Genomic DNA, 57,671 nt, shown 5'->3' with positions numbered 1-57,671 from the left:
ATAATAAAGCAGGAAAAGCCTAGAGCCTATGTAGCGGGCGAACGAGTTTGGGGAGGCCCGGATATTCCAGAAGGCTATATACTCGTGCCGGGTAACCCATTATTCGGTACTAGTGACTTCTTGGTGATGAAATACCAGGCTAAAAATGACGGTCTCGGCAATCCAGTATCAACTGCCAGCGGCATGCCCTGGGTGAGCATCTCGCAGACTACGGCACTAGCTGCTGCGGCTAATATTAGTCCCAAACATCATCTCATAACCGAAATGGAATGGCTGACGCTGGCTCACAATATTGCTAGCGTGGCTAGCAACTGGAGCGGGAATGCTGTCGGTAGCGGCTATTTGTACCGCGGCCATAGCGACAACAATCCGGCAAACGCTCTGGAAGCCTCGGCAAATGACGCTGACGGCTACTACGGGACCGGCAACACCAGTGGCGATCAACGTCGAACTCTCACTCTCACTAATGGGGAAGTTATCTGGGATCTATCGGGCAACGTATACGAATGGACCAGCGGTACTATAGCTGGCTCTCAGCAACCGGGTCTCGCTGGCGAGTCGGCCTATGCCTGGAAAGAGTGGAACGATGCCAATCTGCAGCTGGGCGGTCTTGATCCCAAAACGCTCCCGGCTTACGGCAATGCAGCGCTTAGCAGTCTCACTGGTGCGACCAACGGCCTAGGGCGTCTGTATAGCAACCGAGGGGAAACGGGTCTGCGCGCCTTCGGTCGGGGTGGCAGCTGGGGCTCTGGCACGTACGCCGGGGTGTTCGCGTTGTTTTTGTTCTTCGCGCCTGGCAGCACGAGCTCGTCTGTTGGGTTTCGGGTGGCGTTGTCGCTCTAGGGGTATGAGGAGACCTTTATTCTTACATCTTGACCGCTTGACCCTTATATTCTTTTCTTTTTCTTCTATAAACGCATGAAAAAAGATTTCGTTATATATACCAAAATGCTCAGCGTAATCGTCTGGCTGTTTCAGAAAATCAATGCTTTCCCGAAAAAACAGCGCTTTGTGCTGGGCCAGCAAATAGAAACGAGTGCGCTCGCTTGTATGCGCTATATTGTTGAGGCGAATAATGCCGGCGCTGGTCCGCAAGCGCTCGAAAAATTAAATGCGCTGAACGTAGAGCTAGAAATGCTCCGTAGCTTGTTGCGCGTTGCCTACGAAGTTCAGTTTATTTCGGGCAAATCGCTAGGATTTATTATTGGTCAAATCGATGAAGTCGGACGTATGCGTGGAGGCTGGGCACGTCACTGCGGCGGTTCGTCGTCAAAGAGCGAAAGTTGAGTTTTTGGATTATCTAGCTAATGTATTGACTAAGACTACAATTTTTGCTAGTATATTGTTACAGCACCTCACTTGGATTAGTCCTCGTGAGGTCTTTTTGTTATAATTAATGCATGAGAAGAATTTTACTAATTGATGGTGAAAATCTGGTTTACGGACTACGCACATTGATGGGGACTAATGAAGATAGAGCAGAGCGATCAGTTATAGATGGTTATAATTTCAGAGGCCTATTTGAGGAGATTTTGCAAGATAATAAACCAACAGAGATGCTATGGTTCGGGGCAAAGCTGAGGGTTTACGATGAAAATGAAGAAATTCGTATAAAGTCAGAGTCTGCCGTACGTCAGCAATCGTACTTCATGAACGATATCCAAAGACAGAGAATTACATTTATAAAAGTAGGTTATTTACGAGCCAGAGAGATAGAATGTCAACAGGGACATAATTTCTGGAAATTAACTGAGAAGGGCGTGGATGTAGGTTTAGCGGTGCGCATCATATCAGAGGCGGACTCTGATACTGAAATTGTCGTTGTGAGTGCAGACACAGACCTATTACCAGCCTTTAAGGCAGCAGCAAAGCTAGGGGCGAGGTTGATTCACATTGGCTATGAATATCGACCCATTGCTTCTCTCTCGCATGCGGCGAATGCGACACGAACTATTACAATACCGCTAGCAACTAAGTATAGCAAGACAAAAAATATCTAGGCTGGGCACGTCACTGCGGCGGTTCATCGTCAAAGAGCGAAAGCTGAACTGGATCTCCAGGCTTCAAATACTCTTCCTGCCAACTTTCGAGTTGTTGAATTAGACCAGTGGCGTTGGCGTGCATAGCGTGGGCCGACCAAGCAGTAAATGACTCGCGCATTTTTTCAACCGATAGGCGACCGTCTCTAACGGCGCGCAGTTGTTTGCGATACCGCTTTTTAAATCGGCGTACGCTGCTACCGCGCAAACGTATGTGGTCATGATAAATAACGTATCCCACGAAATCTACGCCTACTCGTGTGGGATAGAGCCGGACCTTGTGCGGATTGATAGTCAGGTATAATTCATCATGTAAAAATGTTGTTAGGGCATCCTGCCAAGCACGAAGCTGGGCTTTATCGGTATGAAAAAATAGAATATCATCCATGTAGCGTACATAGAGCCGGATTTTAAGCTGGTGCTTGGCATATTTGTCAGCATGATGCAGATAGACATTGGCAAATAGCTGACTAGTCAAGTTACCAATAGGGATGCCGCGACGACCTTTGGTATGGTATGGCGAATCGGGCGGAAATAAGTGATCGTGTTCAGTGCCGCTGTCAGTCGAGTCGATAATAGTGTTGAGCAGCCAGAGTAGGCGCTGATCTTTGATTTTGTCAGCGAGCAATGACTTGAGTCGATCGTGATTGATTGAGGCGAAATATTTAGAGATATCTATTTTGCAGGCGTAAAGCGTCTCGTGCTTATGGGCGCGCAAAATGCGTTGGATAGTGCGCATTGCTTGGTGCGTCCCTTTGCCGATACGGCAAGCGTATGAATCTTTGATGAAATGTCGGTCGTAAAATGGCATCACAATGTTATGGATGGCGTGGTGAACAATACGGTCGCGAAATGCTGGCGCCTGAATATAGCGGCGTTTTGGTTCATAAATGTATTGCGAGTAATAAGGAAGCGGTGCGTAGGTTTGGGTATTCAGATCATGTTGCAATTCGAGCAAAGCTGACATCAGATTGTAGTCTAACTCAGTGGCAGTACTGCTGCTACGTTTACCGCGTAAAACTACCCGGTAGCTAGCCAACAGGTTGTCCAGATCAGTAACTGTGGAAAAAATATGATTGAGTGTAGACATGACGAAAGTCTACTGCTATCATACTACTTATGCTAGTGTAGCTTATAGCGGTTGGGTCTGCGCGCCTTCCGTCGGGGTGGCAACTGGAACAATGGCACGAACGCCGGAGTGTTCACGTTGAATTTGAACAACGCGCCTGGCAACACGAACACGAATATTGGGTTTCGGGTGGCGTTGTCGCTCTAGGGATAAGAAGTAAATTGGCCAGATTGTCGGTTCGTTTCAATCCGTTTCATGCGAGTTGGCGATGGCAACAGAGCCTATCATATCCGGCTACAGTGGCTAGTCTTGCGGTCAGAAGACGGCAGGACAAAGGATGATTTAACGGCTGTGCGGTATTTATGTTTTCGCGCACAGCCTTTTGTTATTTATTTGCAAGATATTAGATGGTAATTCAAAATTCCAATGTTGAGCGCCCCGGAATGGAGCGCCCAACCTAGTTGTCGGGTCGTTCCACACGCGAGGCGCGAGGAGGACGGGCGGAGGTTACCTAGTAGGGGGGGGTCTTCATCGAGGAGACGAGACAACTCCTCGTCGAAATCGACAGAGGTGTCGTCACGGGCCCATTTCAGGCAGGTCTCCAGCGCGATGTCGGCGCCGTAAGGATCCGGGTTTGGATCTCCGCAGGGACCACCGCCAATGGAGTTGAACTGCCATTGGGTTTCCCGGTGAGGTTGATAGCTGGCGAAAGCTGATTCCTCGCACTGCAGGCGAGCAACAGTCCGCTGCTAGATTCGACGAACTTCTTGCCAACGAGCTGAGCGAAATCCGCTGACTCGTTGTAGAAAGTCTCGATCGCATATGCAACCGAATTCATTTGGAACTCCCTTCCTAGTCCTGGGAGCAATTATATCACCATTAACTATAATTGTCAAACTCGTGCTACAATGACATGGATGAAATACGAAGGAACAAAACTACACGACTTTGAGCCGCGAGATGGGGTTCAGGAGCTAGAGATTATGGACGTCGAAGTCGGTGATGGGGAAGAGGTTAAACCAGGTGCGACGATCACAGCGCATTACACTGGGGCGTTATGCAAAAATGGCATTATTTTCCAGAGCAGTTTTGATTTTGGCAATCCGATAACATTCGGATTGGATCAAGTAATCAAAGGCTGGACACAGGGTGTACCTGGCATGAAAGTCGGCGGTACTCGTCGATTGATTATTCCAGCCGAGATGGCCTACGGTGCAGCGAGCCCTGCCAAGAATATTCCAGCGGGTAGCGACCTCGTATTTGATATTGCCTTGACGGCGATTCCACGAAACGGAGAGTAATATTCGCATGAATACTGAGATTGAAGTCAAATTCATCCAGGTTAATCACGATACCATTCGGAGTCAGCTACAGGCACTGGGTGGAATATGTACACATCCGATGCGGTTGATGAGACGGGTAGTGTTTGTGAATGAGGCGCTGGAATCTCGTCATGGCTGGCTGCGAGTGCGAGACGAGGGCGATCGGGTGACGGTGTCGTATAAACAACGAGATAGCCTGGATATTCATGGAACAAAGGAAATCGAAACAGTTGTCGAGGATTTTGACGCTATAACACAGATCATTCGTCAACTTGGCGATTGGACCGAGTCATACCAGGAATCGAAAAGGGAAACGTGGCACGTGGGCGAGGTGGAGGTAGTGTTAGACGAATGGCCATGGCTCGATCCGATCATAGAGATTGAGGGGCCGACGGCTGAGTTGGTTGAGGCTGTTGCTATCGAACTAGGCTTTGACATGAAAGATGCCCTATATGGTAGCGTTATGAGCGCCTATCGGAAACAATACCCGAACGTAGATCATGGTTTCAAAATCGGAAATATTCCGAGTGTGAAATTTGATGATCCTATGCCACCCGAACTAGCTGTTTAGACTAGTAATTGCCGAGAAAGACCACATTATTATCGAGTGATTCTAGACCTTTGATAATTTGCATGGTTTCGTCTGCATCAGCTTCGAAATCGAGATAGAACCGATAATGCCACTTTTCACCGGGAATCGGACGGGACTGCAGTTTAGTGAGATTGATTTTGTGCGAGACAAAGACGCCGAGAGCTTCGTAGAGAGCGCCAGGTTGATGGCCAGTTGTCAAAATGATACTGGATTTGCCAGCCAGAGGTCGTCTGACTAGCTCGCGGTCGCGGTCGGGGCTACGCGACAAAGCAGCAAATTTGGTGAAATTGACTGCGTTGTCCTCGATCTGTGGAGCGAGGATTTGGACATCGTATAAATCGGCGGCGCTACGCCCGGCGATCGCAGCGAGCGTCGGATCGTTCTGTTCGACAATATAACGTACTGCGGCGGCGGTGTCCTCGTACTCGATTTTTTCGACTTGCGGAAAGTTGTCCTCTAGGTACTTTTCACATTGTGCTAGGGCGGCGAAATGAGAATAAACTTTGCGAATACCAGAGGCAGCAACACCTGGCAGAGTGATCAAGTTCTGGTGAATCGACAACTCGATCTCGGCAAAGATTTTTATTTCCGGTGTCGCCTCGAGGCCGTCGGCTACCTCGTTGATGGTGCCATAGAGTGAGTTTTCGATCGCGACCAGCGCGAGTCCCGTCTTGTTTTTTTCTAGGCGGGAGAACACGTTAGCGAAACTCGGGCAGGGGATGATTTCAACATCGGAACCAAATAATTTCATAGCAGCTTCGTGATGGAACGAGCCGAGTTCGCCCTGGACAAGAATCTTTTGCATGGGGAATATGATAACACAACTTGATATGATATCGCTACGCTCCTCCGCTCGCCAAAGTAACGCCATAGAAAAAAGGCTAGCAAGCTAACCTTTTTTCTATGGTACACCCGATACGATTCGAACGTACGACCTTTTGCTCCGCAAGCAAACGCTCTATCCAGCTGAGCTACGGGTGCTCATATTTCACACCCTTCGCCTTTATACAGCTGGATAGAGCAACGCTGGTCATGATAACCGGCATACGCCTAGGCAGCTGAGCTACGGGTGCATAGCGTGATAAATTATAGCAGTATCGCCTGCGAAACGCAATATTTGACCTCTTTTAACTGGTGTAGTAAAATATAACCATAAGCTAATCTTTAGTTAGTAACAATGACGAACAAGAAAACGAAATATAACAAGTGGTTGCTGATAGGTTTTTTGTCGGTAGTAATTGGTGCGCCGAATGGCACCATTATCAAGAGCACCCTGGGCGAAATCAACAGTACGACATTCACATTCCTAAAATTAGCCATGACATTCGTGATATTTTTGCCGGTGGTCGTTCTGTTCCTGTTGCGACACTGGAAAATCATCAAAAAGAACGCCTTTAATCTCGCCATATCGGTAACCTGTACGGCGATTAGTTTAATTGTTTTTTACAAAGCGATTGAATACAGCACGGCCAGTTATACTTCAATCATATCTCTGTTGTCTCCAATTATTCTAGTAATTATATCGAGTAAAATTATCAAAGAAAAGGTCGGACGCAGGGCGGTGGCGGGTATTACGTTAGCGGCGATTGGTGGCCTATTGGTGGTCGCAGTACCGGCTATTTTTGAGGGTTCGGCCGCGTCAGTGTTTTACCCGCTGGCCACGGTTTTGGTGCTGATCAACTGCGTTACTTCTCCTATATCGATTATTTACCAGCGCAAAGCGAACGATAACGGTGTAACTTTTGCAGTCTATGCAGGCCTAGCGTCACTCGTCACAGCGGTCGTTGCGTTAGTGTTGTCTCTCATCGAGAGCGGTCCCGGCGCAATTATTAGCCAAACTGCCAACTTGTCACTACTGGGCTGGGTCGGCATTGCGTATAGCGCCTTTGTCGTATCGTTTGCCTCGAGGTCGCTATGGATTGTAGCCTATCAGCGAATGGGTTCAACAGTGTCGGGCGGGTTATCATATCTAGAGACGCTACTGGCGATTGCTTTGCCAATTATTGTACTGGGTGAGAAATTGTCGCTAGAGCTAGTTGCTGGAGCATTACTGATACTACTCGGTATCTATATCGCCGAATCACGACCACGACGCCCTAGTGCAAAGAAAAAGCGGCGATCTAAATTGCTACGATCGCACTATCTCCAGAACCGCCATCATTTACGTTAGGCGGATACTGGGCTAGGATGCTAGAATAGAAACCATGATAACGTATTACACCGACGGTAGCGCTAGCCCAAATCCTGGCCCAGGCGGTTTTGCCGTCATCAAAAACGGTCAACCGTGGTTGATGGGTGGAGAGGTCGAACCGGTCGAAACGACAAATATTCGCATGGAAGGCTTGGCGCTACTCGCGGCCATGCAGGACGCGGTGGGCGAGGCCTGCGAAATCTATTCGGATAGCGAGTTTTGGATCAATGTGCTGACTAAATGGGCGCCCAATTGGGCGGCAAACGGCTGGAAGAAAAAGTCCGGCGAGATCAAAAACCTCGACATCGTTAAACCATTGCTGGCTGAATACCAAAATTCACGAGCCAAATTGATCTGGGTGCGCGGTCACGTCGGGACCGAATTGAACGAACTGGCGGACGAGTGGGCGAATCGTGCCCGCGAGCAAAAAGTTCGTGGCGTTTCGAGTGTCAACAGCGATATGTAGTATAATTGTTACATATGTACGAACAACAAACTACCAAACCAGTGGATATTTTTGAGTGGGCTAACAAGGCCGGACACCTAAAAAAGGAATTTGACGTCGAATTCTTTCTCGTTAATAAACGATACACGGTCTATCATCTGCCGATGTCGGATGGACTCAAGCCGCAAGTGGCACCAGTCTTTTTGCTAGAAATTTTAAACGAAGTTGAAAAGGGCGCGGGACTCGGCCTAGAGCCGCGACCATTCGAGGAGAGCGAAGCCGAGGCTGGCGTATTACTGTGGTCAACTCGCGAGCGTGTGGCGAATGCCAAGATGGTACTTGACCAGATCGAAACATCACGTAGTGCCATCGAAACCTTTAACGAATATGATCACGAATTCAAAACGATCAAAATGATCATAGCGCGTTTTTCGCATAAAAATTCCACGCCTTTTTATGTCATCAAACAGGTAACTGGGTCGAGTTCGCTCAGCGAGCGTAATGCCTGGCAGATTGGTCAGGACGGAAAAATGGCAGCGCTCGAACCGGCGGCAGCGTTTAAAATAGCGACCGATAATCAAGTATTGGTAGTCGACGAACAAATTTTCGCTTTTAATCCGAAGAAATTTGAGGCGATATTTAGCTATAGTTACAAAAAACAGGCAATTGCCGACAAAAAAGTCGAACAAATTCTTGATCGTTATCAATTGAATTTCCCAGAGGGTCAAGACCTGAATACTTTGATTGCAGGTCGAGCGAAATCGATCAACAAATTACAGAATTTGGAGCTCGGCACTAAAACTCAAGAGGAGATCGTGGAATATAGTGAAAACATGGCACTCGATCTGATGACGGCAGATGATGGAGCGATTATCATCCTCGATGGTCGTGATGTTGATACATTCGTCAGCCTATTAAATGACGACTATATGACGAGCGATCTAACGGGTCTGCGATACGAGATCAAGGGCAAGAAGCTCCTCAAGGGTGACGAATAACAGGGGAGAGGGTTTATTATGGAAGTTAATAAGGTAGGTGCGAATATAGTCGTGATCGGTGGTGGCACGGGTTCGTTTGTGGTGTTGTCTGGGCTGAAAAATTACGCGACGGATATTACGGCACTCGTTAATATGGCGGATGATGGTGGATCGACTGGTCAGCTACGTGATGAGCTGGGTGTGTTGCCGCCGGGAGACGTCAGACAGTGTCTGGTGGCGCTCAGTAGTTCACCGCGTGCTCGCGAACTGTTTAATTATCGGTTTGACGAGGGCAGTCTAGCTGGGCATGCTTTTGGCAATTTGTTTCTCACGGCACTCGAAAAGATGACCGGTAGTTTTATCTCGGCCATCGATCTGGCCGAGGAAGTGTTGCGGGTTGATGGCAAAGTTGTGCCAGTGACGCTAGATAGTGTTGTCATGAGCGCTAAACTGGGTCGCCAGGTTTATCGTGGTCAGTCAGAAATCGAAAAGCAGCATTTTGGTGAATCGCGCCGACCAAAAATTATGGTAGCGAAGACTAGCGGCGGTCGCGTGCGGGCTAATCCACAGGCGATCAAGGCGATCGAGGAAGCTGATTTGGTTGTCATAGCACCGGGAAATCTATATTGTTCGTTAGCGCCGGTTCTCGCGACTCCGGGTATTGGCAAGGCGCTGTGCGAAACATCGGCGCGCAAGGCTTATGTCTGTAATCTCGTAACCAAGCCCGGGCAAACCGAAGGGTTCGCCGTACATGATTTTGCGTCTGAAATCGAACGATTGGCCGGTGGAGAGTTCCTCGACTATGTCATATATAATGTCCATCAACCGTCGAAAAGCTTGCTAGAAAAGTATGCGGCCGACGGCGAGTTGCCAGTGGAAATTGATGCAATTGCTCTGAAACAACAGCATTACCGCGTCAAAGGCGCCGAGCTCTTAGCTGGTGAAATATGGCAAAATCCGAACAAAAAAGATCCGATTGCCTATAGGCGAACGTTGATTCGACATGATCCAGATGCGGTGGCTCGATCAATCATGAAAATCTATTTCTCGTGAGATAATTCTACTATTTTCGTGGGCCAAACATGATAATGGCCTTCTTTACTTATACCAGATAGAAATAGCCAAAATAGGGCACTTATCCACAGCTTTGCTGTAATTTTGTCATAAAAAGTGGGTAAAATGTATCAAAAAGGGCTTGCATGTGGGTGGTTGTGGGTAGTATAATAAGTCCAGTGGCAAATGAATGAAACAAAAACCACTGAACCACACCAAATAACTTAACGGGAAAGGGCGATGACCAAAATCGATTACTTTGAGCGAAAGCTAGACGACAAACGACGACTAACTGTCCCGTCTGAGCTGCGCACCGAGTTCTCGGGTGGCATCGTGATCACACGCGGTTTCGGCGCCTATCTCCACCTATACCAAAAATCAGTATGGGACGAAGATATGGAAGCAGCGCTCCAGGGAGATATCCTTGATGAGCGAGTGGCCGACCTCAACGTCCAGTTTCGTACCGGCAAAGTCGAAACTGAGCTCGACGCTAAACAGGGTAGAATCACCCTCGAGGCGCATCAGCTAGAGTACGCTGGGATCGATCGTGAAATCGTGGCTGTCCGAGCTGGCCGATATTGGCGGCTCAGCGCCAAACCCGACTAATCAAATGGTCTATGCGGCGCTAAACGCTGGATAGATTATAACAAGCACCTTAACAGTTATAGAGGCCAACTACTCGGCAATCAGCTGGAAAGCAATCGCCAGCTCGAACGGATTGCCGCACTTCGGTTTATGGCAACATAGACCTAAGGAAAAACTCCACCTCACACATAAGTCTCTCATATGGTTACACTATCGTCATCTGACGACAGAGTAAACATCTTGAAAATCTAAAACAAACAATCAGAACATAAATACTGATTGCCGAATAGGTGGCCTCCGTAAAAAAGAATATGACAACACCACAACAACTCCATATTCCAGTCTTGCTCGATGCGACACTAGATTTGTTGCATCCGGGAAAGGGCGAAAGCTATCTGGATCTGACGGCCGGTTACGGCGGTCATGCCCAGGCGGTAATTGCTCGCATAGGTTCTGCGAACTTGGCGACACTGGTGGATCGAGACGCCTTTGCGATCGGTCAGCTAGAGTCACTAGGGCAACAGGGAGCTAGGCTGATACATAGCGATTTCTTGGAAGCTAGTCAAACATTAGTTACCGAGAATCGGCAGTTCGATATGATCTTGTTGGATCTCGGTGTTAGCTCTCCGCAGCTCGATCGTGCGGAGCGCGGATTCAGTTTCCGTCTGGAATCGGATCTCGATATGCGCATGGATCAATCGCAAGATACATCTGCTGCAACTATCGTGAATCACTATTCGGAAAAAGAACTCAGTCAGATAATTCGTCATTACGGGGAAGAACCACCGACAAGGGCGCATCGGATCGCTCGAGCCATTGTCATCAAACGCTCTAAACAGCCGATTGTGACAACGACCGAACTAGCTGATCTCATCGCCGAAACCTTGCCGCGGCGGGGCAAAATCCATCCCGCGACACGCACCTTCCAAGCTCTACGGATCGAAACCAATGACGAACTAGGTCAGATTGAGCGGACATTGCCGCTACTCATCAAGCTCCTAGCTCCAGGCGGGCGACTGGCGGTGATCAGTTTCCATAGTCTCGAGGATCGATTGGTGAAAAACTTCCTGAGAGAGCAAACAAATTCCGGTTTGGAGGCAGATCTGACAGTCCTAACCAAGCATCCAATTGCCGGCACTGATGATGTTTACAATCCGCGCGCTCGTAGTGCAAAATTACGAGCCGCAGCAAAGATAAATAATTAAAAAGAAAGGACTTGCTTATGCCAATTCAAGTCGTAAACAAGTCACGCGCACAGAAAATTGTGGTCCGCCACAAATAAGGCGCGAGACCAAAAGCGAGCCTCGACCCTATACGGTCGAGGTCTCGCCCGGTTCCGTTACAAAAACAAACATGATAAACAAATTTACACGCGGATCTTTGCGAGGGTAGGGTAACAGGCGCAAACATCCACGTATAAATAAAAGGAAAACGAAAAACAACAATGACAAACCAACGAACACAATTTATCTCGACTCGCGGACGTGGCACTATGCCGGCTGCCGGCTGGGGTCGGAATCAGAACCTAACATCTTTTCAATCTGCGCGTCGCCTCGGTCCGGTCGCAAATACTGTCATGATTGTCTTGCTGACCGCATTCCTAGGCTTGTTGTATCTAACGCAGCTGACGAAAACGAGCGCGTTTGGCTACGAAATGAACGCCATCGATGAAAAGAAAACACAGCTCGCCGCTGAACGAGATGATCTCAAAATTGAAAATGCTCGTTTACAATCAATTGCCCGTGTCGAGAGTAGTAGCGTGGCAGCCGCCATGACGACTCCAACTGACATCCAACAATCGGAGTAGAATCAAAACATGACCAACCAGTCTGAAAAATTATCGCGCGCCAGCCGACTGACGATCGGTCTATTTTTGGTTTTAGCGATCTTTTTAGTGCGATTATTTTATATCCAGGTCATCAATCACGAAGAGTTCCTAGCCAAAGCTAATCAGATGCAGATTAGTAAACGGACCATCAATCCAGAGCGTGGGCAGCTCTACGCCAAGGATCAAAACGGCGAAATTGTTCCACTCGTCCTGAACCAGACTGTTTACACCGTGTTTGCCGATCCGACACAGGTAAAGGACGTCAAAAAGGTAGAAAAACTAGTCACCGATGTGGCGGGCGATCAAATGATCGAGGCTAATTTCGACAAACTAACCAGCACAACTCTGCAGTATGTAGTGCTAGCACGTCAAATCACGCACTCTCAGGCGGAAAAGATCCAAGAAGCCGATCTGGCTGGTGTCGGTCTCCAGTCGAGCAGCCGCCGAGTTTATACCGAAGGTAAACTAGCTAACCAGGTGCTCGGCTTTGTGAACGCCGACGGGGAGGGGCAGTACGGCCTCGAACAATATCTCAATACCGAGCTAACGGGCGAAGCTGGTCTATTGCAATCGGTGACGGATGTGCGTAGAATTCCGCTGACGATTGGTGTCCACGATGTCAGTATCCCAGCCAAAGACGGCACCGACTATGTGTTGACGATTGATCGTAGCGTCCAGGCGCAAGCCGAATCGATCTTGCAAGAAGGTCTCAACAACGTGAATAGCGATAGCGGCAGTATCATCGTGATGGATCCAAACAACGGTCATATTGTGGCGATGGCGAACTATCCAGATTTTGACCCGAGCAATTATACCAAAGTGACTGACGCGACAGCTTTCCAGAATCATGCCGTTAGCTATGCGTTTGAACCTGGTTCTGTCATGAAGGCGATGACTACCTCGATGTCGTTAGACCTCGGCACAATCAATCCGGATACCACTTTTACTGATCCGAATTGTATGCAGATTGATGATGCAAAGATCTGTAATGCCGAAGGTGATGAAAAGTTCACTGGGCGGACATTTACTATGACCAAAGTGTTGCAATATTCGCTCAATACCGGTGTCATGTGGCAACTACAACAGATTGGTGGTGGCGATATTACGAAGGCCGCGCGGCAGACGATGTATGAGTATTTCCACGACAAATACCGCTTTGGGCAAAAAACTGGGGTGGAGCAGCCGGGCGAAGTCGGCGGTACGATCTTTTCACCGGACAATGTGCAGGGCAACAAAGTTCGCTACGCCAACATGACCTTTGGTCAGGGTGTGTCGGTGACGATGGTGCAAATGGCGGCGGCGTTCTCGGCGACAGTCAACGGCGGAACGTATTACCAACCGACGCTGATCGATGGCACCCTGGATCAGGACGGCAAAGAAACCGCCAATCAGTCGAAAGTTGTGTCAGATAATGTGATCAGCGACAGCGCGAGCAGCAACATTCGTAAAATGATGTTCGAAGCCAGACGGGGCAGTTGGCCGACGGCTGATGGCGGCTACTATGTTGGATCAAAAACGGGTACGGCTCAGATCTACGATGACGCAACCAAAACCTATTCAAAGGACCGCACGACTGGTACGACGATTGGTTTCGGCGCTGACAAAGATGGTAACGCTCAATATGTTATAATGGTCAGGATCGAATACAGTGGTAAACAAGGCTTTGCTGGCTCGGTAGCCGCAAATCCAGTCTTTACCAAAATGAGCAACTGGCTCGCTCAATATGAAGGGATTACCAAACCATGAATGAAGCTCTAGACCAACTAGCGCAGGCGATGCTACGGATCTTACTCCTCGGTGGCTCGGCTTTTATTATGGCCATGATTTTGACACCGGTTTATACGTATTTTGCCTATCGGTACAAGTTCTGGAAAAAGCAAAAGACCGTCACGCTCGACGGCAAGGTGCTCGAAGTCATCTCAAAATTGCATGCACGCAAGATCGCGCGTCGCATCCCGACTATGGCTGGCCTAGTGTTTGTGATCGCCATCGCGGTGACGACGTTGATATTTAATTTTAGTCGACCGCAGACTTGGCTGCCGCTGGCGGCGCTCATCGCTGGAGCAGTTATAGGTCTCATTGATGATATATTGAATCTCCGTTCTAACGGTGGGGTAGCTGGTCTCAGGGCGCCAGTGAAATTCACCATGGTGACGATTGTTGGTTTGCTACTCGGTTGGTTCTTTTGGCAAAAGCTGGGCTTTACGACGGTGCATATTCCGTTCATCGGTCCATGGGATCTCGGCGTCTGGATCGTGCCGGTCTTTGCCTTTGTCGTGGTCGCGACTGGAAATGCTGTTAACATTAGTGATGGGTTAGATGGTCTAGCCGGCGGTTTGGCGGCTTCGGCGTTCGTCATGTTCGCAATTATCGCCGTTATGCAACAACAGTTTGGCCTAGCGGCGTTCTGTATGACGATCGTCGGCGCGTTGTTGTCGTATCTATGGTTCAACGTCTATCCAGCGCGCTTTTTCATGGGTGATGTCGGATCGTTCGCACTCGGTGTAACCCTAGGTGTGGTGGCAATGCTAACAAATTCGCTATTTCTATTACCAATTATCGGTTTGATGTTTGTGGTCGAGGCAGGATCGGTTATCATTCAACAGGCGAGCAAGCGATTACGCGCTGGTAAAAAAGTCTTTCTAGCAGCGCCATTACACCATCATTTCGAGGCCAAAGGTTGGCCTGAAACCAAAGTCACGATGCGTTTTTGGGTCGTTGGAAACATCGTTGGCATTCTCGGCATCATCATTGCGTTAGGTGGGGGAAATGTCTAATGAGCAATTGGGCTCAAATAAATAATCGTCCTAGCGACAGTCGTCGTAATAAATTAGCAGCGGCCGAGATCAAATCAACGCTGTTTGACACGGCGGGCGATCTCAAATTGACTCGCAAACATCGCCCCGATTATTTGATGGTCGTGTTGATGATCGTGTTGTCCTTTATTGGCGTGGTGATCTTGTTTTCGATCACGCCAGCACTGACCGGCGGAGACAACGACGCCTCGACTAAATTCATGTTGAAACAAGGCATGTTCCTGGTCGCTGGGCTAGTTTCGTTCTTTGTCGCGAGCCGAGTACCGCTTGATTTCTGGCGACGGCACGGCTCCAAGTTCTTTGTCGTAGCCCTCATCATCTGTTTTATGGTGCCGATTATGGGAGCGCTCAAGATACCGCCGGCCTATTGTACACTCGGCGCTTGTCGTTGGATTAGCCTGGGGGGCCTAGGAACATTCCAGCCGGCTGAGTTTTTGAAATTTGGCACGGTGTTATTTACCGCTGGATTCCTAGCAATTCGCTGTGCGCGTGGTGAGCTGAATTCCTATCGCAAAACACTGTTGCCGCTCGGCGTGGTAACGTTGGCGTCTCTGTTCGTGCTGGCTATCATGCAAAAAGATCTCGGAACCAGTATCTCGCTAGCTGCGATTGTTTTGGTTCAGTTGATCGTGGCGGGTCTCGAGACGCGCAAACTCATGGCCATTCTCGGCGCTGGCGCAGGCCTAGCGGTTCTATCGATTATCGTGGCACCACATCGTATGGCCAGGATCGCGACGTTCTTTGGCCAGGGTGATGCCACGGCCGATTACCACATCAACCAGGCGATGATCGCCCTAGGCTCGGGCGGACTAACGGGTAGAGGTTTGGGGCAGTCAGTCCAGGCCTTTGGGTGGCTACCGGAGGCAATTCACGACTCAATCTTTGCGGTTTTAGGTGAATCGCTGGGCTTTTTGGGATTGCTAGTGATTATCGCCTTGTTCGGGCTGCTACTCAGGCAGATTATTTCCAAGGTTGATTATATCGAGAATATTTACTTACGTTTGATCGTGGCTGGCGTGTTTAGCTGGATCGCGGCGCACGTAGTCTTAAATATCGGTGCTATGACACATCTGATTCCGCTGACTGGTATCACGTTACCGCTCGTTAGTATCGGTGGTACGTCGATGCTGTTTATTATGACTAGTCTCGGTTTGGTTTTTGCTATATCGCATTATACCATGCATCGCAAAGTTAAAGCAGAAGGGAGCAGCGAGGATGCGAATCCTGTCAGTGGGCGGCGGTTCGGGCGGTCACGTTACGCCGATCGTAGCCGTTTGCGCTAAATTGCACGAACAGGCACCCGACGCCGAATTGCGTGTGTGGTGTGATCGTCGTTTTGCTGGTCGTCTGCGCGAAATGCTAGGCGGCAATGTTAGAGTCGATGCGATTGCTAGCGGCAAACTGCGGCGCTATGCTAATTTGACGTTGATGCAGCATTTAAAATACCATCTGTTTAAAACTCATCTTCGAAATCTGATTGATGTGTTCAAGATTATCGCGGGCTTTGTCCAGAGCTTTTGTAAATTAATTGTCTGGCGACCTGATGTGGTATTTTGTAAAGGCGGTTTTGTCTGTTTGCCGGTCGGACTAGCGGCGCATTGGCTCCGCATTCCACTGGTTATTCATGATTCCGATACTGTGCCAGGACTGACTAACCGGTTTTTGGCACGATATGCCACCAAAATTGGCACTGGCGCGCCGGTCGAAAACTATCCTAATTATCCCGGTAGTCGCACCACCTATATTGGTATACCAGTTCGTGACGAGATCAGGAGATTTACTGCTAGCGAAAAGTCAGCCGCGAAAACTCAGCTAGGTTTTGATGCTACTTTGCCACTGGTCCTAGCTGTTGGTGGTGGTGGTGGCGCGAACGCGCTGAACCGGATGGTGGCGGCGATAGCACCTGAATTAACGAAACACAATGCTCAGATCTTGTTACTTGCTGGCAAGGGCAAAGCCGACTCGATCAAAACTAGATCAGACAACAAATTCAAAGTCGTCGAGTTTATGACGGATGATTTCATCGTGGCGCTGGCGGCGGCAGATATTGCGGTGACGCGCGCTGGCGCTACGGCGTTAGCGGAGTTCGCGACGATTGGTTTACCGGTAGTTATTGTGCCGAGCCCGCACCTGGCCGGCGACCACCAGACCAAAAATGCCAGCGTCTACGCCAAAGCTCAGGCTGGTATCGTGATCGATCAACGCCAGGCTGACAAACAGCCGGAAATCCTCCTAGAGGCGATCAGGAGCTTGTTAGCGTCCCCGGAGCTACGAAATACGCTGGGACATAATCTAGAGCAATTTACGCGTGCCAATGCTCTCGACGATATGGTCGGCATGATTCTAGAGGTAGCGCAGAAATGAAACCTTCTAGCAAAGATACTAAAATGAGTGGTCGCCAAGGTCGCTATAGCACGGAGTTTCGTACCCCGCAGGAACAAAATAGCACGTTCAAAAGTGGTGCGACGCTGAACACTTTCCGAGCGGTTGATCATGATAAAAAGACTGATCGCCAGCGCGAGCGCGATCTCAGGAGCTGGCGTCGCCGACTAGGTTATATGCTGATGATCGTCATGACCGTCTCGGTTCTCGGGTTGATCCTAATATCGCAGTTTAGCGGTTCATTTACCGACATCACCAGTAATGCTACTTCGCTGAGCAGCAGTGACGCCGCGACGTATAAAAAGCTGGTTGATGACTATATGTCAAAAAACCCGTTCGAGCGGTTCAGTTTTGCACGGCGCAGTGACAATCTCAATAGTTATTTGGCCGGTCAGGCGCCAGAGATTGAATCGGTTGAGATCGTTCAGTCAAATCTGTTAATCGGTAAATTAAAGTTCACATTCCGCCAGCCGGTGGCTAAATGGGTGACGGGCGGCACGACTAGCTACGTTGATGGCAATGGCGTGGTATTTACAAAGAACTTTTTCGAGCAACCTAGTGTCGCCATTGCTGACAAGAGCGGCGCCTCTGTTGAGGGTGACGCCATTACGTCCTCTAGATTCCTTAGTTTTATTGGCCAAACCACCGCAGAAATTGCTAAACAGGGCGGGGGAAACGTCAAGCGCGTAGTGATTCCGTCTGGCGCGATCAGATACGTGGAGTTTTACCTAGAGGGCAGGGCATACCCGTTCAAAGCCCAGATCGACCGCGACCCGACCTCACAGGGTGCCGACATTGTGGCGATGGTGAAGTTCATTGACTCCAGTCATATTAATCCGAGTTATGTGGATGTGCGGATAGCGGGCAAGGGCTACTGGCTCTAAACTACCTCCTCTAAATATTGTAAAATTTTGCAAACTCCCCACTCTTCTACTGGCGCCATAACAGAGGTGGAATAAAGATATTTTCATATAAAACAACCAGAATTATCAAAAGTCAAATTAAAGTCGAACAGAAGCGGGGAGGGGAGAGTGGGGCAAGGCAGGTTATAGAATAATATAATAAAAAGTCAAATTGTCAAACAACTGCCTCACTTGCGCGACGTAGCTGTGGAAAACTAATTAAATAATAATTATTAATAAAATGCAAATAAATAGCTGATTGTAAATTTAGCTACAGATCAACTAGCCGGAACCTCGCGGGGGTCTTCTAGTGCGCTATGTCATAAAGATCTAAAAATAAACCTCACATAATATTCTCGGCAATAATTATTACATACAATTATTAAAAAACGTAGGCACTCACCCGGGGGAATAAAAGCATATTTTTAGTCACATAGAGACGTTTAGCAGTTTGAGCCTGAATCTGCCAGTTGAACATCGATTCATCCGGAACTACTTCTGTGGTGTCGTAAAAGATATATTGTACGACATCAAGCATTACGAACAAAGATGATTATGTATTCATCCCCATTATGCTTGTTTGGCGGCCAAAACCGGACCCGGCGCCCTGCTTTAATTAATTGGGTCATTAATTCCCGGCCCGCGCTCCCCGCGTTGCTATTTATGACAAATTTACAATGTTTATGCACCTTTTGTGACGTTTATGACGTTATGACGGCTTTTGCCAGCTATGCGGCGTTTCAGCTGTTTTTACTAGCAAATTACCTCTGTAAAACTGGCTATGTACTACTGTTAATCAACCAAATAGATAGCACTATGGCTAACAGGGGTACGAGTAGGGTTATTACCAGAGGTGTAACAGGGGTAGGGCGACGATTAGATCACGCCACCTTCTCTGATATAACAGGGGCCGCACAGGGAGTCGTAGGTGACCTTGGCTTCCCCATCAATGGCGACTTGATCGCCGTCAAAGACGTATGTACCATTTATTTTACGAGTATTGAACTCGGCCTGCGAACCGCAGCGACACATGGTCGGTAACTTTTCGATATTATCGGCAATTTCAAATAAACGCTGGCTCCCGGGAAACATTCGGTTTCGGAAATCGGCACGTAAACCAAAGGCGATGACCGAGATGTTGTCGTCTTTGGCGATAGAGAAGAGCTGGCTCACCTGCCCTTGTGTCAAAAATTGCGCCTCGTCGATCAATATACAATTAATTGGTTTCTTATTCGCTAGACGTGTCACGGCTTGACGCAGATTGGTTTTCGGACCAGCCAGGATGTCAGCAGGGCGCTGGTGACCACCACGCGCTACGATTCGTCGGTCCCCTTTCGTGTCGATGCTAGGTTTAATGACGACAACGCCTAGTCCACGCTCCTCGTAATTGTAGGCAGTCTTGATCAGCGTGTCGCTCTTGCCACTGTTCATGGCGCCGTATTTAAAATGCAATTTCGACATTTTAGTAGACGATTGATGGACCGTAGTTTAGCCCGCTATTATTAAAGTCATAATAATTACTATCGACGAGTACGCTGAGAGACAAGACATAGGTTATATCGGCATAGACCAGACTACCATACTCTTTATCGGATAGCATTTCACAGGGTACGAACTGTCGATCGCCGTAGATAGTTGGAAAGATCAGGACAACGTCCTCACCATCGACGTAGGAGTCGCATTGACGCTCGTCCTCGGGTGCGCTCATGGTGCTAAAACTTGATTTTGAAACAATGTTTTTGATACGTGCCACCTCTGTTTTTGTGAGATTCTCATGGTCTTCGAACCTGCCGTCCTCGTATAGCGAATAACGCTTGTGATCGCAGGGCCCATCTGAACACATGCCACCGCGGCTGGTGACTATCATAACAACTTTGTCCTTGTTAATGCCACTTTCCTTGTCTTCTTGGGCTTTACCTATAGCCCAGCATATGACACCTGTTGCAATACCGAGAATGACCACTGATACTGAGATGATCGTTGGCCACAGCCACTTTCGAGATGATTTGTTAGTAGACTTTTTCATAGTTGCCCTCCATGTATTATTTCACTATTGATAGTATCACGATCCTCTAGCATAGCAGCGATGTAGCGTACGAAGACGATGAGCCAGGTAAAGATAATGGCGGCAGCCACTAGCTCGAATATCGTCAGGTTGAAATAACCTGCCGTCTGATAGAGCCACATACCGAGCAGTAATGCTGCGAACAGGCCATAGGATGCGACGAAAAAGGCTTTCGGAAAGTCGGGTGTCAGCCATGGCAGAGCCAATATGATGAGCAAGAAGAAGCTTGCCATACCGCCAGCCGCTAAATTATGGATCGTCGGAAAGACGTTGTAGACGAACGCACCGACTAATGCTAGCATAATGCCTATGCCGATGATGCAGACGGCTAGCGTTCTGGTTTTGGTGCGTTTTGCCAGGCCCTTTTCGTGCTGTAACTTTTTGAAATCGTCGGTAATATGTTTGGTCAGGCCGACCATAGCTACGCCGGCAATAATTAATGTGCCGTTAAAGGCATAGCTCGAGACACCGCTATCGGCGCCTAGCGAACTAAAATGTACATACCACCAGTTTGGATCGCTAGCGCTCAGCATGCTGATAAAAGTGCCGCTAACGAGGAACAGGGCGAGTAAAATGGCAATGCGCATAGAGTTCATTTGCGCGGCCGACAAATACGTGATGTAGCCAGCCATACCAGTAGCCAATGCTACTATAGTTGACGAACCGAACGGATCAATCTCTGCCCCGATAAAGGACCGACCGACGATGAAAAATATCAGGGCGTAGGTCAGGAGTATCAATAGCGCATGCACTATTGCTATTGACCAGGTGCCGATATGCTCGCTCAGCTTGCGTTTTGAGGACGCTTTTCGGGCAGATCTGTCAGCGAGCAAGTAAGTTACTAGCGCGATTATGGTGGCTAGAATCGACGCTACAAAACCGATAGAGATGCCTTTCGTGAATAATGCGGTCGTACTGTCCCAAAATAGCGCTAGGCTAACGAGAAAGCCCACCGCCCCACTGACTAGGGCCGCATAAATGGCAGCTGATTCGATCTTGGTACTATTGTCATTTTTGGGACTGGCGTCAGTATTGACGACGACCGCCTGTTTGGCAGAGGAGTGCTTTGTCATGATATTAGATTATAGCAGAAAGCATACCTATTTCATAAATAACCTATTATGATTATAAAATAAAAACACCATCTTTTTAAGGATGGTGTACGGAGCTACCGGCGTATTTACAATACGCTTAATCTTCCGATCGGTTTAGTTCCGTTTACAGTGCAACATATAGTGCCTGTGCTCAGATTGTATCATTATATGTATCTCATAGTCAAGCTGTAGGGAATTTTATTATTGTTATCTTCTTTATATCTCTAAGCTTTGGCAATACCATCTGGTAACTTCCGTGTATCCTATTCGCTAGTAAATCGGCTGCTTGCATTAGATAATTTTTAGAAGAATCGCAGTATTTTAGCGAAACAGACACATCTTTCGTGATGAATATCGGTGGATGATGGTTTCCAAACATCTTCGATCCCATACCATGGAGATATTCTTTCACGATAGATTCTTGAAGATCGTAAAATCCGTTAGTTGCGGTGTGTTGTTCGTCAATATATATCTTTAGATCTGCTGGTTGCGTGGGGTCAATGACATGTCTTTTGATCATATCTTCCAGCTTTCTTTTGAGAGATACTTTTATACAAAAATCCTTATATCTATATTTGTCTAACTTTGTTCCTTTAGTTGCACTTGCTATTCTTGGTATATCGACTACACATGCAAAGCTTTCGTAGTCACCCATTACTTTGACTAGGGAATTCTTATATTTATTTGCTTTATATTTGCTAAGGGCTGCAGCTTTCAGCTCACCCCTATGTCCTAAGGATGCCTTAATATTCTCCGATAGAGTTTTATATTTGTTGTGAGCCTCTAGTCGCTGTGAGTTACCAATTAGTACATAGCCGGCGTAAACAAAAAATCTCTCAGCTTCTGAGTCAGCAAAAACCCCAGAATCGTCAATAAATACGATTATTTGTTGTCTATCATTTTTCACTCTCATATTATTATAACCCTTTCGTGTTAAATTCCTATACCTTCTATAAACTAACGTTTAAAAACAAAAAGCGGCCCAGCTTTCGCTAGAACCGCAATCGTGCTTACATTATAACATAAATGTTGGTTGTTTAGTAGAAACCTCCATACCAGTAATTCGAGAACTAGTCGGTTGCGGGTCGAGAGCAAGACTTGTACTAAACTGTCCCCTGCTACCCGTTTGTTATTGGTAAGAGTACTGCAATGCTCTATTTGTCAGCGATTGGTGCTTTAGGGCTGGCTCTATTTTTATGGTAAAATATATTCCGAAGAGAGAGGTAAATAGCAAATGAATGATTATGTCGGCAAAGATGAAATACTAAAAGACTTACAGCAACGAGTTGAGGACAAAATACTTGAGCCGAGCAACTACGACCTCCTAAAGAAGCTGGTAGAAAACGCCGACACACTAGACGAAGCCATCAAAATAGCCGAGCTAGGCACTACCTACCGCCGTACGGGTTTTCATTTTGACAAAAAGCTAGAAAAGCACAGCAACACCATCTCTTACTTCAAGAAAAACGAAGACCTTAGCTTCGTAACCGACCCTGCCGCTACCACACACAAACTTATCATTGGCGACAACTACCCAGCTCTGCTTAACCTGCTAGTGGAATACAAGGGCAAGATAGATGTTATTTACATTGACCCACCGTATGGCAAAGACAGCATGGGTGAGTTTGCCCAGACCAACTACGAAAATGCTATAAGCCGAGACAACCTACTAAGTATGCTATACCCTCGCCTGTGGCTGGCTAAGCAGCTGCTGAGTGAGAACGGTGTTATCTTCTGCTCCATTGATGATAAAAATCATGCATATATTAAAGGGCTTTTTGACGAAATTTTCGGCGAAAGTAATTTTGTCGGCGAGTATGTGTGGCATAGCAAGTTAACTGGCGGATACGATAACGACAATATCAACATGCAGCATGAATTCGTTATGGTATATGCAAAAAATAAATATAGTGAAACATTGAAGGACGAAGAGAATACCGATACAAAGTATACGCTTCAAGATGAAGGCGGACGATACTACAAGTGGGACAGCTTATGGAATATCGGCGGACTAACATATTCAAAAAGCCTAGACTATACAATAAAAGCACCCGATGGAAATGATATATACCCACCAGGTGAGAGAGGTGTTGCATTTTGGCTATGGAGCAAAGATAAGGTAGAAAAAGAAAGAGACCAATTAAAATTTCAAAAAGATAAAAACGGACAATGGAAAGTGTATAAAAAAGTATATGCCTCCGATAATATCGTATCGAGCTCAATGCTACTTGATCAAAAATTAGTAAAGGGAAATACAAACGGCACTGCTGTTATAAAATCAATTTTTGGAACAAAGCCATTTGACAATCCAAAACCAGTAGAACTCATTAAATACCTTGTACAAAGAGCTGAGAAGAGCAACGATTCGGTTATTTTAGATTTCTTCGCTGGTAGTGGTACGACTGGGCAAGCAGTACTAGAAATGAACCAAGAAGATGATGGCAATAGGCAATTTATCCTCATGACAAACAACGAAGTCACCGACAAAAACCCGAACGGTATCGCGTACGACGTAACGAGTCGCAGGCTGAAGCGTGTGATGGATGGTAAGGACTATGATGGTACGGACAACTTCAAGTGGCTTGAAAAGAACAAACCACTCGGCGACAACCTGCTTACTGTAGACATCGCCGAAGTAGCCAACTTTGAAGCCACTGAAGGCAAAACCGCCTTTGACGTGATAGACGAAACGCTGTATGGACAAACCAAGCTCGGCGTAAACGAAAAAGTTGAGTGGGTAGCAAAAAACTTTGAGCAGACCCAGAAACGCCTAGAGGAAAAGTAGATGCTGCAAGAAGCCAAAAACATACAACACGAAGCCGTAGACAAGCTTATAAACCTGCTCAAACACAGCAAGCAAAAAAGCCTGGTGTTCAAAGCCCCTACTGGTAGCGGCAAAACCTACATGATTGCGGACTTCATGAACCGAGTGCTTGCTGAAGATAAGGATGTGGTGTTTATGGTGAGCAGCCTAAGCAAAGGCAACCTAGCCCAGCAGAACCACGAAAAGTTTGAGAGCTATGGCACGACATTCACGCACCTCAACCCCTACCTGATTAGTAGTGAGATTAGTGGCGAAGAACAGCTATTTATCCCCACCGAGTACAACGTGTACTCCCTGCCCTTATCGTTATACAAAAAGGGCGGACGGCTGATGCAAGGCTCGCTGACGAACTTCTTTAATACCATCACAGGTGGACGCTTGCTGGAGGGGCACGAAAAGAAAATTATCCTGATAAAAGACGAGTGCCACATTGCCACTAACAACCTAGATGACATTCCAGAGAACTATATCAGTCGCATTATAGATGTGAGTGCCACACCAAAACTCAGTCGTGGTCAGTACCCGGATGTAGAGATAACCAACGAAGAGGCGGTGCAAGCAAAACTCATCAAAACTGTTGAGTGGGGCGAAGATGGTGCAAGCCTAGATGACGCCATCGATCAGTTTGAGGGGGTGAAGGAGCAGTATCGCAATCTGCTCGGTGTAAACCCTTGCCTAATTATCCAGATAAGCAACAAAGACAAAGCCGATGAAGAGCTGGACAATGTGATAATGCCATCCCTCAATAAAACCAACTTGAAATGGATGCTGATAGTCAACGACAACAAAAAGTGCGACACCAACGATGTGATGAAGGCTAAAAAACTACCAGTAGATAAGTGGAAAAAGTATGCCAAAGAAAACACTTCAACCATAGATGTGATTATCTTCAAGCTCGCCATTAGCGAGGGCTGGGACATCCCTCGTGCCTGTATGCTGTACCAGATTCGTGATAGTCAGAGTAAGCAGCTAGACGAGCAAGTTATTGGGCGTGTGCGGCGTAACCCTCACCTGATCGACTATGAAGATCTAAGTGAAGAAGCTCAAACACTGGCGACTACCGCATGGATATGGGGCGTAGAACCAGAAGACCAAGCTAAGATGTTTGCTGTAAAGCTGCAAGGTGACGAGGTGAGTAACGAGCTGCGGGTAAAAACTACTAGATTGAAGAAACTCACGAATAAAACAGGGTTTAATATCGAGGAGTACCTAATTGGTAAGCAGGATAAACTTGCCGACCCTAGAAGTATATTTGACCTATGGCGGAGCTACGAAGATGCTGGCAATGATGTACAGGAACTCGTAGATGAATACGCAACTGACTATTCCAAGTGGTGGAAAGCTGCCAGAAACATAGATGGTATATCAACAGAAAACAGCCAGTACGAAAACGACTATGCGGACAGTATGGAAGTGAATGAAACCGAAGTAAGCTTCCCTGCAACCAGCTTTTACACTAATACCGATAAGAGCGTGAACATACGAGACTGGGCGTGGAAACGCCAAGACGGTGCAACACGGTTTGCCTTTGATAGTGCCGCCGAAGAAGACTGGGCGGATATACTCAAGGACATCGCCAGTAGTGGTGTGGTGGCTAGTGTAAAGGTCGGCAATGAAGAGAGTAACTTGGAATTTATGCCGAGGGATGATGCTCGCAAAGATGTGCTACTGTGGGGCAAGAACTATGTAGGCAACAGCGATGTCAAGTTTGAATACTACCTGGGCGCACTTCACTCTTCGTATCCTGATTTTGTAATGAAAGGTGCTGATGGCCGGATCCATATTTTCGAGGTGAAGAGTGCGAACATGGCTAGTGGTATGCCAGCAGGCTTTGATGCCAGCTTGTATAAGGCGAAGGTTGACGAGTTGAAAAAGGCTTACCGGCAGGCTTCTAAACTAACTAGACAGATATTCTACTTGCCAGTACAGACTAACGATGTGTGGCAGATAACGAAGTACGAAGACGGCAATGAGGACACGCTCACAATTGACCAGTTTGAGGGCTTTGTTGGGGTGCGATAGAATACCCTAGTCTGCAACTGTCTTTCACTTTGTCTTGCTCATTTTTATCAGCGCGAACGAAACAAGATCCTTGCCGTGATTCCTTGTCTTTACTCGGATTTTTTAGGCTTGAATTCGTAAATGTCGCCAAGTTTTACAGTTTTCATTTTCCAACTCCGAACACATTAGCCAATATCAATCCAGCGACAACTGCGCCTATAATGCCCATCAGCCACCAGAACAGCTGTTTGTATATATCCGAGCTAGTTTCGTGCGGACCTTTTGGCTTTTTGGCTATCGCTCTGGCTTTGGGCGTGAGATTATAAACTTTTCGGGTATAGTCATTTATACCTATGGATTCATCGTCAATGATAAAAAACTTTTTTTCAACTAAGCTTTGCAGAAACTCCTTATCAAACTGCTTTTCGAACGTCTCTACAGGGACACCGCCATCACCCCATTGACTTTTGTATGTCGACGCATAGTCGAGCGCTCTTATGTCCTGAGGCTTTACCATTTTAAGGAATAGTCGTTTTATGAATCTCATTGCGAATCCCTTTTGCTTGGTGACTCATGAATTAGCCCATCAATCACAACAAGTGTAGGGCACTTCTTTTTTTCACGAATATTTTTTGCGTATTCTTTTTGGAGTTCGTTTAGCTGTGAAGTTCTGTTGGTTTTGTTCGATTTTTTAACCACAACGACCACATAGAAAGCGTGGGCAGCTTTTTCATTTTCAATGTAGCTCTTTAACTGATTGGAATATCCATCTAGTAGCTTACCGTTTGTTGATTTTTTTATCTCAACCAAAACCTTATCAGAATAGCTAGTTCCTAGACTAAAATCTACTGCACCTTGTCCGGCATTAGGCTCTCTGGCAAGAAGAACGTCGTGTGCAGCACAAATAATATCTGCTACTAGAAAAAAGAGTGTCTGAGCGGCGTCTTCCTTCACGGGCTGCGTTGGGTCAACTGCCTGACCTTTCCTTTTGTACAACAGGGTATTGCCTGCATTATGCTCGATACATCGTCTATATTGCTCAATGATTTTGTCATTAACGAGTTTTATGAGTGCCGTAAGGTTCGTTGGTTTTTGTCCTGTCGTATCCAGGGTGCTCGGCAAAGATGCGCCATACTCGGTAATTCTATTTTGCGACAGAGGATCAGTTACGATGTCGTATGGTTCAATCTCTGCATCTGCGTACACCTTAATGAGTGTCTCCATCTTGCTTTTGTTGCCCGTTAGAACCGACGGATTTTTCTTTATACCTTTGATAAACTCTTTGACGGCGTCACCAACGATCTCATTAAAGCTCTGTCGCATTGCCGAGTTGTATTGTGCCGCGGCGATTACTCCTTCCCAGTCTGTCGCCAAAGGCAAATCGCGCACAACATCGTACGGTATAAATATAAGCTGGTGCTTTTTGAATGGATGCGCTGGCAACTGGTACTTTACGTTGTTGATTTCGAATTTTTCAGTCGAAACGCCTAAATCCTTAGCTATTCTTTCAGTTGCCTTGCATAATCTCGGGTAAATAATATGAATAACGAGATCACTGATACTGTCCGGACCAAAGCCTTCAATGAAAAGCCCGAGAAGTTCCATGACTCTTTCATCTTCTACGCCAACTAAAATTATTTCTGATAGTGATCTAAGTGATTGCTTCGCTACAGATTCTGCTATAGCCGTTCCGCTGTCTCGACTATCTCCATAGCCGATAGACAAGCCTTTAGGCTCTTTAATTGCAATACGATTGATAGCCTCTTGCTGCAGGCGTGGTACCTTATCGGACTGTTTATGAATGCGAATGAGATCACCGAAGTAATTTTTTATATCATCCCTTGAACCATGCAATTCTGGCGTTTGGCTACCCTCCAAAAGCTTCGGGTCGATAAACAGCTTCGTGTCAGTTCCCAAGATAACGTCAAGGATGCCGATTTCCTCAAGCTGTTCATGCGTAAGTCCTAGATGTTGACTCAGCGGTATAGTCTTTCGGTCTGCCATAATTATTCACCAACCTCTTCCGAAAATCTCTCGTTCTGTGTGTTTTCTATTTCGACTTCTTTCGCCAGCCAGGCACTTCTCAGCGCCAAAGACTCGTCTGATTGACCAAGTTTCCATTTATCGCCAGTAAGTTCATACCCTAGTTTGGTCAGTATTCGTATTGCGAGGTCCTCTTTTACGCCAAGCCTCTTTTTGACTTCGCTGGTTTGCCAAATAGATTTCATATCTAACAGTTCTCTTATTTGGCTGAGACTTTTTAGGTTATTTTTAGACCATTTTTTGGCTACTACCTTACCATGTATCGCTTTAATCGGTGATTTTATAGCTTGAATACCGCCATATACTCCACCAATATAAATCAAAGCATCCAGCACCTGTGGCAATATGCCTCCAGTCGCACCAAGACCCTCTGGCGTTGCGATAGTAATATGATCCAAGTCGCCGTCAATATAGCCGTTCTCGCGCAATTCTTCTAGTTCTGACAATGTCCAGTTGTAGCGAAGAGGACTGTAGTCGGTTAGGAATTTAAGAGAACCGTCCTTATTTATGCCGTATTGGATTCCAAAATTTTGATATATGTCGTGTCCGCTATTGTTTAGAAAAAATATAATCTGCTGGTCTTTATAGACTTCTGTCAGCCAATTATACTTAGTTTTCCCAAGAGATTCCTGTATGACCGACGTCGCACTCTCGCGAAGTCCACTGTTGGCATCAACGGTGCGACGAACAGAATAAGTATCGCGACCATTATGGTCATACGTGTGGTATGAAATAGTTATATCTTTTTTCATAGCCTAATTGTCTCCAAAATCTCCGCCACTTCCTTGTCGATAGCCTTAATATCATCCAAAATCTCTTCTGGCAACTTAAGCTCCTCCGCTGCTGGCTCGTGTGGGTTTTTGACACCGAGTTCGAGCGTGGTTTTATCTATAGCTTCTAGGCTCATAGTGCGAATATAAGAATTATTAATCAGCCTTTTGGTTGTTTTATATACTTTACCGTCGCTCATCGACCCGTCGTATATGAAGGTTATATTTTCAGAGGTATCTTTTGAGGTCATTATGGCTTTATTATACTCCATTTACCCCTAGTCTGCCAGATGTAGGAACAACTTTGCGTGAAAGTTGCCAACTTTATGCTATTTTTCACGCAAAGTTAGACGGTTCGAGTACGATTTTTGACATCAACAAGGTGGCGAATGGTATCAGGCCTTTATGCCCACATGCTATACTAAATCTATGAAGATTCTCATTATTGGTGCTACACATGGTAACGAGCTACTCGGGACGAAGCTGTACGCTCGCCTACTACAAAAGCGCTCAGCACTACTGGAGCATGTCGATTTTATTATTGGTAATCCAAAGGCTTTTGCGTTGAAAAAGCGTTATATTGACGAAGATTTGAACCGCAGCTATGGTTCGCAGGGCGATTCTCATGAGGCGACGCGAACCGCGGAGATTCAGCGATACGTTGAGTTTATGAAACCAGATCTCATCATAGATATGCATACAACCACCTGTGATCAGCCGAATTGTTTGATCACCAATAACCTGGATGGCGATGCAAAGCAGCGATTCCTGCGCGCCTGTCACATCGATAATGTTTTGCAGATACAGCCGCTCGGTGATGTTACTACACTGGGTGAAAATGTGATTGCCTATGAGGTGCCGAATCGCAGTATTACGCCTAAACTACTCGATGCGATTATTGGTGATTTAGAGCGTTTTGTCGAGGCCGATCGTTCGTATGCACATAAAAAACTTTTCATCATGTCTGATAAGATTTACAAAAAGGACGTCACGCCAGAAGTCGCCGCTACATTTGTGAATTTCCAGCCAAACCTAATTGGTTTTGTTCCGATTATGACAGGCAATAACTCATATAAACGACAAACAGATTATTTAGGATTTAAATCAGACGAAGTAAAAGACATTGTGATCTGATAGTAAAGGAATCATATCGAACATGACCAAAACCCTCCCTATTCAAATTGACAAAGGCAACGGCGCCCCGCTAGTGCTGCTCCATGGGCTCGGGACTAATCACAAAAGCTGGGAGTTTGTGCTAGAGCACATCGACTACACCAAACACCGAGTTATCACGCTGGATCTGCTAGGTTTTGGCGATGCGCCGAAGCCAAAAAACGTAAAATACACGCCGCGTGATCACGCCGAGGCGGTGATGGCGACGCTCGACAAACTCGGCATCAAAAAGGCTGTCTTTGCCGGGCATTCGATGGGTTGTATCGTGGCGATCGAAATAGCCGCTACCTGGCCTGATCGTGTTGCGTCACTCCTGTTGCTCGGCGCACCGCTGTATAAAGCGGCGCGGCAGCGACACTGGTGGCACAAACTATTACCGGCAGAGGGACTCTATTTCGCGCTCTTTGACGAGCTAAAGAAGCACCCTGTTGCAGTCCAGGCGGGCGGAACACTCGCAAACAATCTAGCCCCACTAGTAAAAGGTATGGAGATTACTGACGAGACCTGGCCTGCTTTTCGTAAAAGTCTCGAGCATGCTGTCATGCAGTTCGATACATTTAGAAAGGCTACGAAACTGCGTGTCCCTACCCTGTTTGTCAATGGGCTGCTCGATGTATTTATCATTAGGCGCAATATAAAGGAAATCCGGCGAGCTAATCGCCGATATGTCCGGGTTCGCCGCACGCTGGGGTCACACGAACTGACGCCCCATCAGGGGCGTCTAGTCGCGCGAATTATTAATAAGTAGCGAACTTACTTTTTATCTTTGGCGGGTTTGGCGGCGACGAATTGGCCACGGATTTCAAAGAGGAAGAATCCACCGATGGCGACACCGAGCACGGTGCCAATGATAGCCCCGACGATCGCTCCGTTGATCAGAGATGATACGAGGCTGCCGACGACGCTAACGATCATAGCGGCGAGGAGCAAGTCCCAACCCTTCTTTTTCATGACTTTTAGTGGATTGATAGCCAGCGCCTCAATCAAGATGCTGACAGCAAAAGTGACGATACTTACCCACAACGCAACGTCAACTAGGCCGTTTTGAGGCATTGATACACCCATAGCAGCTGCGAATTCGCGAGCTTGTTGCAGGAACGCGTCTGCCCAAAACAGCGCGCGTAGCGATGAGATGATGCTCCAAGCGCTGAGCACGACACCGACAATGACGATCCACCAAACATTTTTTCCGAGCCAAACACGTGCCTTTTCAGGTAGATGAAACGGTAAATGTTTGAACCATTCGCTCATGACTTTTTCAATTGAATGCACCAACTCCATAATTGTACCCCCATTTAATAGTTAACAATTATCATTATAGTAACTAGCGAGCCGTTACGCAAGCGAGTTTATATTTTATAATCTTGCGCGATCATCCATTTCTCACTCGTGCGAAATGCCGGGATTGTCTGGCGAGCGGCTTTGTTAGCTGCGGAGTTGCCAGCTATGCCGTTGCTGCTAGCCCACTCTGACACTGTGATGATCTTTGATTTAGTGAGCAGCGTGATGCGTTTATTTAGCGATTCCTGTAGCAATAACGCAAATAAATTGGTGAACCCATCATATTTATCATTGTTACGATAGTCATCAAACAGCGGGTAATAACTGGTGTTTTTGCTCTTGCTCTGAACAATGATCGGTGGATAGCCAGCGCTCATCAGCTGCTGGTTTATGAGCACGCGACCGATACGACCATTGCCATCGACAAATGGATGGATCGTTTCAAATTCTGCATGAAAATGAGCAATCTTGTGGAGGATATGAGATTGGTCGTCATTATGGTATTTTTCGAGCAGATCCGACATGAGCCCAGATGTAAATTGCGGATTTGCACCGATATGAGCACCGATACGTACCCACTCCTTGCCCATACGAAAGCGTCCTGCGACATCATCCTGGATGTGCGAGAGCAGCGATTTATGCATAGCTAGGATTGAATCAATTGACAGCGGCTCGGACGGATTTTCGAGTAGGTGCTGCATAACTCCCGCCAGATTTTTTGCTTCGTAGATTTCACGAATGTCGTGATCTTTAGTGATGATATCGTGCATAATAATATCTGTCGTGTCCTTAAGCGTCAGGGTTGAATTCTCGATCGCGTTAGAGTTATAAACCATTTCGGGCACCTCGGCGATAGAAATCTCCTTCAGTGCATCTATATGCGTCTCTAATAACTCATCATATTGAGCTTTGAGGATATCGATTCTATCTCTAGTGATTTTATTAACCATATCTATATTATACCACATTTTGCGTGAAAAATGGTAAGTTTTTAATCTTTTTCACGTAAAGTTGGGCATTGTAGGCTATTTTTGTGCTATTTTACATACCTGAATGTTTCCTGTAGAATAGTAGTTAAGCTTACAATAATTTTCTATGGCTAAATTTGCTCATAAATCCTCAAAGAAGTCGGTGAATAAACTCGCTAGGAGATTCAAGCCGAGCAAGCAGGCTGTAAAGCAAGCAGTAATCTGGGCCGTTGTTATCGCGGTAATTTTTGGCGTATTAGAGCTGGGTCGTCGAGCTGGTTATTGGGGCGAACCGGACGCACTACGCGCTATCAAAGCGGAAAAGATAGCCAGCAAGGATTTACTAGGGCTGGAATTGATCAGCCAGGATGAAACAGGTAAAAAATCCTTGTTTATGATAGAGGGTACTTCCCCATCGGTCGAACGCACTTTCAAGCCTAAGGATGGAGATGTAGAGGTAACTCTGTATGAAATTATAAAATACGCCGAATCCGAAGGATGGAAGCATGATAATTCTCTCAGCTATGCGTGGGTAGCGAGAAAGTATTTTCGAGAAATCGAATTAGTTATGTCGGTCGAGGACTCCGAAGATCATATTATCGTGAGAGTTTCTGCTTATGAGAGCCGGTAGTTATCTTAGGTGGTATTTTGCTGTAGCTATTGCACTAGTAGTGATTATTGTATTGTTGCTTCTCTTAGGCAATAATATACGTGCTACTAACCAGCTTGTTCAGCATAGGATGCTACATATAACCCTGTTGGGTGATTCCTATTCTGCCGGCAATGGTGCCGGCAATTACTATGGAGAAAAAGGTTCATATAGAAGTAACAATAACTGGGCACATCGTTATGCTGATTGGCTAAATCAACAAGGTGTCAAGACGACTTTAACTGATCTATCGTATAATGGTTATACTACGACAGATGTAAAGAATAAACAGATTAGCAAAGTTCCTGTAAATACTGACCTTGTAATGCTGACGATCGGTGGTAATGACGCAAAGTTTGCCGATGTTGTTCGGTATTGTTTCGCAGCGGGCTATCGAGGTCCGAAAGAATGTGAAAACAAAGTGAAGTATGCCAGAGATCAATTTTCTGATATTATACGTGGAACCAGAGAAATATTCGAGGAATTAGAAAAGAAAATCCCTCAAACCTCGCAAATTGTTCTGGTGGGATACCCCTTACTAACGACCAGAGATGAGTTTTGTTTGTCAGAAAGTGTCAGCAAGCTGAGGACGTTTTGTCCAGCAGGGGCGTTCAACTATCAGGCAGGGTTTGAAGTCCGAAACGCTGGCATTGATTTTAATGGGCTGCAGCTAAAACTAGTTCAAGAGTGGAATGATACTCATGTACTGAAGGTCACCTATATTGCATCGGTAGCAACAAAGTTTTTTGGTCACGAGCCAAATCCGAATGGTTCTAGCAGGAATAACAAACGGTGGCTGAACGAATTTTTTGAGACAGAGGGCAGATCTAATGCTGATGGTATCACTGAATCGAAGCCTTCTAATGACACTCATGAATTCTACCATCCTAATATTACTGGTCATGAACAGATAGCGTTATTAATCGAGTCGAGGATTGGTATTCCGACTTCTGCAAAAGAAATCACTAGCAACTCGAGTGACGTTGATGTAGCATTTGTCTTTGATACTACTGGATCTATGACTGACCGCCTAGATGTTGTGAAGCGTGATATTGCAGATACCATATCACAGATAGAGCAAGAAACTAATTCTGCACGATTTGCTCTGGTTGATTATCAAGACCGTCCAGGTTATGGTGGTGAGGCAGCAGATTATCCATCTAGGGTACAAATCCCATTTACTAGTGATGCGGATGCGGTTACTGCTATAATGAATGAATTGACGACGGGTTTTGGCGGCGACATCCCGGAGACGGTTTATAGCGGTATGATGACAGCATTAGATTTAGACTGGCGACCTGGCGCACGAAAGATGATTATTGTCATGGGAGATGCGCCAGCAAAGGACCCTGAGCCTGTTACGGGATATACATGGCAAACTATTCTGAATAGATCGTACGAAATAGATCCGGTCGAGGTATATGTGATAGACGGGTTGTGGGAAAATTTATCTGCTAGTATCGGCGAACTGGTTCCACGCTCTGGCGGCAAAGTATTCGTTAGCTCAGTAGAGTTTTCCGACGCAACGCTAGAGTCTGTAGATAGCTCAACTACTAAGCCTTTTGGCTGGATTCAGGGACCGTATCTTATTAAGGTTGGCGAATCGGTAACCTTGGATGCACGAGCTTCATATGCGGTAACTGGCGAGATTGTTCATATCGAGTGGGACTTGGACGGCGACAGTGAGTTTGAGACAATTTCTCCGAGCTTGCTATACGAACATCGTTTTACAGAGGAGTTCGGCGGCACTATTGGTATCAAGATCACTGATACAGATGGGCGTGTGGGTATCGGGTCAACCCGACTCGATGTGACCGACGATGGTGATACGATCCCACGTGCTATCGATAATTGCCCTGATATTGCCAATCAAAACCAAGCAGATTACGACGAGGATGGTATTGGCGATAACTGCGATGATGACATTGGCTGGCCGACTAAAGATAGAGATGGTATCTATGCGTCGATGTATGATATATCTTCCAATTCTACTGGCATAGACAAGCTTCCTTCTTCGACTTCGCAGCCACAATCTCGTAGTTTAACACTACAACCGACAGCCGCCCCAACTCCAACTCCATTATCTTCATCGAATGACAAGAATCTATTTGCCGTAAAGAAGTCTGGCGATGAAGCAGGCAGTAGTTCAAGTGAGACAACAAAGAACGAGATGAAATGGATGTGGATGATAGGTCTTGTCGGAGGAGTTATATACATAACAGTGGTAGTATTTGCTCAAAAGGTCCGAAAAATAAGATTGTAATTAAAAAATACGGCAACCATTGTCACCGTATTCTCATGATCGTAGTTAGCCTATCGCCTGCCCTTTTTGCGGTTTTGGCGCTGGGCTTTCTTTTTCTTTTGCGTGGCTTTTTTGGCTGCGTTTTTCGTGGCGGATTTGGCTTTGAAATCATCGCTGGTATTGCGAGTTTCCGGCAGGCCGACTTCGTTCACGCCCCGTTCAACGGCAGATTCGGCGGCGCGGGTTAGTTCACTCTCGTACTCGTCATCCTCGACCTTTGCGGCGTTAATATCGGCAGCGCGGAGGTGGAAGACGGTGCGTAATACCTCATTTTGTAAGGTTTCCTGTAGGCTGTTAAACAGTTTCTGTGATTCACTGCGATATTCAACTAGTGGATCGCGCTGACCAACACTGCGCCAGTGGATACCCTCGCGGAGGTGGGTCATGTTTTCGAGATGTTGCATCCAGAGGATGTCGAGTACCTGCATGTAAATTTCGCGTTCGGCGCCACGGAGTAGCTCTGCCCCAATATTCTTTTCATGCTGTTCGTAGAATTTAGCGACTTTGGCGCGAGCAGTAATGAGGCGTTTGCTGTCGTTTTTTATCCGGCCGATTTCATCGATGTCTTTTCGATCGAGCGGGAAAATTTCCTCGAACTCATCGGCAAATCGGGGATTGCGTTTGGCAGGAACTGTTATGAGGGTTTTCAGTCGGGCGTCAATCAAGCGAAAGATTTCCGGTGTCATGTCGTCGCCCTCTAGAATCTTGCGACGGATCGAATAGACAACCTTGCGGTGGCGGTTGATCACGTTGTCGTATTGGACGACGTTTTTGCGGGTGTCAAAATTGTAGCCCTCGACGCGTTTTTGAGCGGCCTCTAGGGTTTTACTAACAGCTTTGTTCTCGATAGCCTGCGTTTCATCGACACCGAGTCTCTCCATCAGTAGCGCGATACGATCGCCCTGGAAAATACGCATCAGATCGTCTTCGGTGGATACGTAAAAGACTGAATCGCCTGGATCGCCCTGGCGACCACCGCGACCGCGCAGCTGGTTATCGATACGGCGTGATTCATGACGTTCCGAGCCGATCACGACGAGCCCGCCGAGTTTCGCAACGCCGTCGCCCAGCATGATATCAGTACCACGACCAGCGATGTTGGTAGCCAGCGTTATAGCGCCCTTTTGACCCGCCTTGGCTACGATCTCCGCCTCGCGTTCGTTGTTTTTGGCGTTCAACATTTCGTGTTTGAGGCCGGCCTTGGTCAACGCTTTGCTGATCAATTCGTTTTTTGCGATCGAAGCCGAGCCGACGAGCACTGGACGACCTTTTGCATGATACTGTTTGATATCTTCGACGAGGGCGGCGATTTTGCCCTTTTCGGTCTTGAAGATCTTGTCATTCATATCTTTGCGGACAACTGGTCGGTTGGTCGGGATCTGGATCACGTCTAGGCCATAGATTTGCTGGAACTCCTCTGCCTCGGTGAAAGCTGTACCGGTCATACCAGACAGTTTGTCATAGAGACGGAAATAGTTTTGGAACGAAACGGTAGCCAGCGTTTGCGACTCCTGTAGCACCGGGACGTGCTCCTTGGCCTCGATGGCCTGGTGGAGACCTTCGTTGTAACGGCGACCCTGCATCAGGCGACCAGTGAATTCATCGACAATGATAACCTCGCCGTCGCTATTCACCACATAATCTTTGTCGCGTTTGAATATCGTCTGAGCCTTGAGCGCCTGATCCATGTGATAGACGCTACGGACATGGTCTGGCGAATATAGGTTATCGAGGCCGAGCATTTTCTGGACCTTTTCAACACCTTCGTCGGTCAGAGTGACTGAACGGCGTTTTTCATCGAGCTCGTAGTGCTCTGGCTTTAGAGCGGCGGCTACGGCGGCGAATTTGATGTACATGTCTGGGTTCTCGGCGGCTGGCGCAGAGATAATGAGCGGCGTTCTGGCTTCGTCGATTAGGATCGAGTCAACCTCGTCGACGATGGCAAAGTTTAATTCGCGTTGGCGCAATAAACTAGGATCGCTCACCATATTATCGCGTAGATAATCGAATCCAAACTCGTTGTTGGTACCGTAGGTAATGTCGGCAGCATAAGCTTCCTTGCGGCTGGCAGGACGCAAATGCGACATGCGTTTGTCGAAATGTTCATTGTTTTCGTATTCTGGATCGTAAACAAAAGATGCTTCATTAATGATCACGCCAGTACTGAGACCGAGAGCGTGATATAGCGAGCCCATCCAACCGCCATGGAGCTGTGCTAGGTAGTCGTTCACCGTCACGACGTGAACACCGCGACCAGTGAGCGCGTTCAGATAGACTGGAGCGGTAGCGACCAAAGTCTTACCTTCACCGGTTTTCATCTCGGCGACGTTGCCTTCGTGTAGAACGATACCGCCGACTAGCTGAACGTCAAAATGACGCTGTTTCAGCACGCGGCTGGCCATTTCGCGAACGACGGCAAAGGCCTCGGGCAAGATTTCATCGAGCGCACTCTTGCGTTTCTGGGCGGCGCGACGAGCACGAATCGCATCGAGCGCGTTAAAGTCGTCAATTGTGGCAGCGCCAGCTTTGGCGTATTTAGCGCGTTCCTCGGCGCTGAGTTTGTTGATGAGTTTCAGTTCCAGGGCCGAATCTTTTTAGACGAAGCTCAGTGGCTTTGGCTTGATTTATCGGCGGGCTTGTTTTTACCTGATCATAGTTTTGCCCTTTTTGTCGCTAGGATCGAGCTGTTTACTCAGTTTCGGGCAAACTTCTTTTTAAGACCTCGGTCTGGTTAGCCAGTTCCTTGTCTGATAATTTTTTATACTTGGCATCGAGCCCATTTACCTGAGCGATGATTTTATCAATCCGTTTCAGAATCTTTTTCTGCGGATCACCGAATACTTTGGATAGAACTGCTTGCTTCTTGTTGGCCACTATGAAAACTCCCTCACTTATGTATGCGACTATTTTATCAAATCGAGCTAGAAAAATCTACTATTTACGGCGCAATGAGCGCTTGACCCTAGCCATGAAACCACCGGTGTTGACGCCGTCAGCTCGTCGCTCGGTTTTGTATTTGCTGATCTGGGCGCGTAGTTTGGCCTCAACGATATCAACAGCGGCCAGAGCGTTTGGCGCGGATTCTTTGGCAAAGAGCTTTTTGTCAGGCAATGTCAGGACGGCTTCACATTCGTATTTGTTGTTGTCCTTTTTGTTGACCTCGGCGATTTTCACACTGGCAAAAGCCGCGGTGCGAGCTTTGCGTGGAATGTAGTCGATCAATTTCGAGATTTTTTTATGGGTATAATCGTTGGTCTTTTTATCGATTTCGTAGTGGATGCCGGTTATTTCAATAGTCAAGCTTTTGTCGCTCATGTATATCCTCCTATGATTACATTTTATCACAAAGTCTGGCGATTTCCCAGGTACGGACGCAATTTTTCGGGTACGACAAAGGAGCCGTCGGTTTGGCCGTAATTTTCGATGAGTGCCACTAATGTGCGCGCTAGGCTCACTGCAGTGCCATTCAATGTGTGGACGGTCTCGATTGCCCCGTTATCGCGACGAACGCGAATATTGAGACTACTGGCTTGGAAATCGGTACAGTTAGAACACGATGTGAGTTCACGGTAAGAACCGTCAATCGGTGACCAATACTCGATATCAAATTTCTTTGCAGCCGGGGCGCCGAGGTCGCCAGCGGCAATGTTGATAACGCGATACGGCACGCCTAGGTCCTGCCAAATTTCCTCTTCGATAGACAGAATTTTTTCATGAATATCGCGTGATTGTTCAGGCAGGCAGAACGCATACATTTCTAGTTTATTGAACTGATGCACTCTAAACAGACCTCGAGTGTGTTTGCCGTAGGTGCCGGCTTCTTTGCGGTAGCATGGACTGAGGCCAGCATAGAGCAGCGGTAAATCTTTTTCGGCCAAGATTTCATCAGCATGATAGCCGGTGAGGGGCGCCTCGGCGGTACCGATCATCATCAGGTCTTCGTTTTCGATGAAGTACTCGTTTGATTCTTTGTCAGATTTTGGTGCGAAACCAGCGCCAGCTGCAATGCGACCGCTCACCATATTTGGCACCGTCATTAGGTTGAACCCTTTGTCGATGAGTTTGTCGATGGCGTAGTTGATAACGGCTTGCTCTAATTGCACCGCGCCATTTTTTAGAAAATAGAATTTAGCGCCGGCGACTTTGGCGCCGCGCTCGAAATCGACCCACCCTTTCTGTTCGGCGAAATCGAGATGATCTATATTGGCGCCTTCGCGTTTTTCGCCCCAGGCTTTGATCTCTACGCTGTCCTCTTCTCCACCCAAGGGTACATCGTCGAAAATAATGTTCGGCACTTTGTCGATTAGTTCGTTTAATTCCGATTCGGCGTTCGTGAGGTATTGTTCGCGTTCGGCGAGTTCGATTTTGACCTGTTTGCCTTCGTCGATGAGGTTTTGTTCAGGCTTGCCGCCTTTCATTTTGGCGGCAATGGCGTTGCGGCGTTCGCGGATGGCGTCAACTTCGCGCTGGAGTTCGCGGCGATTTTCGTCGAGCTCCAGTAGTTTGGTGAGGTTGACTTGGTAGCCTTTGGCCTCGGCGGACGTTTGGACTTTTTCGGCATTTTCACGGATAAATTTGATGTCTAACATATACCTATTGTACCACAGGTGATAGAATGGTCTCATATGAAAAGCTGGCCGTCGAAAAGTGATTCGAACAACGTTGCTATGATGCATATTCGAAATTGGCGGAAGGTGGGATTTTGGCGTGATCTATTTCTCTATTTCTGGCTCTTTTCGCTAGTTGGCCATGTTATAGAACTCGCGTGGGCGCTACTAGGTACGTTGTTTACTATAAAATCCGCTGGTCATTTTGCGTCGATTCCTATCTTTGCTATTGCGGCGCCCTACGGCCTCGGCGCGGTGGCTCTCCTCTTGTTTATCTATCCAATGGTAAAACGTAAAAAGCTAGGACTCGTCAGCGCCTATGTGGTTAGTGTTGCGATTACTACAGTAATAGAATTCGTCAGCGCTTTGCTCGTGGTACTCGTACTCGGGAGCAATCCGTTTTGGGACTATTCGGATCGACTACTAAATCTGTTTGGTTTTGTGTGTCTCGGTAATAGTCTGCTATTCGGTATTATTTCGGTAGTTGCCATACGGTGGCTATTTCCGTGGACTGAGAAATGGCGTGGCGTTATTGGCAAAAACCACCTCAATCTAGCTTTTTGGATATTGTTTCCTAGCCTATGTGATTGTGCAGATATTTCGTTTTATGTGATTAGGGATAGTTACCACCACCAACGGATTTGCGGTGCTATTCCGCCCAAATTATCCTGCAAAGACTGATCTACGGTGTTAATAGTTTCGCCAGCTCTGACCGTACCGACTTGTGTCACCCAGCCGATACCGACGCCCACGGCGGCAATTGCTACAAATACTGAAATGATAAAGGTAGCGAGACAGCCGACTTTGGCGCGGTGGCTAAATTTTTGACTCATCAGAGCAATGCTGAGGATGAGTAGTCCAATGACAAATAGTAGTCCAGCGAGCGTTGCTAGTGATAGAGCGACGACTAGTGCTGGTTGATTGACCGACGCAACCGTAGCAATTAGCAATAGAGCACTAGCGATACCGCCACTAGCGAGCAACCCCAGAGTGGTGACTAATAAGATTAACCCAGCTATGAGCATGAGTACTTTTAGTACTATGCGCGAGCTGTTCCGACTGGCTTCGGCTACCTTTGGTCCGGCAGTTTGCTGCCATGCTTTTGCTCGTTCGCCAACATCGCGACCAACGGCTTCGGCCTTCTCGCCAAATTTCTTGGCAGACTCTTTGATTGATTCGAGATTGACTGGCTCACCCCGCATTTCTAGTTTTTCCCCGGTAGTTTTCGCAGCGGGTGCTATAATCCAGACGACAATATATAGAATTATCATAGTGCCGAAACTTGGTACGATTACTAGCACGACAAACAGGATCCTAAGCAGCGTCACATCCCAGCCAGTATAAGCAGCTAGTCCGGCGATGACACCACCCAGCACAGCGTGCTCTTCGTCGCGATAGTAACGTTTGGTGGCAGTAGAGTCTTTGCCCTCCTTTCCTCTGGTAAAAAAATTGTCTTGCCAACGTTCGCTGTCTTCATCCGAAGATTGATTACTAGCAAAATCACTAGGTTCGCCTAGCTGGGATTTTATGGCGTTGATATCGTCGAGCGTAATAACACTATCCGCATGAACTCCGCGATCGGCTAAAATCTCGGTCATGCGAACCTCGATATCGTCGTAAATGTCAGCATCATCTCCTAACGATGCCTTGATATCTTTCGTATAGCGTTCTAAGGCCTTCTTTGCCTCGATGTCTATTTCGTAGGGCGTTCTGGCTAGGTGAATGCGTGTAATCTCGTTCATTTTGTCTCCTTTCGTTCGAGGTTAGCAGTAACATTGTTCAGATTAGCAATTTCCTTTTGTAGCTCAATGGCGATTTCCCTGCCTAGTGGCGTGAGAGAATAATATTTTCTCGGCGGCCCCTGCAGTGATTCTTGCCACTCATACCCTAATAACCCATCACGCTGCAAGCGACTGAGCAGCGGATATATCGTACCCTCTACGACCGTTAACCCCGCCTCGCTCAACTGACGGATGATGTCTGATGCATAAATCGGCTGATCGGTTATTGCGAGAATGAAATAACTGAGCAAGCCTTTTCGCAGTTGCGTCGATAATTGATCAGTATATTGTCTAATCAAGTCGCTTTCCTGGTTTTCCATACTACTATGTTATACAAGGTATTCTAAAAAGTCAATACCCTTTTTTGATCCACTTTACAGTTAACAGGCTCAGCAATTGGTATGCATTGCCCAGAAATATAAGAGACTATCGTAAATTTAGAGTGTTGTCACTACCGCTGGTAAAGGTTGGTGGTGGCGGTAGGCCTTCCCCGCTATTGCTATTTTCGGCGGTAGTCGTTTTTTTGCGACGAGAACGGGATCGTTTGCGTTTCGGTTTATCCGGCAGGGCTGTTTCGGTCGTGGTACTGGCGTGATTGGTTTATTTCAGGAGCTACCTCGACGCCTTTTTCTGTCTGATCTGCGCCAAAAGCCGGAGTCTGACTCGATTCAGCTGCCGTCTGAGCAGCCATAATGAGCGAGCCGAGATTTTGTGAAGAAGTATTGCCCGATGGTGAAGTCGCAGCGGGAGCTTGCGCTGCGGTGTTCGCCTTGGCATCGGCGCGACGAGCCGCCCTGCTCTGGAGGTTGATTGGCGGCACGATAGCCTCGGCGATCTTGACCTCGACCTCGGCGCGCGGCTTGGCATAGTGTTCCCGCGTATTCTCGACAATTTGCGGCAAATAATCGACCTGAGCTGGTGGCAATTTCAACGTCGTCCCACTAAAGGCTGGCGTTTTCTCGCCTTGAATCATCATGCTGGTGACAAAGTGTCGGTTGTTCATCTGCAAGATATCGGCAGCCTCGAACTGCGGTGCGAATTGTTGGGCTAGCGACGGTGCATCCTCGGGGCTGACGCGCATGCTGATCATAGTGCCGACGTTGCCGAATACGGCGTCACGGACATTTTCCGACATCTGTGAAACGTACTGGTTAGCAACGGTCAGGTTCAGTCCGTATTTGCGCGCCTCGGATAAAATCACGGCAAATGAATCGGTGGCAAAGTTCTGGAACTCGTCGACGTAGAGATAGAACGGTCGCCGATCCTCGACATTTGGAATGTCGCTGCGACTCATGGCGGCGAGCTGGATTTTCGTCACGAGGAACGATCCTAGGATAGCTGCGTTGTCTTCGCCGATCAGACCTTTTGAGAGGTTGACGACCAGAATCTTGCCTTCGTCCATGATCTGGCGGATGTTAAAGGTGCTCTTTGGCTGGCCGATGATATTTCTAATGATTGGGTTAGCGACAAAGGCGCCGACTTTATTTAACACAGGAGCAATGGCCTCAGCGACAAACTTATCATTCCAAGACGCAAACTCCACCCGCCAGAATTGGAGAACCACCGTATCTTTGACTTCGGCGAGAACTTGATTTCGGAATTTTTTGTCGGTTAGCATCCTGGTGATATCGAGCATGGTAGTATTTGGGTACTCTAATAGCGCTAGTATGGTATAGCGCAGGATATATTCCAAGCGCGGTCCCCAAGATTCGCCGAACATACGTTTTAGTACACCGATGATTTCTGAGCTGATGTTGTTGCGCTGCGACGGGTCGTAGACTTCCATGGGGTTAAAGCCCAAAGGATACGCTGTATCGGCAGGGTTAAAGTAGACAACGTCCTGAATGCGATTTGCTGGTACGAATCGGAGATTGTCCACCGCAAAGTCTCCGTGCGGATCAATGATAGCGTAACCTTGTTTATGATAAACATCCGATAATGCTAAGAGTTCTAACAGCCCGGATTTTCCTGTACCGGTTTGACCAATTATGTATACATGGCGCGAGCGATCGCTGCGATACATGCCAAATTGCTGCTGCAAGCCGCGGAAATTGGTTAGTCCAAAAGCACTAATCTGATCATCATGACTATGCTCGCCAGTTAGTAGCGGTAGTTTGGTTGGCGGTTCGGCGGTTTTGCTGTTAGCCCAGACGACGTTTGGCGTCTCAACGTTAGTGTGCGGCAAGTGAAAGACACTGGCTAACTCTTCGATATTCAATACGAAACCATTATCCGGGAAATAGCGGGCTGAGTATTTTTGCAGGTCTTCCCTCTTGAACGAAGGATTTGACTCCAGGCGAAAACCATTTAGATTAGTTGAATTAAATTGCTTAAAGGCACTAGCAACGGCATTAATTTGGGCACGAGCTGAATCCGGACTGGAGCCTAAGTAGGCTAAGCGAATCTTGACCTCATAACCAAGTTTTTGTGATTTTTTCTCAGCTTCGGCTACTCTAGTTTTATCGCGCTCGCTCATCTCGCGCGTTGTCGTTGAACCGGGGCCGCCTTCCGGTGGTTTCCAGAGGGCTTCGATAATCTGAGCAAACCAAACCCACCCACCGCTATTGGTAGTAGTACCAAAACCTGACTTTAATCTCGCGATGAATCTGGACGCCCGAGCATGCCAGTCATCAGCTATTGGCCGGGCTAGAATCTGAAACCAAATTTCTTCGTCTTGTTTAGAAAGCTTGGATAACGCCGCCGTAATACCTGCCAAAGGATCAACTTCGAAGCTTTGAAAAGTTTTGATTGGCAGAAATTCATTATCAGTTAAAACTAACTCGGCAACAGCTACGACTGGATGATCCCCGCTGCTGGCGGCATAATCTTCGCTAGCTTCGTAAATCTGTACCGTTGGATACTGCGCATAAATCTGACCTTCGACAAAGTTCTGGAGGTGTTTGGGGACTCGTACATAAAAACGGATTTGATTAGCGACGCTAGCAATCTCAAAGCTTAGGTGCTCCTGAATGCCCCCGCTCATCTGCAGTTCTTTTTTGTCGCGCAGTATACCATGCAAACTGGCAAATAACTGTTCAGCCGCTAGTTCCTTTTTATCATTATTGCGTGGGATTTCTAGGGTCAACAGCACATAGTCATAGGTGTCGATAACCTTAGCTTTGCGATAGTTTTGCCAAGTCATAAAGGCTAGTATGGCTGTTAGCGGCAACCAGATGTACCACTGTAATAAGAATTGAAAAAGCCATTCAATCATTCTCTAATAGTTATATCACATCAGAGGTGAAAACGCAAGAGGTTATGTCTATGCGTCCAGAGCGTTGTGATCGGCCTCGGATTGAGGTGGTAGAATCTCTGTGCTCAGAGCTTTGTCGGCCAGCGGTTTTGTTTGAGGATGAACCTCGACAGGCCTTCGATACTCTTCGGGCAAGAAATCGTCATCAAGCGGAGGCCTTGAGCCTCCACCGCCTATGCCCCACAGCTCCAACGAGCCTGTTTTTGATGAGTCAAATGGTTTATCCTCGTAGAGTGGTTTAGCCATGGTTGATTACTCCTTTATTTCGTCTAATGCGTATTGAGCTTTGGCGACACGTTTAAATTCCGGTTTATTTTGTAAATTCAATAGGATAGTAGCTTCACGAACCTGACGGATTTTTAGAACACGACGAACAATTTCCTCGCGATGTAGCGGGCTTTCCTTTTCTAAGATACGGCGAATAACATCGGTAATTGAACCAGCTTCGTAGCCCCACTCAGACAAAGCATAAATACCTCGGCCGACCAAAACGAATCGGTTGTCCTTTATCAGCTCATTATGAATTGCCTGTTCAGTTACATTGTTGCGACGGAAATTCTGGGATTTAACAGCGGCAGCAATGTCAGCAAAGTGCGTTGGTTTGCCAGCTTGCTTTAGTACGATATAGATTTTGTCGCGAATATTGCGAGGATTAACTAACGGCCATTTAATCAGGCCCCATAGTCCATCGAGACTGGCGATTTGTTTGCTAATACTAGCCATAGCGGTCACTTGATCCGGATGTTCGTAGCCGCTGACGAGTGCGAATAATCCGTCACGATCCACTGGCTGACCGTGCTTTTTCAGGGCAGCGACAATGGCGTCAACGGCCTGCTTGATAACTTTGTCATCTTTTTCATTGCTCAGTACGACGGCTGGATAATAACGATCATTTTCAGAGGTAACAACGGTCTTTTCGGACAGTTCAGCGAGCAAGCTCACGATGCCGCGTGATTTGATATCGGTGCTACCAAGGAGCTTGTCGGCGAGCACTTCGATACGTGCAGCGCGGTTGAGTTCGTGGAGCGATTTAACGAGTTCGACTTCGGCGGCATCAAAGGCAGGGTTTTTGCCGTCGTCGAGGCTGATTTTGGCCCGGATCAGAGTGGCTTTCTCGATCTGGCGGACACGTTCGCGGGTGATACCGAGAGTTTCACCAACAGATTCCAACGTTTCTTTTGCGCCAGTCAATCCAAAGCGTCGTTCTACGACCTCTCGTTCGCGGGGTCGGTCGATCACGTCGAGCACTTTGCTCGCGACTTCTTCGAATTGTTTTCCAGTAGCAGGCGCATCAGCCATGTTATCTCCTTCGCATTATTTGAATAATTTAACTGTAATTTTTCCCACGTTATCCCTATTATACGACAAACTTTTCTTTTAGGCAAGGTTTTTGTTTTAGCGTATCAAGTTAACGTTTTTTGTGATGTAAATTGCTAAAACAATATTTATTATTACAAATAAAGTCAATATTGACAACATTAAACACAGAGTGTGAAATTATTTTTTAGAAAAACGGCGACGTTTCGGTTTATCCGGTGCAGCGTCGATCAAGGCCCTTGCCTCCTCGGGGGTGATCGAACTCGGTTCACGATCCTTTGGTATCTTGGCATTTTTGGTGCCATCGGTAATATAGGGGCCATAACGACCTTTGAGGATCTTGATACCGTTATCGAACTCGGCGATGTTCTTTTCAGCCTCATCCTTTAGCTTTTCGGCGTAGAGTTCGAGCGCACGTTTCAGTGTGATATCGTGAGGGTCATCGGTTTTGAGGCTGACATAGAGTGGCTTGGTTTTGGTGGTTTTGGTGCCGATTTGCAGGAATGGACCAAAGCGGCCGACGTTAGCGCGGATATCTTGCCCATCAGTGGTTTGACCCAGGACACGCGGTAGTTTAAAGGCTTCGAGGGCTTGTTCCAGCGTGATAGTGTCGATAGTTGTACCTTTTGGCATGTTGGCAAACTGCGGTTTTTTGTCTGGATTGCTACCATCACCCATCTGGACCATCGGACCAAAGCGCCCAACGCGGGTCAGGATGACCTCGCCAGATTTGGGATCAATGCCCAGTTCTCTCGCCTGGGCTACCTGCGAACGGTCGATAGTGCCGGACTGGTCGATTTTTTGGTGGAATGGGTCGTAGAACTCGCGCAACATAGTGGTTTTGTCTAGTTTGTCGGCGGCGATTTCGTCTAAATTGGTTTCGACCTGAGCCGTAAAGTCGTAATCAACGATGTTATCGAAATAATTGCCGAGAAAGTCGCTGACGACGGTGCCGGATGAGGTTGGGATCAATTTGCCTTTGGTAGCGCCAGTTTTTTCGGTGACGATGGTGCGCTGGACCGATGGATCACTGCTCTGTGCTAGTAAACCATTCTCGGAACGCGATTCAAGCCCGTCGTTACGGGTTTCGTCGCTGGTGCTGAGCCCGTCGCTCAGAGCCTCCTCTAACGGCTTACCTAGCACATTCTTTGGCCATGCCAGCTCAATAACTTCCCTCTCAACCCCTTCGCCGTCGCCTTTTTCGGCGTAGCCACGGGTTTGAATGGTGTTGATAATCGTGGCGTAGGTGGATGGGCGGCCAATACCGAGCTCCTCGAGCTTTTTGACGAGTGAACCTTCGGTGTAGCGGGCTGGTGGTCTGGCAAAAGTCTGTCGAGCGACGATCTGCTTGACCTGTAACTCATCGCCAGCTGCTAGGCTCGGTAATAATTCGTCTTTGGCGGTGCCGTACATTTTGAGGAAGCCGTCAAATAGCACGACTTCGCCTTTGGCGGTGAATGTTTCAGTATGGCCGCTAATAGTGATCGTGGCAGTAGTACGTTCGAGCTTGGCGCTAGCCATTTGGGAGGCTAGTGTGCGGCGACGAATCAGATCGTATAATTTCTGAGCGCGTGGTTCGGCGTCAACGGTTTCCCGGGCGATATCAGTCGGTCGGATGGCTTCGTGGGCTTCTTGGGCGCCAGAGGATTTAGTTTTATACTTGCGGACCTGATGATAATTTGATCCGAATGCCGAGGAAATATAATTGCCGATACTGCCGAGAGCTTGATTTGACAGGTTCAAAGAATCGGTACGCATATAGGTAATCAGACCAGCCTGGTACAGTGCCTGAGCGGCACTCATGGTGGTGCGAGCACCGTAGCCGAGGCGGGCGTTGGCGTCTTGTTGCAGGGTTGAGGTCGTGAACGGCGGCAAAGGATTTCGGCTGGCGGGTTTGGTTTCGATATCGCTGATAGTGAATTCCGCCCCTGATAATGACTCTAGAAAAGTGCTGGCCGACGACTCATCGTCGAACTCGGTCGATAATGTCGCCTTGAATAGATTAGCGTTTTTTGCAAACTCCCCGGTGATCTTGAAGGTAAAGTTGCTCTCGAAAGCGGCAATTTCGCGCTCGCGCTCGACGAGCAATCGAACGGCTGGGCTCTGGACGCGGCCGGCCGATTTACCACCAGGGACTTTACGCCAGACGACCGGGCTGAGTTCGAATCCGACCAGTCGGTCGAGAATTTGCCTGGCTTGTTGCGCCTGGACGAGATTCATATCGACGGTGCGTGGCTCTTTGATAGCTGCCTGGATAGCGCTTTTCGTGATCTCGTGAAAGACGATGCGATTGGTTTTGGTCGGATCGAGACCCAATACTTCGCAGAGATGCCAGGCAATCGCCTCTCCTTCGCGGTCTTCGTCAGTGGCGAGCCAGACGGTACTCGCCTCGCTGGCGAGCTTTTTCAGTTCCGTGACGGTCTTTTTCTTTTCAGGGTCGATTTCATAAACAGTTTCAAAGTTGTGGTCTGTATCAATCGGCGGCTGACCCTTGCTGGTTTTTTTCGCGATACTACGAATGTGGCCAATACTGGATTTAACGGTAAAGTCTGAGCCGAGATAGCCAGCGATGGTTTTAGCTTTGGCTGGGGACTCGACAATGACTAAATTGCTTATAGTTTTCGGCATACGCGCCCCAGTGTAACGTAAAAATTAGCTTTGCGCAAATAAAATTCAATTATTTGCGGTGTAGGTGGGTAATGTCGCGAATTGCATCGAGTGCTAACCGGGCGCTATCGACATCGGGAAAATTAGCGGTGAGATGAAAGTAATTACCTTCGTTCCGTATCGTACCGCCACTAGAACCGTTGGCTCTTAGGGTTGCGATAACGGCCGCGCGGTACATTTGGTAGATGCCTTTCTGTTGCAGGACAACCGCTCCAGTGATCGGTGACTCGGTGATAGCATTCGGTCGGCGTCCGGTAGTAGCCTCCGAAAAATCATCAGCATTCAATATTCCGCTAGCTTTTCTAGAGGCGATAGGATGCTTGCCATGCGGAGTCTGTTTCTTTGCCATATCTTTTCATTATATAATTTTTAATGATTTATGTCAAATAAGAGGTTATGCTAATGTCCACCGATTAGCGCCCAGGGGGCGGATACGGGCGTTGAGTTCGAGTATGGTCAGGGCGATGTTGTAGTTGCTAGGGCTCAGTTTCGTGGCGGTAAGGATGTCGTCGCCATCGCTGAGACCGCGGGCGATAGCTTGCAATATGGCGGTTTCGGCGTCAGTGGTACCGATGAGCTGGTCGAGCGGAGTTGTCGCAGCAGTCTGTGGATCTGCGAGCAGCGCCATGGCCGTTTGGTTATGTCGGCTGGCATGTATAGAGCGGAGTTTCTCGAGGATATCATCGACGGATAATACTGGTTCGGCACCTTGGGCGATCAGGCGGTTGCAGCCGATCGATAATGGCGAGGTGATATTGCCGGGTACGGCCATCAGATCTTTATTTTGGGTCAAGGCATGCGCAGTAGTATTCATGGTGCCAGATCGTTCGCCGGCCTCGACCACCACAACGACATCGCTCAGAGCCACAATGAGACGGTTGCGCTCTAGAAAGTTCCACCGCCGCACGGCTGCATCGGGTTCATATTCAGATATGATGGCCCCGCCCTTCTCTACGATTTCGCGGGCCAATAGACTATTAGAATGAGGGTGGATATTATCGAGACCGTTGCCGATGACCGCGATTGTCGTGCCGCTAGCGTCTAGGGCGCCGCGTGCGGCGAGCGCGTCGTGTCCGAGTGCTAGTCCGCTAACAATAACGACGCCGCGAGCTGCTAGCGCCGAGGCTAATTTCAGGGTAACACTGCGACCATATTCGGTCGGTTTGCGTGAGCCAACGATAGCGACCGAGGGTCGTTCACTCCAGTTTTCCGGTATTTCGCCCATATACCAAATGGTAGTTGCAGGATTGTCAATAACAGATACACGCTGAAGAAATTTATGATTCAGGGGTGATATTTGCTTGACCTTATTCATGATTTATTCAAAAAGTGTTGACAAATAAAACTTAAAGTGCTACAATGTCTAACGTTATCGTGCGATTATCGTACGAGAAGCACCTTATACCCCCATTTTAACATAATCAATTTATGTTAGGCTACGCGCGGATGAAAGTATCTACCCTCCACTTTCGTCACCTAGTTTGCACGACAATTACGGCGTGCGGGCGCCAAACGGTGACAAAATCGGCGCGTATCTAACCCCTTTGACCGGCGGACCCCAAGTGTGAGGTGGGTCGCGCTTGAACCTAGTTCTACCCAGTCGGGTGCGTCGAAGGGTCACATAACCGCCAGCGATGCCCACCCTTGCTGGCGGTTTTTTGATTACAGAAATCGCAGCTCCGCCAACATTTGAATGGCGGTTTTTTGATTTTTCAGTAAGCATCGCGCGATGCCGACCGATAACTCGGCGGTTTTGATTGACAAAAATACAATTTAGTTGTAATATCTATACTAGATTAAATGAAAGGTGTTGTCTTGGCTGAGAGTGAGCGATCTAGCGCCAGTAGAGAGACGGCTTATGATAATTGGCTGCGTATTCTAAAGACTCCGGATGAACGGGCGTGGGCTCGAGGCTTTGGCATGCCGGCGGTCGCGCAGCTGTTAGATCTGAAAACGACTAGAGTCAATCATATGTGGTCGTGGCTACAGAATCTCAATGTAGCCGATACTGAGTCGCCCAGCCGTACTTTTGAGGAAATTAGTCGTCTAGCTATGATGCAACGCCTGGGTCGCGGCGGTCGTTCGCCTGCTACGAGAGAAGGCATCAAGCAGATCGTTCATAAGGATCTACAAGTCCACCAGGCCGATTCGGTTGTGATTGGCGGACGCATAGGGCCGGAATGGCTCAGAGTCATCAATTCTGGTGATGAAGCTCCAGGGTTCAATTCTGGCGTAGTAGAAATTATAAATCGGCAGCACCTAGTGGATTTGTCATTGCGTGCTGTCGAGCTAGCCTTGCCGACCGAGGTATTATCTGACGTAGCGCCAGAGTCTACTGATACTAGCGAGAAGCCAGTTGAGCCGATCAATAATCGGCTGTCGATCGGCGATCTGAGGCGCAGCGTTAGAGCACATATTGCGATGGGCGGTGATTGGGCTGAGTTATTGGAGCGAGCCGGTGTCCCAGATGAGCTGACCGGAAATATGCTGCAGCTACTAGTGAGCAGCAATCTGTCGGAGCTGAGGGCTAAAAAGATACTAACTAGTATCGGGGCTGATCCGTCAGGTACGGCAAGTTTGCACCGCATAGCAGCTATTGTGGGTGAATAACCAAAGACTATTATATTTAGGCTGAATAAGTCGTTTCAAAGAACGTGCCGCCGATAAAATCGCTAACGATATGTTGAACTTGTGGCTCGAGTTTAGCGAGGAGTTCTATCTCGCTAGCTGCGGGACGTGATAGGACGTGATCACGATGGTCAGTTGGCCTGGCGTCGCCATTATTCCCGGCGACTTGACCACTGCCGATACGAACCCTGGCAAAATCTGGACCAATATGTGCAATCAGACTCTTGATACCGTTATTACCAGCATCACTGCCGCCGCGGCGCGTTCGGAGCGACCCGATCGGTAGCGCTATTTCATCATGAATCGTCACAATGTCGTTATTCTCAATATGATAAAAATCCTTGATTTTGCGCGTCGCTTCGCCGGATAAATTATAATACGTCGTAGGCTTGGCGAGGATTACTTTTTCGCCATTAATAGTATATTCGGCAATATCGGCAGTAAATTTCGGTTTATGCACCCAGGTTGCTCCGACTGCGTTTGCAATATGATCGAGCATGATCCAGCCAAAATTATGACGCGTGCGGGCGTATTCGTTGCCGGGATTACCGAGACCAATGATCAATTTCATATATCTATTCTACTACAGTGGCTGCTATCAATCTATCGTTCGGTCGGCATCGGTCCAGTCGCAAACAGGTGGATGTATGAGATTAGATAGCGGCGCATAACGCTCGATGACCTCGCCCCTGCCGTTAGTGGACAAGAGTTTTATACATAAACTAGCGATGTTGGGCTGGTGGTCAGTATCGAGTTCCTCAATCATGACTAGGCCAGAGAACATACCTTTGATAGTGGTCTCTGAGGTGTTATCCGATAAACACAGGCCGGTGACAAAAGGCATATCCGCTGGTGGAGCTGTAAAATAGCGACGTGGTGATAGCTCCATGATGCGATTTTTGTAAATGACATTATAGGCGGCTATTTCCTCGTCATCCCTAATAGCGTCAGCTGTTTCACGGATCTGATCTAATCGGTCTAGATCAGAAAGGCTGATACGATTGACCGCTAGGGACATCATGCGGTGAGCCTTGGCTGCCAGATGATCTGTGTAGGCTTTGTCGGTATAATCGACTACAGACTCGATTTTTATAGCTGTGCCATACTGCAGATTTAACAGATCGCCTTTTTCGGTTACGATTTCAGCCGTAGCAGTTTGACTACCGTCTGGATTAGTGACGATACTCGACTCTGGCCAAAATACTAGGTGTAGTTTGTCGTCAATGATGGCTGGTCGTTGGAACACGGCTGGACAATCGAAGACGCCAGTAGCGCTATCGGGGTTCCAATTGGCTCGGCCGTCTAATAATTGCCCGTAACAGGTGAGATCAAAGGTTCGCCCGCTCCAGTCGAGCAATAGATCAGCCAGCTGGTCCTCGGCGTCTTCGTAGTCGCCGACATGGTATAGCGTTACGATGTGATTGACAGTCTCTGTAGTGTTATCACTATTGAGGATTTCTAGAGGAGATCCTTCGTGGGTCCGATCTTGGTCGCTTCTGTCTTTTGGAAATTCCATCGTATTTGATCTATTGGTCGTCTTTGGTCTGTTTGTAGGCTTTGGTTACAGGTTCAAGGCCCTGAGCAGTACGTTCTTTGTTGGCCTTGATTTGTTTCTCGTCGCGGAAACTGAATTTGATTGGCGTGCCGCCGAAACCAAACTCCTCGCGGAACTGGCGCTCGATGTAGCGTTTGTATGACCAGTGGATAAATTTGAAATTGCTGCCATAGATGACGAACCAAGGTGGATTATGATCAGTTTGGACAATATAGCGGAATTTCGGATGAGTGTTTTTTAGACCAGCTGGCGGATGACGTAGGATAGCTTTTTGCAACAAATCGTTTAGTTTGCGGGTCTTGATCGTGCGGTTACGTTCGGTAGCAATTTGGCTAACTAGTTCAAATAATTTTGAAACGTTCTGTCCAGTTACGGAGCTGGTGAAAATCAATGGCGCCCACGGCACGAAATCGAAGTTTGCAATAATTTGTGGTGCCAGCGCGTCACGAGTAAAGGCGTCTTTGCCTTCGACGCTGTCCCATTTGCTAACCACTATGACGAGACCTTTGCCGGCTTCGGCGATCATGCCAGCGAGCTTTTGATCGATACCGGTGCTCAGTTCGTTGACGTCCATGAGGAGCAAGCAAATATCGGCCTCGTCATCGCTACAGTGCGCAGCACCGAGAATTTTTCAATACCACGTTCGATCTTGCCAGAACGACGCACACCAGCTGTGTCGAGCAGTTCGATAGCTTGACCGTGATAGCGGACAGAGACGCGGTTCACATCGCGGGTAGTGCCAGCGATGGGTGCGACGATGGCCTGCTGTTTGCCGGCAAGGCGATTGAACAGATGAGATTTACCGACATTTGGTCGACCGATCAGGGCGATTCGGAGGATATCGTCCTCCTGGACTTCTTTGGCTTTTGGCAGGGTTTCGGCTAGCTGGTCGACGAGTCGGCGGACACCGCTGTTATGCTCGGCGCTAATCGGCACGATATTTTTAATGCCGAGGCGACGAAATTCGTCAGCCGGCAGGCTCTCTTTCAAATCAGTTTTGTTGACGGCTAGAAAGGTTGGTTTCTGTCCACGTAGGATCTTTTTGGCGAGGTCACGGTCTTTTTGGTCGGGGTAATTGGTGCTATCAATAACCAATACGATGGCGTCGGCTAGTTCGATAGCATCGGCGATTTGGTCTTGGATCGAGGCTTCAAATTCATCCTCGGCAGGTTTGAGGCCGGCGGTATCGACGACTCTAAACTGACGGTCACCGAGGTCAACAGTGCCGATGACGTTATCGCGCGTTGTGCCAGCTTCGGCGGCAACAATCGCCTGTTTCGAGCGTACGAGTCGGTTAAATAGCGAAGACTTTCCCGCATTTGCGTGGCCTACGATAGCAACAGTCGGTAATTTACTCGCCATAATATGGGTATAATTGTACCAGAACCAGCGGATATTTTCAAGAGGTAAATATTGACTAATTAGCATAAATATGATAAAATGGTAAGATGAACTTTATCTCGAAACAAGCCAGAGCAGATAAAAGGTTGTTAGATGACAGCTGCTCAGAGGCGGCGAGCCTGCTCGGGGCGGCCCGGGAGACCGCCCCACCCCAGTTGAGGGAGCGCATAGGTCGAATAGAAACGTATCTTAATAGGCTAGAGATTCCTAATAATAATCATGGTCGTATCGAACTTTCTAGGCGTCAAATCGCTAGAGAGGCATTGCCAATGATGACATTGAGGCGCGATCATGAGGTCATGGTGTTTGGTGATTCGTCGGTGTATATGGGTGGGGAGCAGCAATCTAATCATAGCGATTGGTTAAAAACGTACGAAGTGGCTGTCGATCCTGATGTATTAGTGAGAAACGCTATTGCAGAAATTAGGCAGAAAACATTTAGTGCAGGACGTATTGTTTCAGATCCTAGCCGTAAAGCATCTGGAGAGTTGACGGTTGATGCTATGGCGGTGATGCCAAAAACGACAATCGACGTACCAACTAATTGGGGTCCGATAGCCTATGAACTACGCATGAATCCCGGAGTAACAGTATTCAAGCATGCTTTTTTGCCGGGTCGCGATCCACTAGAGTTGATATTGCTTCATGAGCTAGCTCATGTGCAGCAGATTATTGATGAGCCAGCGATGGCGACGTTTGATTCAGATCATAGTCTGCGTCATCGATATACGATAGCAGAGATAGATGCCTATAGATTTGTGTATGATGTTATGCGTCGGGCCTATCAATCGAGCGTATCGCGCTGGGCCGGTAATGAGAGCCTTAAAACCCTACCAGCAGCCAAAGACGGACTATTGATGGACGAGTTGACCGAAGGCTTGCCATTTGACGAGATTCCTGAACTAGTACTAGATGATGTCGCCAAGATATTCTAGAAACTATCTTTTTTAGCACTGAGAAAGCTGCCCCATTGCCGGACAAAACCAAGGATGGTTTTGAGCGGCAGCTCGACGAACATATCGAGAAAGCGCGAGATGATATTGAACTGGGCGTAGGTTTCGCTAATGCGGCGGCCGACAGCGACGAATGGCATATAGAGGAAATCGCGGAGCATAGTAACGCTGGTCTGGGCTTCTTCGCCGACCTCGATTTCGCGAATAGCCCGAGACAAGCGGAAGCCGAGGAAGCTAGCTGTGCTGATGAAGAAGAAGAATATACCTAGATGGATCCATTCAAATCGTGCATATTGGACCAATAGATAGCCGAATCCACCGAAAACGGCAATGATAGCCAATGCATAGGCAATATTATAGCCGGCGCTAAATTTCTTTTTCGGTCGAACGCCGAGGAATGGTTTGGTCGGGACTGGCTCGAACAAGATCCGCGTAATTTCGCGGTGCAAGGCGCGCGTGTTTTCAGCTGATGGCATGAGGAGCGTTAAACGCAAAGCGATCATATAGAGTGGCGGAGTCAGCAAGTTAACAGATAGCGCAAGCCACCCGATGTGACCATTAACCATCAGATCGTACGGCACTTCGATACCAACACCGATGATAAATTTGGTGATAATCAGGAATATAACACTACGAAAAATACCGCGGCTGATACTCTCACTGACGCTGGTGTATGATTCAGAAATAGCAGAATCATAAGGTCCGAGAAACGCTTTTTCGCTGAGCATGTGGTCGGCCAATTTGTCATTGCCGTTCATACTGCGGAGCAAAATACGTAAGGGCGCACCGTGGCGATCGACGAGATGTTTGACTCGTTCGAGCGCCGGATTGGTGAATACTTGATCAATCTGAGTATTGAATTTGGCAAAATCAACGGCACGAGACGGCGAAATCTGGTAACGGCTGAGGAGGTTGAATCGGATAGCAGCCGAATCATTTTTGGTGAGGGCGCTGCTGACAGCGACGAATAAAATCGCCTCGTAGCTAGCGGGTTTTTTGCCGCCAAAGAACTTGTCGGCGTCAATGGCGCTGAGGAAATAATTATAGGCTAGATCGGTGAACGCTAGACCCAATCGATGGTCGCGTAGCTGCGCCTCGATGGCAGCCGCCATCGGCTCCAGCGTCCAGCGCTCGACCGTGTCGCGCGGGAAACGTTCTAGCAATTTTTTGCGGGTGGTTGAATAGGCCTTGGCAATATCGGTGATTGAATCGATGACAGCTAGTGGAATACTATCGTTTTCCAGATAGCCAGCCAACGTGAGCTCGGTGACGAGTTCGGTGCCAGCATCGCGCAGGCTGCTGTTGTCTGGGGTTAAATAGGCTCGTTTGAAAAAGCGGCGCACCGCCCGTTCCAGCAATAATTTCTCGTCGGCGTTTTCCGAAGCATTGCGTAGGCTCTCGTAGAGAAAGGTTAGCCCAGCTCCGGCGGTAGAAACGTGGAGTTTCTCGGCAGTTTCGAGCGCAGACTGCTCGCGTTTTTTCGTATCGTTGATAGCCCGTAACTGATCGGCGAATTGGCGTGCTAAAAGATTGGGCTCTCGCATAGCGTGTATAATTATATCACTTTATCGAGTTTTTTCCACTGCCCTGGCTTTAAGCTGCCTAACGTAACGTTGCCGAAATGTGTTCGGTGTAACTTGACGACGGTGTAGCCTAGGGCTCGAAACGTGCGACGAATCTGGCGATTGCGACCTTCGCTCATGGTGACGCGCCATTTGAGTCGTCGATCGTCTAGACTTTCGAGCAGTAATTTTGATTTACCGTCCTCGAGATCGACGCCAAAGTCAGAAATCATCTGTTGGTGCAAGGGTTCTAATGGGCAGTCGAGCTGAATCTCATAGATCTTAACTTTGACAAATTTGGGATGAGTCATGCGAAAAGCAAAATCCCCATCATCGGTCAGCAAAATTAGACCAGAGCTGTTTTGATCTAGACGTCCGACGGTTTTGAGCTGATGGAGCTCGGGCGGCAGTAGTTCATACAAAGTTCGGGCATCGCGAGCCTGGGCGCGCCGGGAGCTGACGTAGCCGACTGGCTTGTTCAGCATGACGACGGTAGATTCGGCGGGTAGGTGCAGCTCTTTGTCATCGAGATAAACAGCGGTATTGTCGGGCGCGCGGTCGCCAATCGTGGCGGTT

At 47.7% G+C, this 57,671-nt stretch carries 54 protein-coding genes, 1 tRNA gene and 2 pseudogenes (2 of these 57 cut by a window edge); 27 read left to right on the top strand and 30 right to left on the bottom strand.

Annotated features, from left to right (window positions below; genetic code table 11):
- From IPL44_04000 to IPL44_03990, 3 genes are all read left to right on the top strand, one after another.
- A protein-coding gene (locus IPL44_04000) for a collagen-like protein (protein QQS17431.1) crosses the window boundary here: on the top strand, nt 1-843 show its 3' portion. It extends 639 nt beyond the left edge of the window; the window shows 843 of its 1,482 coding nt (coding positions 640-1,482); its start codon lies off the left edge, out of view; the stop codon is at nt 841-843.
- Nucleotides 844-918: 75 nt separating this feature from the next.
- Nucleotides 919-1,287 (top strand): diversity-generating retroelement protein Avd, encoded by a 369-nt coding sequence (avd, locus tag IPL44_03995; protein QQS17430.1) that lies wholly within the window; start codon nt 919-921, stop codon nt 1,285-1,287.
- Nucleotides 1,288-1,400: 113 nt separating this feature from the next.
- Nucleotides 1,401-2,000, top strand: coding sequence for an NYN domain-containing protein (locus IPL44_03990; GenBank protein ID QQS17429.1), 600 nt, complete (start codon nt 1,401-1,403; stop codon nt 1,998-2,000).
- A 10-nt stretch (nt 2,001-2,010) separates the two neighbouring features.
- On the opposite strand, the gene IPL44_03985 is transcribed toward IPL44_03990, so the two are convergent.
- Nucleotides 2,011-3,129, bottom strand: coding sequence for a group II intron reverse transcriptase domain-containing protein (locus IPL44_03985; protein ID QQS17428.1), 1,119 nt, complete (start codon nt 3,127-3,129; stop codon nt 2,011-2,013).
- Between the two features lie 896 nt (nt 3,130-4,025).
- On the opposite strand from IPL44_03985, the gene IPL44_03980 reads away from it, so the two are divergent.
- Entirely contained in the window at nt 4,026-4,409 is a 384-nt protein-coding gene (locus tag IPL44_03980) for an FKBP-type peptidyl-prolyl cis-trans isomerase (GenBank protein ID QQS17427.1), read from the top strand.
- Nucleotides 4,410-4,416: 7 nt separating this feature from the next.
- Nucleotides 4,417-5,001, top strand: coding sequence for a class IV adenylate cyclase (locus IPL44_03975; GenBank protein QQS17426.1), 585 nt, complete (start codon nt 4,417-4,419; stop codon nt 4,999-5,001).
- A 1-nt stretch (nt 5,002) separates the two neighbouring features.
- On the opposite strand, the gene IPL44_03970 is transcribed toward IPL44_03975, so the two are convergent.
- Together IPL44_03970 and IPL44_03965 are read right to left on the bottom strand one after the other, a co-directional pair.
- Entirely contained in the window at nt 5,003-5,893 is an 891-nt protein-coding gene (locus IPL44_03970) for a bifunctional chorismate mutase/prephenate dehydratase (GenBank protein ID QQS17425.1), read from the bottom strand.
- Between the two features lie 33 nt (nt 5,894-5,926).
- Nucleotides 5,927-6,003 (bottom strand) — tRNA-Arg (locus IPL44_03965).
- Between the two features lie 196 nt (nt 6,004-6,199).
- On the opposite strand from IPL44_03965, the gene IPL44_03960 reads away from it, so the two are divergent.
- The 12 genes from IPL44_03960 (at nt 6,200) to IPL44_03905 (ending at nt 18,183) form a co-directional block, all read left to right on the top strand.
- Nucleotides 6,200-7,192 (top strand): DMT family transporter, encoded by a 993-nt coding sequence (locus IPL44_03960; GenBank protein ID QQS17424.1) that lies wholly within the window; start codon nt 6,200-6,202, stop codon nt 7,190-7,192.
- 34 nt (nt 7,193-7,226) lie between these two features.
- Entirely contained in the window at nt 7,227-7,679 is a 453-nt protein-coding gene (locus IPL44_03955; protein ID QQS17423.1) for a ribonuclease HI, read from the top strand.
- 14 nt (nt 7,680-7,693) lie between these two features.
- Complete coding sequence (locus IPL44_03950) at nt 7,694-8,656, top strand: DUF4868 domain-containing protein (GenBank protein ID QQS17422.1); 963 nt, start codon at nt 7,694-7,696, stop codon at nt 8,654-8,656.
- Nucleotides 8,657-8,674: 18 nt separating this feature from the next.
- Nucleotides 8,675-9,688 carry a YvcK family protein gene (locus IPL44_03945; GenBank protein QQS17421.1) on the top strand — a complete coding sequence of 338 codons (1,014 nt, stop codon included), beginning with the start codon at nt 8,675-8,677 and terminating at the stop codon, nt 9,686-9,688.
- Between the two features lie 240 nt (nt 9,689-9,928).
- Complete coding sequence (locus IPL44_03940) at nt 9,929-10,294, top strand: hypothetical protein (GenBank protein QQS17420.1); 366 nt, start codon at nt 9,929-9,931, stop codon at nt 10,292-10,294.
- Nucleotides 10,295-10,584: 290 nt separating this feature from the next.
- Nucleotides 10,585-11,478 carry a 16S rRNA (cytosine(1402)-N(4))-methyltransferase RsmH gene (rsmH, locus tag IPL44_03935; GenBank protein QQS17419.1) on the top strand — a complete coding sequence of 298 codons (894 nt, stop codon included), beginning with the start codon at nt 10,585-10,587 and terminating at the stop codon, nt 11,476-11,478.
- A 239-nt stretch (nt 11,479-11,717) separates the two neighbouring features.
- Nucleotides 11,718-12,080: a hypothetical protein gene (locus tag IPL44_03930; protein ID QQS17418.1), complete on the top strand. Its 363-nt coding sequence runs from the start codon at nt 11,718-11,720 to the stop codon at nt 12,078-12,080.
- 9 nt (nt 12,081-12,089) lie between these two features.
- Nucleotides 12,090-13,847, top strand: a complete 1,758-nt coding sequence (locus IPL44_03925; protein QQS17417.1) for a penicillin-binding protein 2 — start codon at nt 12,090-12,092, stop codon at nt 13,845-13,847.
- Nucleotides 13,844-14,878 carry a phospho-N-acetylmuramoyl-pentapeptide-transferase gene (mraY, locus tag IPL44_03920; GenBank protein ID QQS17416.1) on the top strand — a complete coding sequence of 345 codons (1,035 nt, stop codon included), beginning with the start codon at nt 13,844-13,846 and terminating at the stop codon, nt 14,876-14,878. Before IPL44_03925 ends, mraY begins: the two co-directional genes overlap by 4 nt.
- Complete coding sequence (locus IPL44_03915) at nt 14,878-16,200, top strand: cell division protein FtsW (protein QQS17415.1); 1,323 nt, start codon at nt 14,878-14,880, stop codon at nt 16,198-16,200. Before mraY ends, IPL44_03915 begins: the two co-directional genes overlap by 1 nt.
- Complete coding sequence (locus IPL44_03910; protein ID QQS17414.1) at nt 16,133-17,281, top strand: glycosyltransferase; 1,149 nt, start codon at nt 16,133-16,135, stop codon at nt 17,279-17,281. The genes IPL44_03915 and IPL44_03910 overlap by 68 nt, the downstream gene beginning before the upstream one ends.
- The gene (locus IPL44_03905; GenBank protein QQS17413.1) at nt 17,278-18,183 is read left to right on the top strand and encodes a hypothetical protein; all 906 of its coding nucleotides are present in this window, start codon (nt 17,278-17,280) and stop codon (nt 18,181-18,183) included. Before IPL44_03910 ends, IPL44_03905 begins: the two co-directional genes overlap by 4 nt.
- An 894-nt stretch (nt 18,184-19,077) precedes the next feature.
- Here the strand turns inward: IPL44_03905 and IPL44_03900 are convergent.
- From IPL44_03900 to IPL44_03885, 4 genes are all read right to left on the bottom strand, one after another.
- Nucleotides 19,078-19,662, bottom strand: a complete 585-nt coding sequence (locus IPL44_03900; GenBank protein ID QQS17412.1) for a thymidine kinase — start codon at nt 19,660-19,662, stop codon at nt 19,078-19,080.
- Nucleotide 19,663: 1 nt separating this feature from the next.
- A complete protein-coding gene (locus IPL44_03895; GenBank protein ID QQS17411.1) occupies nt 19,664-20,227 on the bottom strand; it encodes a hypothetical protein in 564 nt (187 codons plus the stop codon).
- The gene (locus IPL44_03890; GenBank protein QQS17410.1) at nt 20,224-21,339 is read right to left on the bottom strand and encodes a hypothetical protein; all 1,116 of its coding nucleotides are present in this window, start codon (nt 21,337-21,339) and stop codon (nt 20,224-20,226) included. The genes IPL44_03895 and IPL44_03890 overlap by 4 nt, the downstream gene beginning before the upstream one ends.
- Nucleotides 21,340-21,541: 202 nt before the next feature.
- Nucleotides 21,542-22,273, bottom strand: coding sequence for a DUF3800 domain-containing protein (locus tag IPL44_03885; GenBank protein QQS17409.1), 732 nt, complete (start codon nt 22,271-22,273; stop codon nt 21,542-21,544).
- A gap of 321 nt (nt 22,274-22,594) precedes the next feature.
- On the opposite strand from IPL44_03885, the gene IPL44_03880 reads away from it, so the two are divergent.
- Both IPL44_03880 and IPL44_03875 read left to right on the top strand, forming a co-directional pair.
- Nucleotides 22,595-24,145, top strand: a complete 1,551-nt coding sequence (locus IPL44_03880; GenBank protein QQS17408.1) for a site-specific DNA-methyltransferase — start codon at nt 22,595-22,597, stop codon at nt 24,143-24,145.
- Nucleotides 24,146-26,206, top strand: a complete 2,061-nt coding sequence (locus IPL44_03875; GenBank protein ID QQS17407.1) for a DEAD/DEAH box helicase family protein — start codon at nt 24,146-24,148, stop codon at nt 26,204-26,206.
- A 142-nt stretch (nt 26,207-26,348) separates the two neighbouring features.
- Here the strand turns inward: IPL44_03875 and IPL44_03870 are convergent, their stop codons facing one another.
- Genes IPL44_03870 through IPL44_03855 form a run of 4 tightly spaced genes read right to left on the bottom strand, consistent with a single transcriptional unit; the run spans nt 26,349 to nt 29,249 of the window.
- Nucleotides 26,349-26,732, bottom strand: a complete 384-nt coding sequence (locus tag IPL44_03870) for a hypothetical protein (protein ID QQS17406.1) — start codon at nt 26,730-26,732, stop codon at nt 26,349-26,351.
- A complete protein-coding gene (locus tag IPL44_03865; GenBank protein ID QQS17405.1) occupies nt 26,729-28,189 on the bottom strand; it encodes a hypothetical protein in 1,461 nt (486 codons plus the stop codon). Before IPL44_03865 ends, IPL44_03870 begins: the two co-directional genes overlap by 4 nt.
- A gap of 2 nt (nt 28,190-28,191) precedes the next feature.
- Nucleotides 28,192-28,980 carry a hypothetical protein gene (locus IPL44_03860; GenBank protein ID QQS17404.1) on the bottom strand — a complete coding sequence of 263 codons (789 nt, stop codon included), beginning with the start codon at nt 28,978-28,980 and terminating at the stop codon, nt 28,192-28,194.
- Nucleotides 28,977-29,249: a hypothetical protein gene (locus IPL44_03855; protein ID QQS17403.1), complete on the bottom strand. Its 273-nt coding sequence runs from the start codon at nt 29,247-29,249 to the stop codon at nt 28,977-28,979. Before IPL44_03855 ends, IPL44_03860 begins: the two co-directional genes overlap by 4 nt.
- 178 nt (nt 29,250-29,427) lie before the next feature.
- On the opposite strand from IPL44_03855, the gene IPL44_03850 reads away from it, so the two are divergent.
- Both IPL44_03850 and IPL44_03845 read left to right on the top strand, forming a co-directional pair.
- Nucleotides 29,428-30,132 carry a succinylglutamate desuccinylase/aspartoacylase family protein gene (locus IPL44_03850; GenBank protein ID QQS17402.1) on the top strand — a complete coding sequence of 235 codons (705 nt, stop codon included), beginning with the start codon at nt 29,428-29,430 and terminating at the stop codon, nt 30,130-30,132.
- Nucleotides 30,133-30,154: 22 nt separating this feature from the next.
- Nucleotides 30,155-30,919 (top strand): alpha/beta hydrolase, encoded by a 765-nt coding sequence (locus IPL44_03845; protein ID QQS17401.1) that lies wholly within the window; start codon nt 30,155-30,157, stop codon nt 30,917-30,919.
- A 5-nt stretch (nt 30,920-30,924) separates the two neighbouring features.
- On the opposite strand, the gene IPL44_03840 is transcribed toward IPL44_03845, so the two are convergent.
- Together IPL44_03840 and IPL44_03835 are read right to left on the bottom strand one after the other, a co-directional pair.
- A complete protein-coding gene (locus IPL44_03840; protein QQS17400.1) occupies nt 30,925-31,446 on the bottom strand; it encodes a hypothetical protein in 522 nt (173 codons plus the stop codon).
- Between the two features lie 74 nt (nt 31,447-31,520).
- Nucleotides 31,521-32,402: a Fic family protein gene (locus IPL44_03835; GenBank protein QQS17399.1), complete on the bottom strand. Its 882-nt coding sequence runs from the start codon at nt 32,400-32,402 to the stop codon at nt 31,521-31,523.
- Between the two features lie 145 nt (nt 32,403-32,547).
- Between IPL44_03835 and IPL44_03830 the strand changes: the two genes are divergently transcribed.
- Together IPL44_03830 and IPL44_03825 are read left to right on the top strand one after the other, a co-directional pair.
- The gene (locus IPL44_03830) at nt 32,548-33,051 is read left to right on the top strand and encodes a hypothetical protein (GenBank protein QQS17398.1); all 504 of its coding nucleotides are present in this window, start codon (nt 32,548-32,550) and stop codon (nt 33,049-33,051) included.
- 109 nt (nt 33,052-33,160) lie between these two features.
- Nucleotides 33,161-35,332, top strand: a complete 2,172-nt coding sequence (locus IPL44_03825; protein ID QQS17397.1) for a peptidase — start codon at nt 33,161-33,163, stop codon at nt 35,330-35,332.
- Between the two features lie 50 nt (nt 35,333-35,382).
- Here the strand turns inward: IPL44_03825 and secA are convergent.
- Nucleotides 35,383-37,815, bottom strand: a pseudogene (secA, locus tag IPL44_03820) (preprotein translocase subunit SecA).
- On the opposite strand from secA, the gene IPL44_03815 reads away from it, so the two are divergent.
- Nucleotides 37,744-38,106: a hypothetical protein gene (locus IPL44_03815; protein ID QQS17396.1), complete on the top strand. Its 363-nt coding sequence runs from the start codon at nt 37,744-37,746 to the stop codon at nt 38,104-38,106. The pseudogene secA and the gene IPL44_03815 sit on opposite strands and share 72 nt — an antisense overlap.
- Here IPL44_03815 and IPL44_03810 read toward each other — a convergent pair.
- Genes IPL44_03810 through serS form a run of 3 tightly spaced genes read right to left on the bottom strand, consistent with a single transcriptional unit; the run spans nt 38,060 to nt 39,960 of the window.
- Entirely contained in the window at nt 38,060-38,245 is a 186-nt protein-coding gene (locus tag IPL44_03810; GenBank protein QQS17395.1) for a hypothetical protein, read from the bottom strand. The genes IPL44_03815 and IPL44_03810 overlap by 47 nt on opposite strands.
- Nucleotides 38,246-38,305: 60 nt before the next feature.
- A complete protein-coding gene (locus IPL44_03805) occupies nt 38,306-38,686 on the bottom strand; it encodes a ribosome-associated translation inhibitor RaiA (protein QQS17394.1) in 381 nt (126 codons plus the stop codon).
- A gap of 26 nt (nt 38,687-38,712) precedes the next feature.
- Complete coding sequence (serS, locus tag IPL44_03800) at nt 38,713-39,960, bottom strand: serine--tRNA ligase (GenBank protein ID QQS17393.1); 1,248 nt, start codon at nt 39,958-39,960, stop codon at nt 38,713-38,715.
- Between the two features lie 36 nt (nt 39,961-39,996).
- Here serS and IPL44_03795 point away from each other — a divergent pair, with 36 nt between their 5' ends.
- The gene (locus IPL44_03795) at nt 39,997-40,659 is read left to right on the top strand and encodes a putative ABC transporter permease (GenBank protein ID QQS17392.1); all 663 of its coding nucleotides are present in this window, start codon (nt 39,997-39,999) and stop codon (nt 40,657-40,659) included.
- Here IPL44_03795 and IPL44_03790 read toward each other — a convergent pair.
- From IPL44_03790 to dprA, 8 genes are all read right to left on the bottom strand, one after another.
- Nucleotides 40,602-41,720 (bottom strand): PspC domain-containing protein, encoded by a 1,119-nt coding sequence (locus IPL44_03790; GenBank protein ID QQS17391.1) that lies wholly within the window; start codon nt 41,718-41,720, stop codon nt 40,602-40,604. The two genes, IPL44_03795 and IPL44_03790, sit on opposite strands and share 58 nt — an antisense overlap.
- Nucleotides 41,717-42,079, bottom strand: coding sequence for a PadR family transcriptional regulator (locus tag IPL44_03785; GenBank protein QQS17390.1), 363 nt, complete (start codon nt 42,077-42,079; stop codon nt 41,717-41,719). Before IPL44_03785 ends, IPL44_03790 begins: the two co-directional genes overlap by 4 nt.
- 236 nt (nt 42,080-42,315) lie before the next feature.
- Nucleotides 42,316-44,973: a type IV secretion system DNA-binding domain-containing protein gene (locus tag IPL44_03780; protein QQS17389.1), complete on the bottom strand. Its 2,658-nt coding sequence runs from the start codon at nt 44,971-44,973 to the stop codon at nt 42,316-42,318.
- 48 nt (nt 44,974-45,021) lie between these two features.
- Entirely contained in the window at nt 45,022-45,258 is a 237-nt protein-coding gene (locus IPL44_03775; GenBank protein ID QQS17388.1) for a hypothetical protein, read from the bottom strand.
- 6 nt (nt 45,259-45,264) lie between these two features.
- Nucleotides 45,265-46,311: a hypothetical protein gene (locus tag IPL44_03770; protein ID QQS17387.1), complete on the bottom strand. Its 1,047-nt coding sequence runs from the start codon at nt 46,309-46,311 to the stop codon at nt 45,265-45,267.
- Nucleotides 46,312-46,509: 198 nt separating this feature from the next.
- Nucleotides 46,510-48,957, bottom strand: a complete 2,448-nt coding sequence (gene topA / locus IPL44_03765; GenBank protein QQS17386.1) for a type I DNA topoisomerase — start codon at nt 48,955-48,957, stop codon at nt 46,510-46,512.
- Between the two features lie 49 nt (nt 48,958-49,006).
- Entirely contained in the window at nt 49,007-49,345 is a 339-nt protein-coding gene (locus IPL44_03760; protein QQS17385.1) for a hypothetical protein, read from the bottom strand.
- Between the two features lie 45 nt (nt 49,346-49,390).
- Nucleotides 49,391-50,311: a DNA-protecting protein DprA gene (gene dprA / locus IPL44_03755; GenBank protein ID QQS17384.1), complete on the bottom strand. Its 921-nt coding sequence runs from the start codon at nt 50,309-50,311 to the stop codon at nt 49,391-49,393.
- A 485-nt stretch (nt 50,312-50,796) separates the two neighbouring features.
- Between dprA and IPL44_03750 the strand changes: the two genes are divergently transcribed.
- Nucleotides 50,797-51,606 (top strand): hypothetical protein, encoded by an 810-nt coding sequence (locus IPL44_03750; GenBank protein QQS17383.1) that lies wholly within the window; start codon nt 50,797-50,799, stop codon nt 51,604-51,606.
- Between the two features lie 16 nt (nt 51,607-51,622).
- On the opposite strand, the gene IPL44_03745 is transcribed toward IPL44_03750, so the two are convergent.
- The 3 genes and pseudogenes from IPL44_03745 to der form a co-directional block, all read right to left on the bottom strand.
- Nucleotides 51,623-52,195, bottom strand: coding sequence for an aminoacyl-tRNA hydrolase (locus tag IPL44_03745; protein ID QQS17382.1), 573 nt, complete (start codon nt 52,193-52,195; stop codon nt 51,623-51,625).
- Between the two features lie 27 nt (nt 52,196-52,222).
- Nucleotides 52,223-53,140, bottom strand: a complete 918-nt coding sequence (locus IPL44_03740) for a hypothetical protein (GenBank protein ID QQS17381.1) — start codon at nt 53,138-53,140, stop codon at nt 52,223-52,225.
- 10 nt (nt 53,141-53,150) lie between these two features.
- A pseudogene (der, locus tag IPL44_03735) lies at nt 53,151-54,541 on the bottom strand (ribosome biogenesis GTPase Der).
- An 86-nt stretch (nt 54,542-54,627) separates the two neighbouring features.
- Between der and IPL44_03730 the strand changes: the two are divergent.
- Nucleotides 54,628-55,515, top strand: coding sequence for a hypothetical protein (locus IPL44_03730; protein QQS17380.1), 888 nt, complete (start codon nt 54,628-54,630; stop codon nt 55,513-55,515).
- Here IPL44_03730 and IPL44_03725 read toward each other — a convergent pair.
- Nucleotides 55,512-57,077, bottom strand: a complete 1,566-nt coding sequence (locus IPL44_03725; protein QQS17379.1) for a hypothetical protein — start codon at nt 57,075-57,077, stop codon at nt 55,512-55,514. The two genes, IPL44_03730 and IPL44_03725, sit on opposite strands and share 4 nt — an antisense overlap.
- 11 nt (nt 57,078-57,088) lie before the next feature.
- Nucleotides 57,089-57,671 carry the 3' portion of an rRNA pseudouridine synthase gene (locus IPL44_03720; GenBank protein QQS17378.1) on the bottom strand. The gene runs 95 nt beyond the window's last position, so 583 of the gene's 678 nt are visible here — the last part of the coding sequence; the start codon falls outside the window, past its right edge; it ends in the stop codon at nt 57,089-57,091.

The sequence above is a fragment of the Candidatus Saccharibacteria bacterium genome (assembly GCA_016699895.1).
Lineage (GTDB): Bacteria > Patescibacteriota > Saccharimonadia > Saccharimonadales > Saccharimonadaceae.
This window is presented reverse-complemented; position numbering and strand designations above follow the sequence as displayed.

Coding starts and splice junctions, on each gene's coding strand:
- avd (QQS17430.1), top strand. CDS start 919: ATGAAAAAAGATTTCGTTATATATACCAAAATGCTCAGCGTAATCGTC.
- IPL44_03990 (QQS17429.1), top strand. CDS start 1,401: ATGAGAAGAATTTTACTAATTGATGGTGAAAATCTGGTTTACGGACTA.
- IPL44_03985 (QQS17428.1), bottom strand. CDS start 3,129: ATGTCTACACTCAATCATATTTTTTCCACAGTTACTGATCTGGACAAC.
- IPL44_03980 (QQS17427.1), top strand. CDS start 4,026: ATGAAATACGAAGGAACAAAACTACACGACTTTGAGCCGCGAGATGGG.
- IPL44_03975 (QQS17426.1), top strand. CDS start 4,417: ATGAATACTGAGATTGAAGTCAAATTCATCCAGGTTAATCACGATACC.
- IPL44_03970 (QQS17425.1), bottom strand. CDS start 5,893: ATGGCGTTACTTTGGCGAGCGGAGGAGCGTAGCGATATCATATCAAGT.
- IPL44_03960 (QQS17424.1), top strand. CDS start 6,200: ATGACGAACAAGAAAACGAAATATAACAAGTGGTTGCTGATAGGTTTT.
- IPL44_03955 (QQS17423.1), top strand. CDS start 7,227: ATGATAACGTATTACACCGACGGTAGCGCTAGCCCAAATCCTGGCCCA.
- IPL44_03950 (QQS17422.1), top strand. CDS start 7,694: ATGTACGAACAACAAACTACCAAACCAGTGGATATTTTTGAGTGGGCT.
- IPL44_03945 (QQS17421.1), top strand. CDS start 8,675: ATGGAAGTTAATAAGGTAGGTGCGAATATAGTCGTGATCGGTGGTGGC.
- IPL44_03940 (QQS17420.1), top strand. CDS start 9,929: ATGACCAAAATCGATTACTTTGAGCGAAAGCTAGACGACAAACGACGA.
- rsmH (QQS17419.1), top strand. CDS start 10,585: ATGACAACACCACAACAACTCCATATTCCAGTCTTGCTCGATGCGACA.
- IPL44_03930 (QQS17418.1), top strand. CDS start 11,718: ATGACAAACCAACGAACACAATTTATCTCGACTCGCGGACGTGGCACT.
- IPL44_03925 (QQS17417.1), top strand. CDS start 12,090: ATGACCAACCAGTCTGAAAAATTATCGCGCGCCAGCCGACTGACGATC.
- mraY (QQS17416.1), top strand. CDS start 13,844: ATGAATGAAGCTCTAGACCAACTAGCGCAGGCGATGCTACGGATCTTA.
- IPL44_03915 (QQS17415.1), top strand. CDS start 14,878: ATGAGCAATTGGGCTCAAATAAATAATCGTCCTAGCGACAGTCGTCGT.
- IPL44_03910 (QQS17414.1), top strand. CDS start 16,133: ATGCGAATCCTGTCAGTGGGCGGCGGTTCGGGCGGTCACGTTACGCCG.
- IPL44_03905 (QQS17413.1), top strand. CDS start 17,278: ATGAAACCTTCTAGCAAAGATACTAAAATGAGTGGTCGCCAAGGTCGC.
- IPL44_03900 (QQS17412.1), bottom strand. CDS start 19,662: ATGTCGAAATTGCATTTTAAATACGGCGCCATGAACAGTGGCAAGAGC.
- IPL44_03895 (QQS17411.1), bottom strand. CDS start 20,227: ATGAAAAAGTCTACTAACAAATCATCTCGAAAGTGGCTGTGGCCAACG.
- IPL44_03890 (QQS17410.1), bottom strand. CDS start 21,339: ATGACAAAGCACTCCTCTGCCAAACAGGCGGTCGTCGTCAATACTGAC.
- IPL44_03885 (QQS17409.1), bottom strand. CDS start 22,273: ATGAGAGTGAAAAATGATAGACAACAAATAATCGTATTTATTGACGAT.
- IPL44_03880 (QQS17408.1), top strand. CDS start 22,595: ATGAATGATTATGTCGGCAAAGATGAAATACTAAAAGACTTACAGCAA.
- IPL44_03875 (QQS17407.1), top strand. CDS start 24,146: ATGCTGCAAGAAGCCAAAAACATACAACACGAAGCCGTAGACAAGCTT.
- IPL44_03870 (QQS17406.1), bottom strand. CDS start 26,732: ATGAGATTCATAAAACGACTATTCCTTAAAATGGTAAAGCCTCAGGAC.
- IPL44_03865 (QQS17405.1), bottom strand. CDS start 28,189: ATGGCAGACCGAAAGACTATACCGCTGAGTCAACATCTAGGACTTACG.
- IPL44_03860 (QQS17404.1), bottom strand. CDS start 28,980: ATGAAAAAAGATATAACTATTTCATACCACACGTATGACCATAATGGT.
- IPL44_03855 (QQS17403.1), bottom strand. CDS start 29,249: ATGACCTCAAAAGATACCTCTGAAAATATAACCTTCATATACGACGGG.
- IPL44_03850 (QQS17402.1), top strand. CDS start 29,428: ATGAAGATTCTCATTATTGGTGCTACACATGGTAACGAGCTACTCGGG.
- IPL44_03845 (QQS17401.1), top strand. CDS start 30,155: ATGACCAAAACCCTCCCTATTCAAATTGACAAAGGCAACGGCGCCCCG.
- IPL44_03835 (QQS17399.1), bottom strand. CDS start 32,402: ATGGTTAATAAAATCACTAGAGATAGAATCGATATCCTCAAAGCTCAA.
- IPL44_03830 (QQS17398.1), top strand. CDS start 32,548: ATGGCTAAATTTGCTCATAAATCCTCAAAGAAGTCGGTGAATAAACTC.
- IPL44_03825 (QQS17397.1), top strand. CDS start 33,161: ATGCTACATATAACCCTGTTGGGTGATTCCTATTCTGCCGGCAATGGT.
- IPL44_03815 (QQS17396.1), top strand. CDS start 37,744: ATGACGCTGTTTCAGCACGCGGCTGGCCATTTCGCGAACGACGGCAAA.
- IPL44_03805 (QQS17394.1), bottom strand. CDS start 38,686: ATGAGCGACAAAAGCTTGACTATTGAAATAACCGGCATCCACTACGAA.
- serS (QQS17393.1), bottom strand. CDS start 39,960: ATGTTAGACATCAAATTTATCCGTGAAAATGCCGAAAAAGTCCAAACG.
- IPL44_03795 (QQS17392.1), top strand. CDS start 39,997: ATGAAAAGCTGGCCGTCGAAAAGTGATTCGAACAACGTTGCTATGATG.
- IPL44_03790 (QQS17391.1), bottom strand. CDS start 41,720: ATGAACGAGATTACACGCATTCACCTAGCCAGAACGCCCTACGAAATA.
- IPL44_03785 (QQS17390.1), bottom strand. CDS start 42,079: ATGGAAAACCAGGAAAGCGACTTGATTAGACAATATACTGATCAATTA.
- IPL44_03780 (QQS17389.1), bottom strand. CDS start 44,973: ATGATTGAATGGCTTTTTCAATTCTTATTACAGTGGTACATCTGGTTG.
- IPL44_03775 (QQS17388.1), bottom strand. CDS start 45,258: ATGGCTAAACCACTCTACGAGGATAAACCATTTGACTCATCAAAAACA.
- IPL44_03770 (QQS17387.1), bottom strand. CDS start 46,311: ATGGCTGATGCGCCTGCTACTGGAAAACAATTCGAAGAAGTCGCGAGC.
- topA (QQS17386.1), bottom strand. CDS start 48,957: ATGCCGAAAACTATAAGCAATTTAGTCATTGTCGAGTCCCCAGCCAAA.
- IPL44_03760 (QQS17385.1), bottom strand. CDS start 49,345: ATGGCAAAGAAACAGACTCCGCATGGCAAGCATCCTATCGCCTCTAGA.
- dprA (QQS17384.1), bottom strand. CDS start 50,311: ATGAATAAGGTCAAGCAAATATCACCCCTGAATCATAAATTTCTTCAG.
- IPL44_03750 (QQS17383.1), top strand. CDS start 50,797: ATGAAAGGTGTTGTCTTGGCTGAGAGTGAGCGATCTAGCGCCAGTAGA.
- IPL44_03745 (QQS17382.1), bottom strand. CDS start 52,195: ATGAAATTGATCATTGGTCTCGGTAATCCCGGCAACGAATACGCCCGC.
- IPL44_03740 (QQS17381.1), bottom strand. CDS start 53,140: ATGGAATTTCCAAAAGACAGAAGCGACCAAGATCGGACCCACGAAGGA.
- IPL44_03730 (QQS17380.1), top strand. CDS start 54,628: ATGAACTTTATCTCGAAACAAGCCAGAGCAGATAAAAGGTTGTTAGAT.
- IPL44_03725 (QQS17379.1), bottom strand. CDS start 57,077: ATGCGAGAGCCCAATCTTTTAGCACGCCAATTCGCCGATCAGTTACGG.